Source organism: Chitinophaga sp. 22308, assembly GCF_052045305.1.
Lineage (GTDB): Bacteria > Bacteroidota > Bacteroidia > Chitinophagales > Chitinophagaceae > Chitinophaga > Chitinophaga varians_A.
Genome location: NZ_JBQEOP010000007.1, coordinates 1 through 57,671 on the forward strand (window position 1 = coordinate 1; position 57,671 = coordinate 57,671).

Here is a 57,671-nt window from a genome sequence, read left to right on the forward strand (position 1 = left end):
TGGAAGAGCGAGACGCCGCCTTGTCGGCGCAATACTGGAAAGAATACCTGTCTGGTTTTGAAAACCTGACGGGTATAATCCCCGAACACGGCAAAGCAGAGGGGGGTGGTTATGAACTGGCAAAAGAGGCGATGTTATTGGGCGAAGAAAGGACCGGCCAATTGCATCGGTTAGCCATAGATAATGGCGTAACGATAAACACCGTTTTACAGGTAGCATGGGGAATACTGTTGAGTAAATACAACCAGGCAGACGATGTGGTCTTCGGTGCGGTAGTGTCCGGCCGCCCTGCGGAGCTGGCCGATGTGGAGTCGATGGTGGGACTCTTTATCAATACAGTGCCGGTACGCATCAGCTACGGGCCGGAAGAAAAGTTCTCATCATTGCTGCGCCGGGTGCAGGAAGCGGCATTATCGGCCGAGCCACATCATTATCATCCGTTGTCGGAAATACAGGCCAGCAGCGCACCGGGCAGGTTGTTGCTGGACCATATCATGGTATTTGACAATTACCCGCTGACGGCCTTGCTGGCAGGTACCGATGCAGATAACGACTACAGGATAGAAAGCATAGCGGTGTTTGAACGGGCCAATTATGACCTGGCCCTCGTGGTTACGCCCGGGGAAAATATTTCCATCCGTTTTGAATATAATAAGCGCCGGTATGAAGACCGTCAGATACGGCGGGTAGTGGGGCATATGGATGAAATCATCCGGCAGCTCGCTGGAGGTGGCGAAATAAACGTGCCGGAGATCAGCATATTGTCAGCCGAAGAGCAGCAACGGCTGTTATATCTGTATAACGATACCGGGAAAGACTATGCTGACACAGATACTATTGTGTCATTATTCGAAAGGCAGGCGGCACAGGTACCGGAACATACAGCGCTTGTTTTTGAAGACATATCACTGACTTATTCGGAGCTCGACAGAAAGTGCAACCGGCTGGCTCATATATTAAAAACGGCCGGCGCAGGGAAAGGCGACATCGTCGCTATCATATGCGACCGCTCGCCGGAAATGATTATCAGTCTGATGGCTGTATTGAAGGTTGGCGCGGTGTATCTGCCGGTTGATCCCGGAAGCCCCGAAGACAGGATCGGTTATATACTGGCCGATTCCGGCGCTTCGATAATATTAACCGACCAGGGATATACGATGGCAGACTTTGGCATCCGGACCATTGCGATGCACGTGCTAAACCTCGAAGGTGGTGAAGCCTCTGCGTTGCCGCCTGTTACCACCCTGAATGATGCAGCCTACATCATCTACACATCCGGTTCCACCGGCCGCCCCAAAGGAACGGTCATCAGCCAGTCGGGCGTGATACGGCTGACGCGGGAAGCCAACTATATCCGCATCACCGGTAGGGACAGAATACTGCAACTTTCCAGTTTTGCATTTGATGGTTCTGTATTCGACATTTTCGGTGCATTGTTGAATGGTGCAACGTTGTTTATGATCCGGCGGCAGATGATCGATGATCTTTCGGCGCTGGCCCGGCTGATACAAGAGAAACAGATTTCGGTATTCTTTATAACGACCGCTTTATTTAACATACTCATAGAAGAGCAGGGCACATGCCTTACACATGTGCGCAGGATATTGTTTGGCGGGGAAAGGGTGTCTGTCCAGCATGTAAGGAAGGCATTTGAGTTGTTGGGAAAAGGAAGGCTCATTCATGTCTACGGGCCAACGGAAGCCACCGTTTTCTCAACCTTCTATCCTGTCAACGAGGTCGGAAGCCTGGACACTGTCCCCATCGGCCGTCCTATCACCAATACCGGCGTCTATATACTGGACAGTCGGCAGCAGCTGGTGCCCGAAGGCGTGGCCGGCGAGCTGTGTATATCGGGCGCGGGGCTTTCCCTCTGTTATCTGAATAATGAAGCGTTGACCAGTCAGAAATTCGTCGCTAACCCTTATACGGGTGAACGTATTTACCGGTCGGGAGATCTGGCCCGCTGGCTGCCGGACGGAAATATAGCGTTCCTTGGCAGGATAGACGACCAGGTGAAAGTGCGGGGTTTCCGGATTGAATTGGGTGAGATTGAAATGCAGCTGGCGCGGTACGAAGGCATCCGGGAAGTGGCTGTACTGGCCCAGGAAGGGGAAAATGGCCGGCGCCTGGCAGCGTATTATGTTGCAGATGAAGAAATAGCTCCATCTTCCTTAAAACGTTTCCTGTCGGCCAGACTGCCGGATTATATGGTGCCCGCGCACTTTATGGCATTGGCAAAGTTTCCGCTTAATGTAAACGGGAAGCTGGATAAAAAAGCATTGCCGGACGTGATGACGGAGGGCGACGTGGCATATGTTATGCCCGTATCGGCGGAAGAGGAATGCCTCGCACGCATATGGTCTGCTGTACTGGGCTGCGCCCGGGCGGGTGTTGATAGTAACTTCTTCGCACTGGGTGGCGACTCCATAAAATCTATACAGGTGGTGTCGCGGGTACGTGCGGAGGGATACGAGCTGTCTGTCAATGATGTATTTGTTCATCAGACGATACGGGAGCTGGCAGTGGTATTGAAGAAAAAGATCACTGTCGCCGATCAGTCGGTGGTAACCGGCAAGTCTGTATTAACGCCGGTGCAACGAATGTTTTTTGAAATGCCGCTGGTACACCGGCATCATTATAACCAATCGGTGATGTTGTTGTTCAGCGAGGGGCTGTCGGTTGGCAACGCGCGGAAGATTCTGTCTGCCTTGATGGCGCATCATGATGCGCTGCGAATGGTGTTCCGCGAAGAAGAGGAAGGCATCTGCATGTATAACCAAGGGCTGGAAATGCAGGAATGGATAACGGAAGATGACTTCAGCAATGCTGCGGATGAAGCTGCGCTATTGTCTGCCCGCTGTAATGAAATACAGGCAGGTATCGATCTTTCGGCCGGGCCGTTGCTCCGGGCCGGTTTGTTTCATGTGGCGGAAGGCAGCCGGCTGTTGATAGTGGTTCACCACCTGGTGGTGGATGGTGTGAGCTGGCGTATCCTGCTCGAAGATATCGGCACACTGCATGGTCAGCTCTTGCGGGGAGAACCGCTGCTGTTGCCGGAGAAGACCGATGCATTCCTGTCGTGGCCGTCAAGGCTGTCGGACTATACTGCCGGCAAAGCCTATACGAAGGCATGCGTTTACTGGGCTTCTTTCGATGCACAGGCTTATCCTCCGTTGAAACGCGACTTTCCGGAAGGGACAAACAGAGCAGATGAACAGGAAGTGGAAACGTTCGTATTGGCCCCCGAGCTGACCCGCCAGTTGCTGGGCGATGCCCACCGGCGCTTTGGCACACGCATCAATGATCTGCTGCTGGCGGGATTGCTGTTGGGCATCCGCCGTTGCTATCAGCAGCACGGCATATTGCTGGACCTGGAAGGGCACGGACGGGAGGAAGTGCCTGGTGCGAACATTAGTCGTACCGTAGGCTGGTTCACCAGTATCTATCCGGTATTGCTGGCCAGCGATGCGGATAGCCTTTCCCGTGTGATCAGGGAAGTAAAAGAGCTGCTCCGCCATATACCCAATAACGGTATCGACTATACGATATGGAGATACCAAAAAGGCAACACTATTCCGGGAGATGTACGTTCCCGCATCAGCTTTAACTACCTCGGCCAGTTCGATACCGATATTACCGGCAAGACGTTTAGTGTATCGGACGATACCAGAAGCCGCGAGACTTCCCTGTTGGAAGAAGGAGCATATGACTGGGAAATATCCGGAAGAGTAGTGGAGGGCCGGCTGACCATGCAACTGGTGTACAGCACTTGCCGCTATAACAGAGAAACTATCACGGCATTGATGGAATCGTACCGCAATGCGCTCGAAGAAATAACCGGCTATTGCTGCAGCGGCGCTAATGTGGAGCTGACCCCGTCTGATCTCACCTTCAAAGATCTCACGCTTCCGCAGCTTGAATCGCTGCAACAGCAATACGAGTTGGAAGATATTTACCCGATGGCGCCTATGCAGGAAGGAATGCTGTTTCATGCGCTGATGGAGCCAGAGGCTGAACACTATTTTGATCAGCTGGTTTGCAGCATAACGGGGCCGCTGGATATCGCCCTGGTAGAAAAGGCTATGAACGCTATTATCCACCGCTATGCCATCCTGCGTACGGTGTTCCTGCAGAAAGGACAACAGCGCCCTCTGCAGGCAGTCCTGAAAGAAAGGAAGATGACCATCACCTTTACAGATGCCCGTAAAGAATGCCTGATAACACCAGCGGCCGGGCTGGTGGAACAGTACCGCTTGCGCGACCGGCAGAAAAAATTTAACCTCGAAGCAGATATGCTGATGCGCCTTTCCATTATCCGCATTGCAGATGAGGAGTACCGCTTGATATGGAGCTTCCATCATATCCTGATGGATGGCTGGTGCATCGGTATTATTTTAAATGAATTCAGGGAGATATATGCAGCTTATGAAACCGGCAGAACTGTTGCCCTTCCTGCCGTGCGGGAATATTCCCGCTATATCGCCTGGCTGGAAAGCAGGGATAAGGCACTGGCGGCAGACTACTGGAAAAACTATCTCGCGTCTTATGATACGCTGACGAGCTTCAGAGATAAAACATCCCGGCAACAAATAACAACACCATATCAGCAACGCATCCGGCAACTGGTGCTCAGTGCAGAGCAGGTATGCGCATTGCAGCAAATTGCAGCAGACCATCACATAACGGTCAACACGCTTTTGCAGGCCAGCTGGAGTATTTTACTTGCGAAGTATAATAATGTGCGGGATGTGGTATTTGGCTGCGTGGTATCTGGCCGTCCGGCAGAGATAGCCGGGGTGGAGGAGATGGTGGGCCTGTTTATCAATACCGTCCCTGTGCGGGTGAAATATGAGGAAACAGATACGGTCCTCGACCTGCTGAAAGGTATACAGGCACGGGCACTGCAAAGCGAACCCTATCATTATCATCCGCTACCGGACATCCAGTCGCTCACTACAACAGGGCAGGAGCTGTTTGATCACATTATGGTCTTCGAGAATTACCCCGAAAGTGCAGGTATGGTAGATGCAACAGCGACGGAAAACGGTGCGGGCTACAGTATAACGGACGCAGAGATATTTGAGCAGGCAAATTACAGCCTTTCGGTGGTCATTATCCCCGCACGGGAGATGACCTTGAAGTTCTACTATGATGCTACCGTGTATACGGACGAGCAGATAGAGAAGCTGATGCTTCACCTGGGCCGTGTCGTCACGCAGGTGGTCACAACGGTGAAACAGCGCGTGGCAGACCTGGAGATTGTTTCGCCGCAGGAAAAACAGCAGCTGCTGTATGCATTTAACGACATGCGGCTTCCGTTTGAACACCAGGATACGGTTGTGGCTCTGTTTACAAAAAGGGCGGCCACAGATCCCGACAGCACCGCCATTCGGTTTGAAGGCAGAAATATCAGCTACCGGCAGTTGCACAACAAAGCCTGCTGCATTGCCCGCCAGATCGACGAAAAGCTGGGTGGCAGGTGTAAAGCCGCAGTAGGCTTGCTGTGCGCCATATCTCCCGAAATGGTAGCCGGTATGCTGGGCATCCTGCTGGCAGGCTGCACATACGTACCGTTATCTCCCGACGCTTCCCGCGAACGGAACACGTATATGCTGGGAGATTGCGGTGCTGCGCTACTGGTGGTTCAGGCAGCCCTGCAGCACGGCATGCCTGCCGGGGAGGCAACAGAAAGCCTTGTCATTACAGGGGAAGACGGCTGGGATGATAACATAGCCTATCAACCTGCTGCAATACTGCCAGAAGATATTATCTACATCATCTATACCTCGGGAACAACAGGCAAGCCCAAAGGCGTAGCCGTGACGCAACGCGGAATATCGAATATGCTGTGCAATTATCAGCACATCTATCAAATATCCCCCGGGATGGTGTTTAGCCAGATCGCCAGCATCACTTTTGATGCGGCCGCTTTTGAAATATGGCCTGCTTTGACAAGCGGGGGCTGTCTTTGCATGGCGCCGGAATACCTGCGTACAGACGCAGCCCTGATGCAGTCATGGCTGATGGAAAACAGGGTGGAGATCACATTCCTGCCAACCGCACTGGCCGAATATCTGCTGCAAAATGAATGGCCAGGCGCGCCCCCCTCCCTGCGGGTGGTAAATGTGGCGGGCGACAGGTTGAAGTATCACCCGGCCGGCGAGCTGCCATTTGAGCTGTATAACCTCTATGGCCCTACGGAGGATGCTATATGGACCTCCTATGCGGCGCTGCGGTACGACAAAGCGAATACCGTATACAGCATAGGGCGGCCCATAGCGAATAAAAGAGTTTATATCCTGAATGCTGATCACCAGCTGCAACCTGTTGGCGTACCAGGAGAACTCTGTATCTCCGGCGCCGGGTTAGCCCGCGGATATGTAAACAGCGACGCGCTTACAAAAGAGCGTTTTGTGGCGGACCCGTTTTTCGATGGAGAAAGAATGTACAAAACGGGCGACATGGCGTGCTGGTTGCCCGACGGAAATATCTGCTTTATCGGAAGGAAAGACAACCAGGTGAAGATAAGAGGGTTCCGGATTGAACCCGGCGAGATAGAGAATACACTGGCCGCATATGCCCCTGTCCAGGATGTGGTGGTGGCGGTGCTGGAAAGAGGCGACCATAAATACCTTGCCGCGTACTACACCGCTGCAGAGGCGATAGCCGCCGATGCACTGAAAGACTATTTGCTGGCGCGCCTTCCCGCCTACATGGTGCCGGCTTATTTTGTTCACTTACCCTCCATACCGCTCACTCCCAACGGCAAGGCCGACAGGAAACGATTGCCCGACCCCGGGATAACGGCGTCAGCACAGTATGAGGCGGCGTCTACACCTATCGGCACGAAGCTCGTGGAGATCTGGTCGGAAGTATTACACCTGGATAGAGACAAAATAGGCATCAATACCAACTTTTTTGATCTGGGTGGCCATTCCATCAGCTTAATGGCCCTGAATAGCCGCATTAACGATGCTTTCGGTTGTAATCTCTCAGTAGCGGGCATGTTCCGGTTGCCCACCATCAGCAGCCAGGAACAACACCTTATGAATGGAGACGCGGATTTGTCTGCACTGGAAAACCGCCTTGAGCAGGACCTTAACGAAGCCGGCGCTGTGCTGGACCTGTTGCAGGACGGGCCATCCGGCGCCAACGAATAATCTACTGCTATTAAAGTCTGAATAAACTATCTCAATTGCAAAAAGATGAGTACATATACGGGATTAGAAATCGCGATCATCGGTATGGCCGGACGGTTTCCGGGCGCTGCTGACGTCCATGCCTTCTGGAACAACCTGGCTGCCGGTGTAGAATCTGTCCGCTTTTTCACGGATGAAGAGTTGCGGGAAGACGGGGAAGACGAGCGTTTGATCAACACCCCGGGCTATGTAAAGGCGAATGGGCTACTGGAAGACAAGGATTGCTTTGATGCTGCCTTTTTTAATTACCGGCCGGATGAAGCGGGGATCATGACACCGCAGATGAGGGTATTTCATGAGTGCGTCTGGGCGGCGCTGGAGGATGCCGGTTGCAACCCGGATGAAACGCCCTATAAAATCGGGATGTTTGCCGGAGCTTCGCCGGATATCAACTGGGAGCTGTATGCACAGCTCATGAACAGGGACGGAAAAGTGGATGACTTCACGCTTTCCCTATTGTCCAACCCCAAATTCATTGCCACCAAATTATCTTATGACCTCAATCTGAAAGGTCCGTCGGTTTTTCTGGATACAGCCTGTTCAACATCGCTGGTGGCAGTGCATATGGCGTGTAAGAGTTTATTGCTGGGAGAATGCGGAATGGCGGTAGCCGGCGGAGTAACAGTCACCAACAGGCCGCGCAGGGGATACCTGTACCAGGAAGGTATGATTTATTCGAAAGACGGGCATTGCCGCACGTTCGACGACGCTGCCAGCGGAACTGTTGCCGGCGAAGGCGCCGGCGTGGTGGTGCTGAAAACACTGAAGAATGCGCTGAAAGATGGAGATAATATCTGGGCTGTTATCAAAGGCAGCGGCATAAACAACGACGGGGCCGGCAAGGTGGGATATACGGCGCCATCTGTCAAAGGGCAGATAGAAGCTATCATGATGGCGCAGAAATGGGCGAAGACAGCGCCGGAGACCATCAGCTATATCGAGGCGCATGGTACCGCCACCAAACTGGGAGATCCCGTGGAGATGGAGGCGCTCAATGCCGTGTTTGGAAAAAGCGAGGCGAAATATTGTGCGGTCGGATCGGTGAAAACCAACATAGGACATCTGGACACGGCAGCGGGTATCGCAGGGCTGATCAAAGTTGTATTGTCGCTTCGGTACCGGCAGCTCCCGCCCAGCCTGCATTTTCAGACAGCTAACCGGGAGATCGGTTTTACAGGTACGCCTTTTTATGTAAATACCGCCCTCCGGGAATGGCGCAACGATCAGTACCCGTTGCGGGCCGGCGTCAGCTCCTTCGGTATTGGCGGCACCAATGCACATCTCATACTCGAAGAAGCGCCGCAGGCGCCCGATGCGGCAGATGGCCGGAAAAGTCATCTGCTCATGCTGTCGGCGAAGACAAAGCCGGCGCTGGAAAGAGCTGCTGCTAACCTAAAAGCCTTTCTTGAACAAAACAGTGACGCCAGCCTTGCTGACCTGGCATATACGCTCCAGACAGGCAGAAAATGGTTCCGCTACCGGAAATATGTGGTCAGCGAAACTTTCAACGAAGCGATCGCTCAACTGGCGAAGGCGCCGGTGGAAGACAGCGAATCATCCACCCGCACGCAGCACTACCGGAAAGTTTTTATGTTCCCCGGGCAGGGATCGCAATATATCAACATGTGCAGGGAACTATATACCTCTGAACCGGTATTCCGGGAAGAGACAGACAAAGCATTCGCCATCGTTGAAAAAATATCCGGCAGGCAACTGTACCCTGTTGTGTTTCCTGAAGACGGGGCAGATACTACTGCGATTGATGAAACAGCCTGCACGCAGCCCCTGTTGTTTATCGTGGAGTATGCGCTGGCCCGCCTGCTGATCACATGGGGGATTCTTCCCGACCTGATGATTGGCCACAGTGTGGGAGAATATGTGGCTGCCTGCATCAGTGGCGTGTTCTCGCTGGAAGATGCCCTGTGGCTGGTGGTGAAAAGAGGAGAACTGATGCAGAAGGCGCCAAGAGGAAAGATGCTCGCTGTCTCCATGGGGAGGAAAGCGCTCGAAAACCTGCTGCCCCATTATAAAAACATTTCGCTGGCGGCTGTAAACAGCAGTTCTCTCTGTGTGGTAGCAGGAACAGAGGCCGCCATCAGTGAGTTTGGCGCAGTATTGAATGCGAAAGGATATGCCAGTAGGCTACTGCGTACCTCCCATGCCTTTCATTCCTACCTGATGGACAGCGTGCTGGATGAATTTCATCAGGTGGTGGCCCGGGTGCAGATGCATCCGCAGCAAATCCCTTTTATTTCAAACCTTACCGGCCTTCCGGCGGCCGACGCCATGATCTGTACGCCCGGGTACTGGGTAAATCATCTCAGGCACACGGTTTTGTTTGCAGACGGCATCGCAACAATTCTGCAACAGGAACACACGGTGCTGATAGAGGCAGGGCCGGGTAAAACCCTGGGATCCTTTGTGCAGTCAGGTAAAGCGCGGAACGCTACACATAAAGTCTGCCAGCTTACCCGGCATCCCCGGGAAGATACGGGAGACCTGCACCGGTTGCTGGTTGGCATAGGACAGCTGTGGCAATGGGGAATTGTGCCCGACTGGCAACAATTTTATCAGGGACAGGTACGCCGTAAAATATCCCTGCCAACCTATTCATTTGAGAAAACCAAATTCCCGGTGTATGTGGACGCTTCCCGCATGCTGTCGGAGATGACGGTTGACAGGGCTCTGCAGAAGAATGCTGATATGTCCCGTTGGTTCTATACACCTTCCTGGACGATTGCTCCGCCCGTACAGTGCCCGCGGCCCGTGAAGGAGACCGGCTACACGTTGCTGCTGGCAGATGAGTGCGGTGTGGGGGAAGCGCTGGCTTCCGGCTACAAAGCAGCTGGAGAAAAGATCATCTGCGTAACTGCCGGCGACGCTTTTTATCAGCATACAGACGATGCCTATACCATCGATCCTTCGTGCAGGGCACATTTCGATCAGTTACTGACAGCTCTGGCTAAAAGTCATCGGCTGCCTCACTGCATCGTTTATTGCTGGGGAATACAGGAACCTGTTTCACAGACTGTTTCGGCAGCCGTGTTGAGCCGGTGCTGTTATGGCCTGCTGGAGCTGGCCAAAAGCTGTCAGGCATATGGAGAACGTGCCCCGCAGTTTGTGGTGATTACCCATAAAATGTATTATATCCTTGACGCTGCCGGACCTGCCGGTCTTCAGGTGCTGGCGCCGGCCCTGCTGAAAGTATTGTCGCAGGAAACGCCCGGAATGCGCGCCAGTCACATTGATATAGACCTGGAAGATTTGCTGCGGGCCGATTTCGCCACGTTCCTCCAACGGGAAATACAAACTGCGGAACGGGGCGCGGTAACCTGCTTTCGCCACGGGAAGCGGTGGCGGCAAACATTTGAGCGGATAACCCTTCCCAATGCCCATGCATTCCGGCAGGAAGGCGTATACCTTATTACCGGCGGACTGGGGAACCTGGGTTTTGTGATCGCGGATTATCTTCTCCGTACACACAACGCCAGGGTAATGTTACTTGGCCGCACCGGGTTGCTGACAGCAACATCAGACGACCTCCGTCCGGCACAGGTGGAAAAGCTGCAAAGGCTTCGCAGGCTGGAAAAACATACGGCCGGTAAGGTGGCATACCTGTCCTGCAACGTGGCAGACCCCGCCCGGCTGGCTGCAGCGGTAAAGGAATGCGAAGCACGTTTCGGCGCGCTGCATGGCGTTATTCATGCGGCAGGCATCACCGGCGGCAGCTCCGTTAGCCCCGCATCGGAACTAACCGCAGCGGATTTTGACGCGCAGTTCGAACCAAAGATAAAGGGCGTGCAGGCACTGAAAGAAGTGCTGGAAGGAAAGCAGGTAGATTTTTGCCTCATCATCTCGTCGCTGTCGGCTGTACTCGGAGGTATAGGCTTTGGCGCTTATGCGCCGGCCAATGCCTTCATGGACCACTTCATCAGCAGCCACAAAGCACAGGAGAAACTGGAGAACTGGATAAACGTCAGCCTGGACGGCCTTGAGCTGGAAAGCGCCACGGCAGACCTGATCGGTAAAGAGGAGGTGATGGCTGTGCTGGAACGTATACCCGCCATGAAGGAACTGCCGGGCGTACTGGTGTCCGCATCGGACCTGTATGCAAGGCTGGACCGGTGGATTTACGGTAACAGGCCGGAAAATCAACAGCCGGCTTTGCAGCCGGCGCTGCCGGCATATGAGGCGTCATTGCCCGTAACAGCAGCGGCGCCAGGTGTGGCAACGCAGGCGCTGACCGCATTATGGCAACAGTTCTTTGACCGCGAGATTACCGCTGAAGACGACTTCTTCGAAATCGGCGGAGACTCGCTGAAGGCCCTGACGATGATCGGCAGACTACGTAGCGCTTTTCATGTTGAAATATCGGTGCGCGACTTCTTCCATCATTCAACCGTCGAAAAAATGGCTGCGTTGATTGCCGCCACCGCCGCTGTTCACAACGATGAAGCGTCTACATATGCCCCGATTGCGCCATCTCCGCGGAAAGACTGGTATCCGCTGAGCGCAGTACAGCAAAGACAGCATTTCCTGTATGAATTCGACCGGTCGTCGCTCGCCTACAACCTTTCTCAGATGATTCGGATAAAAGGACCGGTCGACAAAGAGAAGTTTAACCGTGTCATAAACAGGATCGTGGCACGGCACGAGATATTAAGGACCTATGTCGGGTTTGAAGAGGGCACGGCGGTACAGAAGATAACAGATGCCGTACATATCCCGCTGGACCACATAATGGCAACAGAAGATGAACTTCCGGAGGTAATAAAAGGGTTTGTCAGGCCATTTGATCTGCACAGTGGTCCGCTGCTTCGTATAGCTCTGGTGGAGATAAGCACAGACGAATTTCTCCTGATGATTGATATGCATCACTTTATTTCGGATGGCGTATCATTCAATATATTCCTGAAAGAATTTATGACGCTCTACAACGGGCAGGAGCTCGCCGAAGTAAAACTGCAATACAGGGATTATGCAGTGTGGCAGCGTACCGAAGCCCGGAGGCAGTTGTTGGAACAGCATCGCCATTGGTGGCTGGAGGAATTCGCGGAGGAGGCGGCTGCACTGGACCTCCCATTGGACTACAGTAGACCTTTGGTACGAAATTACAAAGGCGCCACCATAGAGTTTGATCTCGGTGAACAGGAAACACAACAGCTCCGGGAGATAGCAGAAGCGGAAGGCGCAACATTATTCATGGTGTTGCTGGCGGTATACAGCGTGTTGCTGGGAAAATTGTCCGGCCAGGAAGATGTTGTGATCGGTACCCCTACCTCAGGACGCGATCATGCCGATCTGGAAAGCATCATGGGAATGTTTGTCAACACAATGGCGATACGCACCTTCCCACGTGAAGAAATGTCCTTCCGTACTTTACTGCGCGAGGTACGTTCAAAGGCACTGAATGTATTCGACAGGCAGGCATATCCCTACGAATCGCTGATCGACGAGCTTAAGCTGGCGCGCGATACCAGCCGTAACCCGTTGTTTGATGTGTGGTTTGTGTATCAAAACTTTAACGATACGCTGCTGGAGCTGCCTGACCTGCGCCTGTCACCGTATCCTGCGGGAAGCGCTATCTCCCAGTTTGACCTGTCGCTGACTGCCGGAGAACTGAACGGACGGCTGCATTTGAATTTTGAATACTCTACAGAGCTTTTCAGCCGCAATACCATCGAACGTTTTATCACTTATCTGCGTAGGATCGTAAACGCTGTCTGTGCCAACGCAGATGACAGGATTGCCTCCATCGCTCTGGTGCAGGGAGCGGAAAGAGAGCTGTTGCTGAACACCTTTAACGACACGGTTAAGCACATAGAAAGGGAGAAAACTTTTTTTGCCCTTTTCATGGAGCAGATGTTGCGCACGCCGGAGCATATTGCGGTAGAACATCGCCATCTTTCGTTAAACTACCACGAGCTGTATGGCCGTGCAGCCAGGCTGGGTCAATATCTTGCGGCAAAAGGCATAAAGGCAGGGAGCAGGGTGGCGTTGTACATGCCAAGAGGTATTGATATGCTGACGGCCATCCTGGGTACTTTCCGCGCCGGTGCGGCGTATGTGCCGGTGGAAACAGACTATCCGTCACAACGCGTACTGGAAATCATTACAGACAGTAATGCTGCGGTCGTGCTTGTGAACAGGCAGTCGCTTTCGTTGGCTGATGACCCGGGGCTATCAGCAGAAATCTGTAATGTAGAGGATGTTGTTCAGACCGACCAGGGAACGGCTATACCGGAACCTGCAAAAGCCGACGATATTGCCTATATCATCTATACCTCCGGCACTACCGGCCGCCCTAAAGGCGTAATGGTGCACCAGCTGGGGATGCTTAACCATATCTATGCGATGATAGAGGCACTGCAGCTGGGCGAAGGCGATGTTATTGCACAAATGGCTTCCTGCAGTTTTGATATATCTGTCTGGCAGTTTTTATGCGCGCTGCTGACAGGCGGCAGGACCTGCATTATAGACAAGGATATCGTGCAGGACCCGGCCAGGTTGCTGAAGGAAATCCGGGAAAAACAAGTCACCATCGCGGAGATGGTACCTTCGTTGCTCGGCTCGTTGCTGGACGAAGCGTTGCTGTCAGGCGCGCCGCAGCGGCTACCGCTACGATGGGTGATACCTACCGCCGAACTGATCACACCGGCGCTAGCCGCCAGATGGTACGGCGCCTATCCGGATGTTAGGCTTATTAATGCTTACGGCCCCGCAGAAGCGTCGGATGATGTGACGCTATACCTTATCCGGCCGGATGATGACAGGCCGGTCATCCCCATCGGTAAGCCCGTTGGGAATATAAGGATATACATTCTGGATAGATACCGTAACCTTTGCCCGGTGGGAGTTGTCGGAGAAATTTGTATTGCCGGCGTGGGGGTGGGCAAGGGATACTGGCAGGACAACGAGAAAACCGCCCGCGCATTTATACCGAATCCTTTTATTACGGACGCCAACCCCTGGTCAGCAGACTACAGCGTGCTGTATTGCACCGGTGACATGGGATATTACCTGCCCGATGGAAATATTGTGTTCAACGGGCGCCGCGACCACCAGGTAAAAATCCGTGGTCATCGTATTGAGTTGAGCGAAGTGGAAAATCATCTCCTGCAACATGGTCAGCTGAAAGAAGTGGCGGTGCTGGACCGCGAGAAAAACGGCAGCCGGTTCCTGGCGGCCTATTATGTGGCCGGCCAGGCGTTATCAGCAGACGACCTTCGGACTTACCTCATGAGCCGCCTTCCAGAGTATATGGTGCCCTCATTTTTTGTCTGGATGGAGAAGATGCCGCGTACTGTGAATGGCAAATTGGACAGGAAAGCACTTCCGGCGCCGGAGGTAAGCCGGACAGAAATGCAGGAGATGCCCGTCACTTCCAGCGAACAACTACTGGCAGACATCTGGTGCAAAGTACTGGAAATACAGACAGTTAGTGTAACGGACAACTTTTTCGCCATCGGCGGAGATTCCATCAAATCAACGCAGATTGTTTCCCGCCTGAGGTCGGCCGGTTATGAGATCTCTGTGAAAGATATTTTCATCTGCCAGAATATCCGCGAACTGGCAAACCGGGTACGGCCGGTTGTCAGCGTCAGGGACCAGTCGCCGGTAACAGGTACGGCTATACTCACACCGGTACAGCGGCTTTTCTTTGAAGGGCCTGTCACCCGGAAACATCACTATAACCAGTCAGTATTGCTCAATTTTCCCGCAGGAATATCTGTCGATGTTGTCAAAAAGATCTTTATCCGCATACAGGAACACCATGATGCGCTCCGGATGGTGTTGAGGCACAACGGCGACGGTGACATAATGATGGAGAACCGGGGCGTTGATATGGAGCTCTGGTGCAGGGAGTATGACTTCCGGGGTACGCCGGACCCGGCGGCAGCACTCCTGGCTGCCTGCAATAGCGTACAGGCAGGGATCGATCTGCAATCCGGCCCGTTGATGCGGCTTGCCCTGTCACATATGCCCGATGGCAGCCGATTACTGATCGTCATCCATCACCTGGTGGTGGATGGTATTTCGTGGCGTATCCTGCTGGAAGATATAGCTTCGCTGTATGACAGGCTGCAGAAAAATGAAGTGCCTGGGCTGCCTCCCAAAACGGATGCCTTTTTAACCTGGCCATCACGCCTGTCGGAATATATACGTACGGAATCTTATCAAAAAGCGAAGTGTTACTGGGCATTACCAGCGCCGGGTAAAACAGTGCCCATCAGGCGCGACCATAATACCGAACAGGGAACGCTGGCGCATGCGGCTATAGAAACCATACGGCTGGATCATGCTACTACAGCGGCATTGATAACAACGGCGCATCATCGTTTTGGTACCCGCATCAATGACCTGCTGCTGACTGCGTTGCTGCTGGCGGTACGCAGGCAATATGGAAATAATATCCTGCGACTGGACCTGGAAGGTCACGGGCGCGAAGAGCTCGTGCCTGGAACAGACATCAGCCGAACAGTAGGATGGTTTACCAGTATTTTCCCCGTGACACTGGAAGTTGGGGGAGAAGACCTGGGCACAACAATTAAGGCTGTCAAGGAAACACTGCGGGCCATACCCAATAACGGCATCGATTACGGCATATGGAGGTTTATGGACCCCGAAGCACATGTGCCGCCGGAACATGAGACGCGCCCACAGATCATTTTCAATTATCTCGGTCAGTTCGATGAAGACAACGGTGGCCCACTGTATGCAATGGCACCCGAAAGCAGCGGTGACGAGCAGCACGGGGAAGAAATACTTGAATATGAACTGGAAATATCGGGGCATATCGCCAATGGAACGCTTGAGCTGAACCTGCGTTTCAGCCGGGAACAATATTACCCCGAAACCATCCGCTCCCTGATGCATGCCTGCAAAGACTATCTCGAACAGATTACCGCCTGTTGCTGCGCGGAAAATATCAGGGAGCTTACACCTTCCGATCTTACTTATAAAGCGCTGACGGTAGAACAGCTGGATGCTTTGCAGAAGCACTATGCCGTGGCGGACGTATATCCCCTGTTGCCCATGCAGGAAGGTATCTTCTTCCATACGCTCTACGATGAACATGGCCGTTATTATTTTGAGCAGCTCACCTGCCGCGTGGAGGGCACTTTAAATATAGAGGCAGTTGAACAAGCCATGAACGTTATCATAGACCGCTACAGCGTATTACGTACGGCTTTCGTGCACGAAGGGCTGGACCGCCCGTTGCAGGTGGTGCTACAGGCCAGGAAAGTAGATTTCGCATATATCGATGTCTCAACGGAATGCAGGGAGAAAGGAATGGAGGCGGTCATCCGGTCTTATCAGTTACAGGACAAGTCGCGCAAATTCAATCTGGAGAAGGATGTATTAATGCGCCTGACCATTTTGCAGCTGTCAGACGAAGCCTGTGCGTTTATATGGAGCTATCATCATATCCTGATGGACGGCTGGTGCATGAGCCTCATTATCGATGATTTCCGGAAACTGTACCACGCTTGCAGCAGTGGCGGGAAAGCAGCGCTGCCACCGGTTAAACCTTACAGCGAATACATCTCATGGCTCGTCAGCAGGAACACCTCTGCGTCGGTTGGGTACTGGCGGCAGTATTTATCCGGGTATAACAGCCCTGTTACCCTGCGTGCTGCCGCAAAGGTTTCACCCGCTGCAACAGCCGCGCCTCCCGGTATGCTGGTACAGGAACTGCTCATTGCTCCCGGCGTGACGGGACAGTTGAAGAATATGTCCATCAAGTATGGCGTGACTATCAATACCATCCTGCAGTTGGCATGGGCTCTTATGCTGGGACGATATAACAATACTTCCGATGTAGTGTTTGGTGCCGTTGTATCCGGCCGCCCTGCGGAGGTAGCAGGAATCGAGTCTATGGTAGGACTTTTTATTAACACCATCCCGGTGAGGGTAACCTGGACTGCAGAAGATACGGTGCCCGGCCTTTTAAGAAAGCTACAGGAAACCGCGCTGAACGGGGAAGTACATCACTTCCATTCCCTGGCGGAGATACAGGCGCTCAGTGAGCCCGGAAGGGAATTGCTCGATCATATCCTCGTTTTTGAGAACTACCCCATCAGTAGCGCGATACAGGGCGGCGGCCTTCAGGCAGGCGGGCTGGCCATTACCGGTGTAACTGTTGACGTGCAGACAAACTATGACCTGGCTGTTGTTATTATGCCGGGAGATACGATCTGTATCAATTTCAAATACAATCCACAGATATATGACACCGCGGCCGTTGGCCGCCTGGCTGCTCACCTGGAGCAGATCATCACCGGCCTCGCGAACGACTGGGCGCGGCCGGCAGCAGATCTGGAAATGATAACGGAAGCAGAAAAAGCATGGCTGGTACAGCTGAATGAAGCGGTACTTCGTTACAGCAACGAAAAAACTTTTATTCATATGTTTGAAGAACAGGTTGCGCAGAGGCCCCTGCACGATGCCGTGGTGTATGGAGATGACAGGATCACTTACCGGGAACTGAGTGAAAGAAGCACCGAAATGGCCGGGCGGATACGCCAACGGCCGTATGCAGGCGAACTGGTGGCCGTTTATGTGTCTCCTTCTGTGGAAATGATGATTGCATTGTTGGGCGTCCTCAAGGCAGGCAAAGCGTTTCTGCCGCTGGACCCGGGGCAGCATACCGGGCGCCAGGCGGAGGTACTTCTGGAAAGCCGCGCAGGCTTGCTGTTAACGACTGAGGACCTGCAGCACGACCTGCATTTCGATGGAGAAAAGCTGATGATACACCGGCAGCTGCCCGCAGGCACTACAAATGAGGATTGTCTTCCGGCCGGACCGGAATGCCCGGCATACGTTATCTATACCTCCGGCAGCACTGGCCGCCCCAAAGGTGTAAAAATCAGGCACCGCAATCTTGCCAACTATGTACGGTGGTTCACGCAAATGCTGCCATTGACGCCGGGCGATCAATCAGTGCTTACCTCCTCGTACGCTTTTGACCTCGGTTATTCTTCTATATTCCCGGTGCTGGCCGGTGGGGGCACATTGCACCTGGTATCGCCTTCCTGTTACCGTTCGCCCGAAGAGTTGTTGCAGTATGTGGCGGATAACCATATTACCTATCTGAAACTCACGCCCACCCTGTTCAGCGCCATAGTGGAAGCACCGGCCTTCGGACGATGTCCGTTGCCTGCGCTCAGGCATATTCTGCTCGGAGGGGAACCTATAGTGCCGGCCGATATCGAAAAAGCCATGAAGTACTACGGGCATATTCAATACATCAATCACTATGGACCAACAGAAACGACCATCGGCGTTGTGGCACAACGGATAACCGACCCATCGTTCTTCCGGCGTCCGACAATTGGCAGGCCGGCAGGTAACACAAAAATATTTATCGTCGACAGGCAGCTGAAAATACAGCCGCCCGGCATTCCGGGAGAACTATGCGTGGCGGGAGACAGCGTGGGCGAAGGCTACCTGCATCAGGAGGCGCTGACAGAAGAAAAGTTTGTTTCGATTCATTCACTGACGACAGGCAAAGTATACCGTACCGGAGACCTGGCCACGATACTCCCCGATGGTAATATCGAGTTGCTGGGGCGGATCGATCATCAGGTTAAGATCAGAGGGTTCAGGGTGGAAACAGGAGAAATAGAAAATCGATTAACCGGTTTTCAGGAAATAAAGCAGGCTGTTGTCGGGCTGTTGGAAAAGGGGGGCAGCAAACAGCTCGTGGCGTGGTATGTAGCGGATAACGAAATTGAGCATTGGCGGCTGAAAGACTATCTGGCAGCCCGCCTCCCGGACCACATGGTGCCTGTTGCTTACGTACGGATTGATAAGCTGCCCCTTACGGGAAGCGGAAAGATAGACCGCAAAGTGCTGCCTGACCCCGGGGTAAGGCCGGAAGGAAGTTACGTGGCTCCACGCACACGGACGGAGCAAACACTGGCCGGAATATGGGCAGGACTGCTACAGATAGATGCTGTAACCATTAGTGTAAAGGATGACTTCTTTGAACTGGGCGGCCATTCCGTCACCGCTGTAAGGCTAAATTACCGCATACAGGGATTATTTGCCGTCAGGCCGGGTATACAGCAAATCTTCCATACGCCGACTATTGAACAGCTGGCGCGCATTGTGGATACGCTGCGTAAAGAAGAGGCAATAATGATCCGGCGCCGGGAGAAAATGGACTACTACCCGGCATCTTCTGCACAGGAAAGAATATTTTATGAGCATACACTGGTAAAAGATAATCTCACTTATAATAACTGTAAAGTCTATCGCATGAGCGGCAAGCCGGACCTGGAAAGGCTGCAACAGTCCATCCGGCTGCTGGTCAGCCGCCACGAAGGGCTGCGCACCGCCTTTTTGCTTACGCCCGGTGGGTTGGTTCAACGGGTAAACGATACAGCGGACGTGGAGATCGTAGACCTGAGCGCCGGCTATCAAACAGTGGACGACGCCTTCAGAGGGTTTGTCAGGCCCTTTGATTTGCAGGCCGGTAATCTGGTCCGTTGTGGCGTGCTGCAGTTAAACGATGAGGAGAACTTCCTGTTTGTTGATATACATCATATCGTATGTGACGGGATTTCCCGCGATATTCTGATGAACGACTTTAAGGCGTTTTATAAAGGAGCCACACCGGCGCCGCTGGCGTTGAGGTACACGGATTATGCCTGCTGGCAACGGCAGCGGCACGGAAGTCTGAAACAACAGCAGGAGTTCTGGCGGAAAAAGCTGGCCAATAAGCCGGAGGGCGCTTCGTGGCTGATCGCCCGCAACGGCGGCGTGCCCGATATGCAGGTGGCCGGCTGCTACCGGATGGAGCTGGGCAGCCATCTGCGGACGGCAGCTTCCAGGCTCGCCAGGGCTTCGGGGGTGTCAGATTTTATGCTCCTGCTTTCTGTCTACTATATACTCCTGTCAAAAGTGTCCGGAGGCACTGACATCACGATCGGTACTGAAAGCATAGGAAGGCCGCAGGAGCGACTGCTCGACGTGGTGGGGACGTTTGTGAACCTGCTGCCCCTACGATTGCAATTTGATGAAAATACACCTTACGCGGAACTGTTGCAGATGGTCCGGAGTGTTGTATTGGAAGCTTTTGAACACCAGGATTATCAATATGACGACATGGTGTCTATGCTTCGGGCAGATGGTAATACCGTTCCCGCGCTCATTGACGCACATTTTTCACTTATCACCGCAAGACCGGCCACGATAGAACCGGATGATCTTGATTTTGTGCCCTGCGAAGACCTGTGGATTGCTACAACAGATCATCCGCTCAGTTTACAAATCGCAGAAGAGGGAGACTGCTGGAATTTGTATTTCATCTACAACAAAGCACTCTATGAGGCAGAAGAGATCGGGTTGCTGGCGGCCTATTATAAAAACATTACCGAAGCTGTGCTGGAAAACGGAAGTATACATATTAACGGCATAAAGCCGGAAGTGGCCATATCATGAACAGCACGCCGGTTTACACAAACTTAACCTGATATTTAACGCTATTTTATGTGTGGAATTTGCGGATATATTAAATATGACGGACCGCTGTCGGAATATGACAAAAAGATCGTAGCGCAAATGAACAGCAAGCTACGCCACCGCGGACCGGATGCCCAGGAAACAGTACTGCTTGATAATGTGGCGCTGGGCTTTTCCCGGCTCAGCATCATCGGCCTGGAAAACGGAATGCAGCCCCTGTATAATGAAGACAGGTCTGTTGTCGTGATCTGCAACGGGGAGATATTTAACTATATAGAGCTCAGGCAGCAACTGAAGAAAAAAGGACACGCGTTCCGGACGGATTCAGATGTAGAGGTCATCGTGCACTTGTATGAAGAACACGGGATGGACTTCCTGAACAAGCTGAACGGCCAGTTTGCCTTTTTGCTGTATGACCGCAAAAAACAATGCGCTTACGGTGTACGTGACCAGATGGGCATCGTGCCATTCTTCTATACAATTGCCGGCAATGCCTTTATTTTTGGTTCAGAGATCAAAGCGATACTGGAGCATCCCCTGGTAACCCGGGAGTTGAACCTCACAGGGCTGGACCAGATATTGACGTTTGCAGGGCTGATCAGTCCTGTCACAATGTTTAAAAATATTTCCAGCCTCGAAAACGGTCACTATCTGCATATTGATAACAAAGGAAAGATCAGCAAGGTGGAATACTGGGATCTCATTTATCCCGAAGGGCAGATAGGAGACGGCGGAAAACCCGAGAAATATTTTGTAGACAGACTGGAGGAGCTGTTTTGCGCATCGGTAAACCTCCGGCTGAGGAGTGATGTGCCGTTGGGATTTTATCTGAGCGGAGGGCTGGACTCATCTGCCATTGCCATGAAGGTTTGTCTGTTGGCAGCGGGGAATGTGAAAGAGGCTTTCTCGATAGATTTTGTGGAATCGCAGTTTTCCGAATCAGCATATCAGCAACTCGTGGCAAGAGAAAGCAAGGCCGCGCTTAACCGGAAGATCTTCTTTTATGATGATATCAGCGAAAGGCTGCGGCAAGTGATCTATCATTGTGAATGTCCTTTGAAGGAATCCTACAATACCGCCTCGCTTTCCCTGTCAGAGTCGGTCCGTTCAAAAGGCATTAAAGTCGTATTGTCCGGCGAAGGCGCCGATGAGTTGTTTGCCGGGTATGTAGGTTTCAGGTTCGATAAAATGAGGGCCATGCAGGTGATGCAACATGCCATTACCCCGCGCGAGCAGGCGCTCCGCGAAAAAGTATGGGGCGACGGGGACTTTTTTTACGAGCGTAATTTTGTGGAGACGGAGGCAGACAAAAGAAGCCTTTATGGCGACGCGGTAAATGCGGTTTACCACGACTTCAACTGCCTCCGGCATTTTGTGGTCAACAGGGACAGGCTTAGGAACCGGGATATGGTGAATAAAAGAGCGTATATCGATTATAAGCTCCGGCTGGTGGATCACCTCGTGTCTGATCATGGAGACAGGATGGCGCTTGCCAATTCCGTGGAAGTCAGGTATCCTTTCCTGGACAGGGAGCTGGTGGAGTTTTCTGCAACCGTCCCCTCGGATCTTAAACTGAATGGGTTTACCGAAAAATACATCCTGAAAAAAATGGCCGGACGCTTTGTTCCCAAAAATGTGGTTGAAAGAGAAAAATACGGGTTCGTGGCGCCCGGCAGTCCTTACCTTCTCCGCCGCAATGTGGAATATATCAATGACCTGCTGTCATATGAGCAGATAAAGAGACAGGGGATTTTTAATCCGGGACAGGTAGAACACCTGAAAAAAATGTACAGTCAGGAAACATTCACTCTTGATCTGCCTTTTGAAACAGACCAGCTGATGATTGTACTGACACTGGGCATATTGCTGGACGAATACTTCCGATAGCCCGCCTGTTTCCCTTACAGGGACCGATCATACGCAAATCTCGCCAATTAAATCTATGTTATGACCTTTCAGTCTGAACTGATCAGCAGCCTGCGTGGCCATGCTGATAAGACCGCCGTGGAGTGCGGCAGCAGGCATGTCAGCTACGCAGAGCTGCTGACCGGCGCCAACAGCATTACCTCCTTTTTAACGGGCATGGAGCTTGGAAAAGAAGCAAGGATAGCTGTCTATTTCAGCGATCGCGCAGATCTCATCACTGCTATTATCGGTATTGCCAATGCAGGATGTGTTTTTGTGCCGGTAGACCTTTCGCTGCCGGCCAACCGGCTGGCGACCATCCTGGAAGAACTGGCCCCCGCCGTTTTCCTGACATCCCGTTGCTCGCCCCATATCAATAAGCTGCACGATGCGCATGTATCCATTTGCTATGTGGAAGATGCGGCTGCCAGCCCGCAACAGGCAGATGTGGTAGCAGGTATCTATCCTCCGTGGGACGAACAGGACAGCCTTTATATTTATTTTACCTCCGGGTCAACCGGCAGGCCCAAAGGGATTATCGGCAGAAATGGCAGCCTGTTGCAGTTCCTGAAATGGGAAACCGAAACGTTCTGCATTGATACAGGCTGCAGATGCAGTCAGTTCATCAGCCCCTATTTCGATGCTTTTCTGCGGGACATCTTTGCACCGTTGCTGCAGGGCGGGACGATCTGCGTGCCGCCCGATGATGAAACTTTCCTGGCGCCTGACCGCATTACCGAATGGATAGACCGGGAGGGGATCACCCTTGTCCACTGCGTACCGTCTTTATTCCAGCTCATCAACAACGACAGGCTTACCACGCAGCATTTCAGTAAGCTGAAACATGTGCTGCTATCCGGCGAGAAAGTGATTCCTTCTGAGCTGGCCCCGTGGTACGCTGTTTTCGGGGAAAGGATACAGCTGGTGAATCTGTACGGGCCCACAGAATGTACAATGGTCCGCGTCTTTCACCGCATCACACCTGCTGATATCAGCAAAGCCAGGATACCAATAGGGGAGCCGATCGCGGATACGAGGCTGATGATCTGTGATGATGCCGGACAACCCTGTGGGCCTATGATCCCGGGGGAGCTGTATATCATCACCAACTATGCAACCAAAGGCTACCTGAATGATACGGAGATGACCAGGGAACGGTTTGTAAGAATACATGACGAAGTATTGGGGGATACCATCGCATTCCGGACAGGGGATATTGCGCGCTTCCTGGTAAATAAAAAAGTAGACCTGATAGGCAGGGCAGACCGGCAGATGAAGGTCAACGGTATCCGGATAGAACCGGATGAGATAGAGCAGCAGCTGATAGCCTCCGGCATAGTAAAAAGCGCGTTGGTCACCGACCGCGGGGAAAACGGCAACACCTCCCTGATGGCCTTCGTAGTGTTACAGGAAACATACAAAAACCACCCCGATGCTCTAACACGCATTTTGGAGCATCTTCATGCCAACCTGCCAGCTTATATGATTCCCCCGGTGGTAGAGAAGGTAGATAGGTTCCCCCTGCTGAGCAACGGAAAAATTGACTACAACAAACTAAAGAGCCAGGTTGGGAACCGCCAGCGTCCGATCGTTGCCCCGACGGACCATACAGAGGTCTCATTGCTGGGTATCTGGAAAGAAATTCTCGGAGACAGACCCATTTCAACAGACGACAGTTTTCACCATGCCGGCGGCAATTCGCTCGCGGTGATGAAGCTGATCGGCAGGATATACAACGAATTCCAGGTGAGATTTTCCCTGCAGGCGCTGTTCGATAACCTGACCATCAAAAAGCAGGCGGCGCTTATCCGGCAGTCGGCCCGTGAAACGTTTTATACCATCACTCCCGCTGTGCCGAAAGCCGCCTATCATGTTACTGCCGTCCAGGAGCGAATGTACTACGATTATGCTACGGACCGCAACAGTACTGCGTACAACATGCCGGTGGCCTGGGAGATAGCCGGTGAGGTACACCGGGACAAGATTGAGACCGCCGTCCAAGCGCTGTTACGCCGTCATGAAAGCCTGAGAACAGCTTTCCGGTTTGTTGACGACCGGTTGATGCAGGTAATACAGGAAGATATCAACTTCTCCCTGGAAGCAATAAATTGTGACCCTCATGCAATAACGGGAGCTATCGCTTCTTTTGTGAGGTCTTTTGACCTCGAATGTGCCCCGTTGCTCCGATGTATGCTGATTACTGTAAACGATGGCCGCAGCATACTTGTGATGGACATACATCATATTATCTGCGATGGCATTTCACAGCAGGTACTGTATGCCGATTTTATAAAGCTCTACCAGGGAAAGATGCTGCCCCCGCTGGCCATACAATATAAGGATTACGCAGAATGGGAATGGAATTTCAGGATGACGGAAGAATACCTTGCCAACCGCGAGTTCTGGCTGAAAATACTGGAAAGGGAAGTGCCCGTACTACATCTGCCCGTTTCCCGCGGAACGGGTGAGCTGCCGGACCAGGCCGGACAGGTGACGGTCGCAGTCAGCAAACAGTTGCTGGCGCCGCTGATAAAAGATTTGAGTGAAAAGGATGTCACTATTGCCCCTGTATTATTGTCTGTGTATTTCCTCTTTCTTTCGCAGATCACCGGCCAGGAAGATATTGTAGTAGGGGTTGCAGCTTCGGGAAGAACGCAGTATGAGCTGGAAAATGTGGTGGGAATGTTTGTGAAAACGTTGCCGGTGAGGAGCCTGGTTCGTCCGGACCAAAAGGTAACGGATTTTATCTATGACCTGCATCGCCACCTGGTGCAGGCAGGCGACCGCCAGGTGTATGATCTTTCGGATATTCAGCATGTTCTGAACAGGAGGGGTGGTCAACAGGAACGCGAGCTGTTCAGGACCATGTTTGTTTTTCAAAATTTTGAACGCGGACATTTGGAGGCAACCGGATCACCTTTCCGGCTATATGAAGTGGAGCACGCTTCCCCTGCATACCCGCTGACGCTCATCGCGTTTGAAGATGATACAGCCTTTTACTTCCGCCTGGAATTTTCAAGGCAGTACTTTACCCCCGAAGATGCCCGGTTGCTGGCATCCCGGTTTGTTGAGCTGACGCAAAAACTAGCGCGTCACTCCGCAGGCGCCATCGCCGATGTTATAGATGACAGCAGCATTGCGCCTGCCACTGCCGGTGAAGAAATCTCTTTTAACTTCTGATTTTTTAACTCCCAGCACTTATATACATGTCTACCGGACCCACACTCGATTACAAGTCCCTTGAAACAAACGCAAGGGCCAGGGCAAGAAGTTACTGGCAACAACGTTTTGCCGGATTTCAACCTGCCGCTTATTTTATTGACTATGGAAAACTCCACGATAGCCATGTCGCCCGCCAGACAGCCACCTGTACTGTTACTGCACCGACAGAGGTAACAGGCAGGCTTCAGCGTATCGCTGTGTCGGACAAGGCGCGGTATATTGTACTGCTGGCTGTATTAGGTATACTGGCCAGAAAATACTCCATGTCCGGCGACGTGATGATCCTCTGCCCCGTGTACAGCGATGCTGTATTGGCTGGAGACGATGAACGTATTGTGCCAGTCCGCATGAATGATTTCGGGGATGTTTCATTCCAGGATTTTCTGCTGAAGCTGAAAGATATGCTGGCAGCCGATCTTCAGCATAGCGGATACCCTGTTGAGCGCATACTGGAACGAAAAAGGGACATCTTGAATGAGGTGGCAACAACGGGCATGATGGTCAGGGGGATACACTCCCCCGAATCATTCGGTGCCCATACTCCGGACCTGCTTTTCTGTTTCCGCGTACAGCAGGAACTGGAGCTGGAGGTACAGTATAATGCGGCCCGCATGGATGCGGGGTTTATTCAGCAGCTGGCAGACCGCTATTTTATCCTGCTGGCGAACTGCCTGGGCGCGGCAAAAGCAAAAGTCAGTGAGGCGGAAATGACCACCGCAAGTGAGATATACCAGATACGCTGCGAATTTAACGACACGAGGACCAGTTATCCTTCGGATAACACGATTACGGCATTGTTTGAAGAACAGGTGCGACTCGCCCCCGAAAATACGGCCATTACCGCCGGAGAAATAAGCGTCAGCTATCGGCGATTGCATGAAATGGCAACTGTCATATCCGGGGAGGTACGCCGGCAGGGCGGCGGGCGAGGGACCTGTGTGGCCGTGCTGGCCGACCGGTCCATTGAGGCAGTAGCTGCCATAATTGGTATTCTAAGAGCAGGCGCAGCTTACCTGCCGCTGGATCCAGAGCACCCCGCCGGCAGGCATGAGCTCATGCTGAAAGAAGCAAAGGTGAAGACTGTTCTCGCACAGCAACATTACGCCGGATGGCTTCCGGAAGATGTTGCTGTATGCATCATCGAAACGCTCAAAGCGGAAAATGACCCCGACAACGAAAGTTTGCCGGCAGGCCCGGATGATACCGCTTATGTAATGTTCACTTCAGGGTCGACCGGTATCCCCAAAGGGGTAGCGGTCACTCACCGGAATGTGATACGGCTGGTGAAAAACACGAACTATGTGACACTTAACCGGCAGACACATATTTTGCAGACAGGCGCACCCGCTTTTGACGCTACCACTTTCGAGATATGGGGCGCGTTGCTCAACGGCGGGCGGCTTTTCCTCCCTGGTAAAGAAGTGCTGATGGATACGGCGAAGCTGGGGAAAGCATTGGCAGAATACAACATTAACACGCTGTGGCTGACTGCATCGTTATTCGATCAGCATACAGGCATAGATGCTTCCATATTTAAACCGTTGCGCTATCTCCTCGTTGGCGGCGATGTACTGACACCGCGTTATATCAACCAGGTGCGCCAGCAGCATCCGGGCCTACAGGTAATTAACGGGTACGGACCTACGGAGAATACTACTTTTTCTGCTTGTCATCTTATTCAGAAAGATTACCTGTACAATATTCCTGTGGGGAAACCGGTCAGCAATTCCACGGCTTATATACTCGATATGGATGGTAATCTTCAGGCCGTGGGGGTGCCGGGCGAACTGTATGTTGGCGGCGATGGCGTGGCAAAAGGCTATCTCAACGATGAAAACCAGACCAGAGCTAAGTTTATGGACAACCTGTTTGTAAACGGTGACCGGCTATACCGGACCGGTGATCTTGCCCGGTGGTTGCCCGGAGGTATTATCGAATTTTTGGGAAGAATAGACACACAGCTGAAGATCCGGGGTTTTCGCGTTGAGCCGGCGGAGGTAAAGCATCATCTGCTGCAACACTACGCTGTTCGCGATGCGGCAGTCATCGCACGGGAAGATAATAAAGGAAAACACCTGGCCGCCTACTACGTGCCTGCAGAGAAAACAACGTCAACGGCACTACGGGATTTTCTCGCAGAACGACTGCCGGCCTATATGTTGCCGATGCATTATATCGCGCTGGAGTACTTTCCACTGACACCCAACGGTAAGCTGGACGTGGCCGCGCTTCCCGGGCCGGCTTCCCGGCTGACCGGTGACTACATTGCTCCTGTTACCCCTGAAGAAACATTGCTGGCAGGTATTTGGGAAGAGGTATTGGAGGAAACGCAGATAGGAGTGGAAGACAACCTTTTTATGCTGGGTGCTGATTCGATAAAGGCACTGCAAATCAGCGCAAGGGTGCGCAGCGCCGGATATGAAATCGGCGTAAAGGATATCATGGCCTGCGAGACCATCCGCGAGCTCGCCAGGCGGCTGATAAAGAGGTCGCTTGTTTCACCGCAGGAAGCTGAAACCGGCATCGTTCCTCTGTTACCGGTACAGCTGCATTTTTTTGCAGACGCCACCGCTGAAAAGCAACACTTTAACCAGTCGGTCATGCTGCATTTCCCTGACGGTTTGTCTGTTGACATGGCCCGTGAAATTTTGAGCAGGATAGCCGACCACCATGACGCGCTGCGGATGGTGTTCCGTTATAAAGACGGGACAGTGGTACAGGAGTGCAGGCCCCCTGGACAGCCGTTGCTTGTACCGGAAACAGACCTGCGTAACATAGCGACGCCTGAGGCGCTGCTACTGGAGGAATGTAATAAGCTACAGGCAGGGATAGATCTGGAAAACGGACCGCTGATAAAGCCGGGGCTGTTTCATCTGAAAGATGGCAGCAGGCTGTTGATCGTGGTCCATCATCTGGCGATAGACGGAATATCATGGCGTATACTGTTCGAAGACATTGACCGTCTGTATAAACAATCAATAAATGGAAAACCACCGGACTTCCCGCTGAAGACCGACTCGTTAAAAACATGGGCCCTGCACCTGCGGGAGTATGCGCGGAGTAAAAAGTTCCGGAAAGCCGCCAGATACTGGGACGAGATATCCCGTAAGCCGGTGGACCCTCTGCGGCGGGATTTTAACAGACCTCCCGGTTTGACAGGCGATAGCCGCACGGTTTCTTTTACACTGAACAGCCGCGCCACTGCCGATCTCCTTGGAAACGGCCAGGCATGGTATAATGCCCGCGTAGACGAAATGTTGCTGGGTGCGCTGCTGGCAGCGGTAAGAAAACAATACGGAAAACAAAATATACTGGTCGACCTGGAAGCTCACGGTAGAGAAGAGTTGACGCAGGGTGTTAACGTCAGCCGCACGCTGGGGTGGTTCACGGCTATATACCCGGTGCTGCTCGAAAGCGCGGAAGACTACCTGCCAGCCATAGTAAAAGACGTACGGGGCCTTCTTCGCCGTATACCGAATAACGGCGTCGACTATCTGGTGCGTAAATATCTCGCACCCGGCGCGCCTCCCACCGGACAGGAGGCCCGGCCGCAGATCAACTTCAATTACCTCGGCCAGTTTGATGCCGACCTGGCCGGCCGCGCCTACCGAATAGCAGCAGAACCCACGGGACGGGAAATTTCACCGAAGCGGACCAGGGAGTACGACTGGACCATATCAGGAATGCTGATCAACAGACGGCTGGAGTTAAGCCTCACCTATAGCACGGAGCAGTACGCGCCGCTGACTATCAAAACCTTTATGGACCATTACCGCGAAAGCCTGGAGGAACTGGCCAGATAGCCCTTACTACACGCTCAATTTAACCGCATGAAAATCAATATCCTCAAACACTGTAGTCTCCTGCTGGCGTGTGGTCTCTGCCTGTCGGTAGTGGCCAGGTCGCAATCGGCGTCTTCAAAGGGTTTCGACCGGCAGGTCCACCGGATGATGTGGGAAGCAGGGGTGCCTGCCCTTTCACTGGCCGTTATCCGTGATGGTCGCCTCGCTTTTTATAAAAATTTTGAATGCCGTCCGCTGAACGGCAACAGGCGGATCAATGACGAAACCATCTTCGAGGCCGGTTCCCTGAGTAAAAGTTTCCTGGTATTTGTGGTCAACAGGCTGATAGATAAAGGTGTTCTGCAATCCGATACGCCGCTTTGCCGCTATCTCGAATATGATATGCTCAAACACGACAATCGGTACCGGTTGATCACCGCCCGCATGGTGTTGAGTCACTGTTCAGGAATAGAAAACTGGAAGCCTGACAATAACCCGGATACGCTGGAAATCATGGCCGACCCGGGAACCAAATTTGTCTATTCCGGCGAAGGATACCAGTACCTCGCGGAAGTGGTAAAAAAACTGCTGGGCCAATCGTACGACGAGTACATATCGAAGATGATTATCTCCCCACTGCATTTGAAACATACATACACGTCCTACAAAACCCAACCGCTTAACTATGCCGTGGGCCACAACAGCCTGGGGGTAGCCTATAAAAAATGGAAAAACGAAGGTCCGGTTCCTGCCGGCGGGATGCATCTTACGGCCGCCGATTATGCGAAGCTGGTCATCGCCTTGTTTGACGGGAAGAATATTTCTGCCGACAGGGTACGGGAGATACAGACACCCCGGATAGGGCTAGACCCGCATAACCCCGCATATTGCTATGGGCCGGGCTTTGAGCTGATCATTACGCCGGGCGATACCATCTTGTCTCATGGAGGTATTACCCCGGGCTTCAAAAACCTCATGTTCTATTCCGTAAAAAAGAAATGCGGTTTTGTAATGCTGACCAACAGCGACCGTGGTACCGTGATGGCCCGGAGGATAAATGAGCTCACCACAGGGCTGGACCTGAGTGCTTTTTTCCGCTCGGAATACGTGGTGGGGCAATATCCCAGTCACACCATCAGGCTACTGCAACTATACAGGAAACGCGGTGTTGCCGAAATGTTCAAAGGCATAGGGCAACTGAAAGCCACGGCCGACAGCATTACCCGGTGCAAAACGCTGAATGAGCTGGGATACATTTTCGTGGAAGGAAATAGTGAAGTGGCGGAAAAAATCCTGTTGGACAATATCCGGCTTTCGCCTTCGTCTTCACTGGCCTACTACCTGCTGGGCCACGCCCAGATGGCGCTGCAGAAATATGCGCCCGCCTTTAATAACCTGGAACATTCAAAGGAGCTGGGCTTCGATCTTGAACCTGTTGAGCCCTATCTGAAATTATGCCGCGAGGAGCTTCAAAAAAAGGAGCCCGCCGTTAAATGAATCGATCACATTAAAACCCTCAGAAAGATGGAAAAGAAAAACCCTCATGAGCCTGACTCATTCGATACCCCATTGTCTCCCGCTGAAGTATTGCAGGACAGACCTGCGGCCAGGTTTCAGGATTTTCACCTGGGGCCCGGCGCAAGGATCGTGTCTGAAACTATTCCCGGTGAACGCTCTAAAGAGCTGCTGGACATACAGCGTTCTCTTGAAGGCAGTATTGTCTCCTATCCCAGGGAAATGCCAATGGCTGTAAAACGCGCCAGGGGAGCGATAGTTGAAGATGTCGACGGAAACCGCTTCATCGATTTTTTCAGCGGCGCCGGTGTATTGAATGTAGGCCATTGTAACGACTATGTGCTGAAATATGTAAGGCGTCAGCAGGAAGACCTGATACACATGCTGGACTTCCCGACGGTGAACAAAATTGAACTGATTCAGAAAATTCTGCACCAGCTGCCGGCTGAACTCCGCAGTGAATTTAAAGTCAGTTTTTGCGGCCCCACCGGGTCCGATGCTGTTGAAGCAGCTATCAAACTGGCCAAACATAAAACGGGAAGAGAAGGCGTAATCGCCTTCCATGGCTCTTATCACGGGATGACTTCCGGGGCTTTGTCGGCAACCAGCCTTGTAAAGCTGCGCGAGAAGCTGCGCTCCAATATGCCCAATGTGAGTTTCGTTCCATACAGTTATTGCTACAGGTGTCCGTTCAAAAAAACGGCCGACAACTGCCAGCTGGATTGCGCAGAGTACCTGAGGTATGTGCTGGAAAATCCTCATTCTGGCATGGCAAAGCCGGCAGCGATCCTGCTGGAGCCCATTCAGGGCGAAGGCGGAACCGTTATCCCCAAGGAGGGGTTCCTGGAAAAGATAGTGAACATAGCCAGGGAAAATGATATCGTGGTGATTTTCGACGAAATACAATGCGGATTTTTCAGAACAGGAGATTTCTGGGCGTTCCGCGAGAGCAATGTATTCCCCGACATCATCACCATGTCCAAAGGTTTGGGTGGTATCGGGTTTCCGATTTCTGCCATTATCTACAACAAACAGGTCGAATCCTGGGGAGCCGGTGATCATATCGGGACCTTCAGGGGAAACCAGGTCAGCATCGCAGCGGGCAACGGCGCATTTGATTTTGTGAGGGAATACAATGTGGCAGAGCATACTCGGGAAATGGGAGCCTACATGCTGTCCCGGCTGCACGAACTGCTGGCTTTTTCGCCTGCCGTGGGAGATATCAGGGGCAAAGGATTATTCATTGGGGTGGAATACGTGAAGGACAAAAAATCCAAAGCCCCCGATCCGGCCATCGTGAGAACGATCAGGAAGATGTGTTTCGCCAAAGGATTGGTTTTTGAAATAGGAGGACATTACAACAACGTGGTGCGTTTTCTTCCTCCGTTAATCGTGAACCGGGAACTGATCGATAATGCGCTGGCCATTTTCGAAGAAGTTAACCGAACAGTTACTAACGGTATAGCATATACTGAATGAACAGCACGATGGTACGTATCAGTAAGGTTATTGGTATTGTAGGGGGTATGGGGCCGCAGGCGGGATGCGCACTGTTCAGCCATGTTCTCCGCTGTACTTCAGCAGGCAAAGATCAGGAGCATTTACCGGTTATCCTCATGTCTTTCCCCGGGGACATTGGGGACAGAAGTGCTTTTCTCGCCGGTCAGGTGAAGATCAATCCGGCTTACAGCATCGCGGAGGTGGTGCAGAAGCTGGAGAATGCCGGCGCCATGGTGATAGGGCTTGCATGCAACACCGCGCACGCTCCCCGCATTTATGATGTCATCAGGGAAGAACTGCGGAAGGCAGGAAGCCGCGCTACGCTCGTTCACATGCCGCTGGAAACCTGCCGCTACCTGAAAGCATATCACCCGCATATCCGCCGGATAGGTCTGATGGCAACAACCGGAACATACCGGTCCGGTATTTACCAGGAGCTGTTGCAAAAACATGGATACGAGCCCATAGTGCCAGCTCCGGCCTTCCAGGAAAACGTTATCCATCGCATGATATATGATCCGGTATTTGGTGTTAAGTCAAACTCCGGAAATATTAAAGCTCCGGCGAGGGAACTGATGGAGGAAGCGGTTGGCTTTTTTGAGGAAAACAGGGCCGACGCCGTTATTCTGGGTTGTACCGAGTTACCGCTGATACTCACCGCAGGGACGGTGAGAAATATGAGAATCATCGATCCCGCTGAAATACTGGCAACGGCGCTTGTAAAAGAAGCCCGTAACCAGGCAGCCACAGCTCAGGAACATTGCAAATTCTATTACGATGTCAAAAACACATGTAACAGTAACGGGCATACAGGTTCCGGCACTAACGGACCACTGCCGCAGGAATAAACACGTACATCACCTCAACTTCAACCATGAAGGCAGGCCGCTGTTCATTATACCCGGGATAGGAGGCAAGTCGGACAGGTTCCGGCTGTATGGGAACATCTTCCGGAAAGTATGCCCTGTGTATGGAATTGATATGATGGGCATCTCCCCGGGTGAAACACCGCTGGAAAGTATGCAGGACATTGCCTCGCAGAATATCCGCTGGATGAAAGCGGTGCAGCCGCAAGGGCCTTACCGGCTCATGTCTCATTCTTTCGGCGTATATATCATGTACGAAATGGCCCGGCAGCTGGAGGCGGCAGGGGAGTGCCTGGATTTCGTGGCGGCACTGGACCAGGGTATCAGCCACCGGCATGGTATTACTCCGGAAACCTCCCTCGCCGCTTCGGTACTTGAGCTGACAAGGGACTACCTGGAAGGTTTCCGCATACTGGTCCCGCCCTATCCCGACTGGAGCGCGGAACTATGGGAGATGCTTGCCGGCACTCCCGAGAAGGACATGGTGTCCTGCGTAGCGGACTTCATTTGCTCGAAAATTCCACACCGTGCCAACAGCATTGCATACTGTGCAAGACTCATTAATGTAAGGATATATAATGCCCGCATCGCCTATATTCCCCAGGGCCGCATTAATACTAAAGTTCTGTTGATAAAAGCGGCTATGAACACCGATAACAGCGAAGGTAGCGGGGATACCCGCGGATGGGCAACATACGCGCACGATGTAGACGTGCGCCAGGTGCATGCCAACCACCATAATATGTTATGGGGAGATAACGTATTCGTTACCGCGGGATATATCAAAGAAAGGCTCCAGGGCTGAAATACAGCCTGGCAAGGGGCAGTTACATCAAAACGATATTTCAAAAGATCTGATATGCGAAAATCATTGCGGCGTAAAGAGTTGTTCTATGCCGGTAAACGGCGGAAACTGAAAAAGCTGGCAGACCACCGCCCGCCGTTCAGGGCGGCCCTTTTCTATGCAGAACAGATGGAGGCGCATTGCAGGGAGATTGCGCACCGCCACCGTTTGGGTTCTGGGTGTAGGATAGCCGGGCTGCTAAAACGGTTGGCCACCTGCGAGAAAAAGTTGCTGGAAGTACAGCAGCTGCTGCCCAGGGTGAGCCAGACAGGCAGGCAGGCGGTACAGAACAGAGGGTGGAAAGCGAGTTTTTATTTTCTGGCAGACCAGATCAATAGTGCCAGAAATCTGATCCGTAAATACCCCGGGGAAATACCCTGCCTGGAAGACGGGCCCTCCCGCGGGCTTCCGAGGATTTATGATCTCATTGCAGGGATCATTGCTCATACCAATGCCCAGATAGAACCGAAAGATCTGGCCTCCTATATCAGCGCTTATCAGTCGATATCTGTACTGCGGGCGGGCGAGCTGAAATATATCCCTGCCATATTGAAACTGGCGCTGATAGAAAACCTGTGCAGCCTTGCCCTGCGATTTGCCGTAGTAAAGATAGATCAGCATCATGCCAATTGCTGGACCGGTAAGATATGGGCTGCTGATGACCAGGAAAGCATATACGAAGTGTTGGCAGGCTTCTTTCATACAGCATACAGCGAAAGCGATATGGTGATGGCCGAGCTGATAAGGCGGCTCAGGACGTATGCGCCCGGAGCGGGGCTGCCGTTAGTAATGCTGGAACAAAAGCTCATGGAAAAAGGAACGGCGGCAGACCGGCTGATACAGCGCACAGAAGAAGAACAATTGCAGGACCGGCTGTCGTTCCGCAACAGCTTGAGCAGTCTGCGTATCATGGATACGGTGGACTGGAACCGGTTTGCAGATACCTGCAGCGTTGTGGAGCCGGTGCTCGGTGCCGACGCAGCGGGCGCCTATACCCGTATGGACGCCTTTACCCGCGAGTTTTACCGCAAACAGGTAGGCATTATTGCCGGTAAAGCGAAGGTGTCTGAACTGAAGGTGGCGGAAACAGCTGTTTTACTGGCAAAAAGCAGTTGCGGCGAATGCACCGGACAACCGGTGGTCGGTCCTGAGGGGCATATCGGTTATTACCTCGCCGGAAAAGGACGGCGGCAACTGGAAGCATTCCTGGGCATCCGCATCGTTAACCACCGGATATGGCGGCGGCTACATGCCGCGGTACCTTTACTGATTTATCCCGGTGCGATACTGGGCGTCACGCTGGCCGGAATAGCCGGTTTCATGGCAATAGTACCCATATCACAGCTGCATCCCGCATGGATGGTACTGGCCATCCTGGCGCTCGCCGTTGGCTGGAGCCAGGCGGCAAAAAATATGGTGGACGGACTGACAGCGGCCGCAGTCAGACAGGTATTAGTGCCGCGGTTGGATTTCTCGCAGGGCATCCCGGAGAAATATAGCACGCTTGTTGTTGTTCCCGCTATGCTCACAAACGAATCGGAAATTGAAGAGCTGGTGCACTCGCTGGAGGTACGGTATCTCGCCAACAGGTACCAGCATCTGTACTTCGGACTACTGACGGATTTTACCGACAGCATACACCAAACTATGCCGGGGGACGAGGAATTGCTACAACAGGTGGAACAAAAGATAGCATTGCTGAACAACAGGTATCGTGGAGAAAACGGGGATATTTTTTTCCTTTTCCATAGGCCGCGTAAATGGAATGCCGGTGAAGCCAGGTGGATGGGATATGAGCGTAAACGAGGAAAATTGATGGAGCTGAATGCCCTGCTGCGCGGGCAGCGGCAGGAAAATTTTTCCGTTATTGCCGGCAACAACGGAAACGTTCCCGCAGTAAAGTACGTGATTACACTGGACGCAGATACGCAGCTGCCAAGAGATGCTGCCTGGAAGATGATTGGCGCCATGGCCCACCCGCTGAACCAGCCGGTATTCAGCCCGGAAAAAGGACGGGTAATAGCCGGTTACGGTATCCTGCAACCCGTTATAGCCACTGACATCAGGGGCATGGATAATTCTCTTTACCAGTACCTGACAGGCAGCGGACCTGACCTGGACCCATACACCGTTGCTGCGATGGACCTTTATCAGGATCTCTTCGGAGAAGGATCGTTTATCGGCAAAGGAATTTATGATGTGGACATAGTGCTTGAATGCTTGCAGGACCGGTTGCCCGAAAACAGGATATTAAGTCATGATCTGCTTGAAGGTACCTATCTGCGATCTGGCTTGCTGAGCGACGTAAAACTGTATGAGCCGTCGTTTAACTATCTCACAGACGTAAAGCGGCGTAACCGCTGGATGCGGGGCGATTGGCAGATTGCGGCGTGGACAGGTCCCCGCGTGCCCGGGTTTCACGGAAAAGCAGTGAGGAACCCACTGAGCATATTGTCCCGCTGGAAAGTGGCCGACAACCTGCGCAGCAGCCTGGTGCAGCCGGCCTGCCTGCTGCTGCTGATACTTGGATGGACCATGATGCCTGATCCTTTACCCTGGACGCTGATATCCCTGCTGATATTGATGTCACCTGCCGTAGTGCTTTTTACAGGAAAGCTGCTGAAGGCACCCCGACGGATGCTGACCGCCAGGCACTGGAAAGGCGCGGCTGAGGAGGCGGCCAACCGTTTGGCGCTCAACCTCTATGATATCATCGCTTTGCCTTTCAACGCATATAACGCTCTCGATGCCATTGTACGGGTACATTGGCGCCTCTTTGTTTCAGGAAAAAGGTTGCTTGAATGGGAACCTTCCGGAAGCCTGAAGTATGTGGGGCTGCGTAGCATCTGGGCGTTATGCCGCGTGATGTGGGCCGGCCCTTTCATGGCTGTTATGCTGACAGCTTACCTGGTAATCAGCAGGGCGGACATCATATGGTGGTTGTCGCCCGTTCTGTTGCTTTGGTTGCTTTCTCCGCTGGCGGGGTGGTTTCTCGTACATTCCTGGACGGTACAGGAAACGAAGTTCACCTCTGCACAGCTGTTGTTTCTGCGGAAACTGGCCCGCCGGACATGGGCCTACTTTGAAGAGTTTGTTAACAGTGAAGGCAACTGGCTGCCACCCGATCACTATCAGGAGTATCCTACACCACACCTGGCCACCTATACTTCGCCAACGAACATGGGACTTGCCCTGCTGTCGAACCTGGCGGCGGTGGATCTCGGCTATTCTACGCAGGGACGTTTCATCACCTGTACCTCCGGTATATTGGAGGCGATGGGGCGGCTGCAACGCTATAAAGGACATTTTTACAACTGGTATGATAACAAGACGATGCAGCCTACCCTGGACTTCATCTCCACGGTAGATTCAGGCAATCTGGCCGGCCACCTGCTGACACTGCGCCAGGGCTGTCTTTCCATGCCTTCGCAACCCGTTTTCAGCGCAGAGCTGTTTAAAGGGCTGCGTGATACCTTCGAGCTGTTGAAAGAAGAAGCCGGCGCTGGAAACATACCGGAACCGCTGAAGACAGAGTTTTATCAGTGCGTTAAAGCAGATCCCGTTACGCTCAGGGATTTTAAAACGGCCATGGAGCATCTTGTGTCCTGTGTATCGCGGCTCGCAGAGAACATCATCACAGAGGGGAAAACAGGTGCGGCCTACTGGCTGTCGGCGCTGCAACAGCAGTGTAACGCCATTATGCACGAGTTGAATGCACTGGCGCCCTGGTTATGGCTGCCTGCTATACCGGTTTCGTATAGCCACCTGCTGCCGCGGCATATCCCTTCGCTGTATGAGCTGGCAGGATGGTCACTTGCAACGGACGCCGGTAGCATGGCCGAAGCAGAACCGGAAGGTCTGAGGGAATGTATGGCCCGTGCCGGACAGTATGCCGGCGAACGGATTGCATTGTTAAAAGATATGGTGGCGAAATGTGCTTCGTTTGCAGACATGGAGTATGATTTCCTGTTTAAGAAACAGGAACAGCTGTTATCAATCGGGTATCATGTGGAAGCGAACACGCTGGATACTGATAATTACGATGTACTGGCATCGGAGTCGCGGCTTGCCACGTTTGTAGCCATTTGTCAGGACAAGCTGCCGGTCAAAGCCTGGTTTGCAAGCGGAAGGGCTGTTGTCCGGGAAAATGATGTCCTGTCGCTGTTGTCCGCAAACGGTACCATGTTCGAATACCTCATGCCGCTGCTGGTTATGCCTAATTTCGACAATACGTTGCTGGATGTTGCCTGTAAGGGCGCCGTACAACAGCAGATGGCATATGGAAAAAGACAGGGAATACCCTGGGGCGTTTCAGAATCGGCTTACAATACTTTCACGGACGGCACGCATTATGGTTACAAAGTATTCGGTATCCCGGAGCTCAGCCTGAAACGCGATCATGCAGAGGAAGACCAGGTGGTGGCGCCTTATGCTACTGCGCTTGCTTTAATGGTGCAGCCGGCAGAAGCCTGCGGGAACCTGCAGCTGCTGGCATCTCTTGGCATGGTGGGAAGATATGGCTTATATGAAGCAGTGGACTATACGCCGTCCCGTGTTTCCAGGGGACAACGTTTTTCGCCGGTGCGTACATACATGGTACATCATCAGGGAATGAGTTTCCTTTCCTTTGCCAACGTGTTGTCGGACTGGTGTATGCAGCGTCGCTTTGTTGCAGATCCGCAGCTGGAGTCCACGCTGCTGCTTTTACAGGAGCGCGTGCCTGGCAGCACGGCGTTGCTGTTGCGAAAAGCGGCAGCCCCGGAACATCCGGAACAGGCGCCTGAAATATTTTCACAGCCTGGTGAAGGTACCCCGCGAATGCAACATACGGTTACCATGGCGCCCGAGGTACAGTTATTGGGTAATGGCAGGTATCGTGTGATGATGACCAACGCCGGTACAGGTTACAGCCGCTGGGGAGATGTGGCTGTAACCCACTGGGAAGGCGGCGGACCAGACCGTTGTGGCTTGTTTTTCTTTGTCAGTGAACAAGGGGAGCAAACCTGCGTGTCGGCCTCCTGCCATCCGCTTTCTGCACCGCATTCCGATTATAAAACTGTGTTCTCCCTTGGATATGCTGATTTCAATTGCCGGCACCGGGATCTGGAACTGCATGTCCGTGTCATGGTTTCTCCAGAAGATGATGTGGAAATAAGACGATGGTCTGTCCATAACCTTACAGACAGAAAACGGAGCCTGAAGCTGACAGGATATGCTGAGGTGGCACTGATGCCTGTTGCGGCCCGGGGTACGCCGTTGCCTCCTGTGATAACGGAAGTGGCATCCGATAAACAGGCGGTCTTCTGCACACGGAAAACCAGCACTGCTTTCGGCCGTTCTCCATGGCTGTTTTACAGCATGAGAATACACGGAGGCAAAGTACAGGCGCTCCGCTATGAAACAGACGGACCTGACGGAATAGGCGGTCGGCCGGCAGACCTTTCCGGGGTAAGCCCTTATTCGGGGATTGCGCAGCACGGAGACCTGTTGCTGGAGCCGGGAGAAACCATCACCGTGGATATTTTAATGGGAGTCGCCGACAGCCGCGAAGCCTGTAAGGCGCTGCTGGAACGGGCTACCCGTCCTCAACCGGCACAGCAGCTCGTAAGTGCAGTCAAAGAACACGGCAGGTCTGTGCTAAAATACCTGAACGCCACAGAAGAGGACATTCAGCTGTTTCGCAGAATGGCAGGCGCCGCGATTTTTCCCGGGCGCACATCGTACCAGCCTGATACCGCCAGGGTGAACGGACCGTTGCATGCCAGGCAGGTCATATTGCTGCGGGTGCACGATACCGCCCATATTGAAATGGTGTCCCGGGTAATACAAATGCACGCCTTCTGGCGCCTGCATGGATTGTACCTGACATTAGTCATCTGGAACGAAGACCAGAGCTGTTATCGCACCTTCCTGCAAAGGCTGCTGATGGAGCTGATTTCTTCCGGCATCGGGGCAGATGCGCTTAATCACCACCGGGGCGGCATTTTTGTCAGGCAGGTGGGCGTTCTCACAGAAGACGACCGTGCCTTGCTGAACAAAGCGGTGTACGTGATCACCCGGGAGAAATGGAGGATGGCGGAATTGCCGGTAAGCAGTTACGATATGGCAGACGAAGCTCCGCTGACAGTCTGATTTAACATATGATGTATGATGATCAATGCCTTCTTACACACCCGCTTACGCGAAAACCCTGTGGCTGCCACACTGCTGTTAATGCGTCAGCTGAGGATGAGGGTGGATACCGCGGCTGTTGCCGACGCGGTGTTGCTGCACCCGGATTATCCCAGCCTGCTGGCCATCAGCGATGTGCTGGGCCGATGGAAGATCAGGAATGCGGCGTTGCGGCCGGCTGCAGAGGAGTTATCCATGTTGCCGTTTCCAGCGTTGGCTTATATGAATAGTAACGGTGGCTCTTTTGCTGTTTTAACAGCTGTTTCGGAAGACAAGGTTACGTATATGCGCCCGGCAGGTAAAAGCAGGGAGATCACCCAGAAACGCGACATATTTCTGCGGGAATGGGGTGGAGTGGTGCTACTGGCAGAAAAGCCGGTAGGCACAGGCAGCGTAACAGAAAGGCAGCGGCTGTTGCCGCGAAGCGCCATCAGGCCGTTGCTGCTGCTGTTGTTGTTGCTGATGGCCTGCGGCTGCATTTTCGTAGCTACGCCACCGTATCTGCTGCTGTTGGTCGTGTTGGCGCTGATAAAAAGCATCGGCAGTTTTATCACCTGCCTGTTATTGTGGTACGGGACAGACAAGTCCGGTTTAGCTTTACAGCAGGTGTGTGCGGCCGGCAAAAAAATCAATTGCGATGCCGTGCTGCAGTCACCCGCGTCGAGGCTGCCGGGAGGGCTGAGCTGGAGCGAAGCAGGGTACTTTTATTTTGCAGGTGGGTTTCTGTTGGCGGTATTAGCGTCGGGGCACGAGGGTACATGGCCCTTGCTGGCCTGGCTGAATGCCCTGGCATTGCCATATATCCTGTTTTCCGTGTTTTATCAATGGCGGGTGGTCCGGCAGTGGTGCCTGTTATGCCTCTGCGTGCAGGTGCTGCTGGCTGCTGAACTGGCGGTAAGCTGGCCGGCCTATTGGAAACCTGCGCTGAATGGCGCCTCACCCTTGTGGAACGTGCAGCCGCAGCTGCTGGTAATGGCGGGCCTGCTTTTTTTCATTCCGGTAACGGTGTGGTTTTGGGCGAAACCGCTGCTGGTAAAAGCCCAGCTGAATACAGTACTGAAAAGAGAACTGTTCAGCCTCAAATACAATGAAGAGGTATTTGAAGGCCAGTTGGCTAAACAGCCGCGTATAATAGCCGATCCCAGGCAGTTGGGTATCATATTGGGCAATGCTGATGCGGAACATACGATTGTCAAAATATGTAACCCCTATTGCAGCCATTGTGCACGGGCGCACCCCGCTATCAATGAATTGCTGAACGAAAATGACAACGTCAGGATACAGATCATTTTTGCAGCATCAGGAAAAGCCGATGATCCGGCAACAAGGGTTGTACGTCATTTCCTTGCTGTTTATCTGAAGCATGACGAACAGTTGATGCGGCAGGCTTTGGATGACTGGTACTTATCGCCCCGCAAACACTACGGGACATTTGCAGCCAGGTACCCGGCCAGCGAATCGCCCGCAGCTGAGCACGCCATCGCGCAAATGAACGCCTGGTGCAGGCGGGAAGAGATAACTACAACGCCTGCCTACTTCGTAAATGGCCATCGGTTGCCACGGCTATATCAGCTGGCGGAGCTGAAACAGTTGCTCCGCTGACATGCCGGAAAGTAACTCTCTTTCATCATCAAAAAATTAACAGAAAAAATGAAAAACCGGACTTTATCAATAACGCAACAGGCTATGGACCGGGAAGCCATGAAAAAGATCCGCGCTGCGGTGGCGGATTGCCAGCGGTATGGAGAAGCCTGCAATACCGAGCAACAGCTGAATTGCTGCAGCGGCCTGTATTGCGTGGATGCCGTCTGTGGTACCGAAAAACGGCGCGCTGCAACGCAGGCAAGCGAGGAAAAACATTAAATAACACGATATGACGCTAGTAAAAAAAGAACACCGGATTGTGCTCCTGAGTACCTACTTCGGCCCCACGCCCTGGTATTTCCCCTATTTTGTGTTATCCTGCCGGTATAATCCCGGTGTCGATTTTTTGTTGTTTGCTGATCATGAAACCGGCCTGGAGTTGCCTCCTAATGTCCGTTTTATAGAAATGACCCTGGAGGCATTCCGTCGGAAAGCCACATCAGTATTGGGCTTTGACGTGGTGACGACGCCACAGCCTTATAAGATCTGTGACTTAAGGCCGGCATTCGGCCTGCTGTTTCACGAATACGTGCAGGAATACGATTTCTGGGGCCAGGCGGATACCGACATCCTCTTTGGTAATATCCGGAAATTCCTGGACGATACCATACTGGACAATTATGATATGATCTGCCTCCGGCACGATTATATTTCCAGCTGGTTTACGTTGTACCGTAATAATGAGCAGATGAACCACCTTTTCAAGGAAAGCAGCGACTATAAAAAAGTATTCACCACAGAACGGTATTTTAATTTCGATGAAACGAACCTTACCTTCTTTGAATTTGCGCATTCTGTTCCTTATCAGCAGATCCCCAGCGAGGTGGAAAGCATGACGCACCTGGTTAAAAGACTCCAGGAGCAGGGGGCGGTACGGGCCTATTTTGATATGCATGCCATTGAAGGAAGGCCGGGGAGAATGATCTGGAGCAAAGGGCAACTGATCTATAAGAACCAGTTTGAAGTTTTGCTGTATCACCTGCTGGAGTTTAAAAAAGTCTATCAGCCCAAACACCGGCCTGAAAAGGTAAAAGATACGTTTCGTATTAGCCCTGCCCGTATTTATTGATCATGTACGGGAATATTTTTATGATAACCACATTAATTTCTCCTGATGGAACCAAATACGACAGAACTGAAGAAACTAAATTTCCGGCAAATGAAGCAGGCACTGACACCTGAGGAAATGAAAAAGATCATGGCCGGCATTCCTGATTGCCAGGTACATGCTGCTCACTGTGATACGGAAAGCGCCCTCAATTGCTGCAGTGGATTGTATTGCGAAGGGAACGTATGTGTTGTGAAAGATGCCTGAGCCGGTCCCCCCGGACCGCAGCGTTTGCCGCGTTGATCAAAAAAGTTATTTTGTATAGCTATTTCAGGGTATCCGTTTACGTGATATCGTTATTACCGGACGAACCCAATATTTTAGAAAACGGACATCGCCCTGTCCGAATCCGGACAGTTACATGATTATTGGCAAATACAGTGTACTGTTTTCCAATGCGCTAAGGTATTGGCACGCCCTTTATACTCTTAAAACTATGATTCGGAATTATCTTGCTATTGCCCGCAGAAACCTATTACGTAAGCGGGGATTCACTGCTATCAACATCGCCGGCCTGGCTACGGGCCTTTGCTGTTTCCTGCTGATCTCCCTGTATGTTATCGATGAGCTGAGTTATGACCGCTTTCATAAAAAAGCGGACCGTATCTACCGTATTCACCTGGACATGCGGATGGGCGGTGTAGACCGTACCATGCCCAACTCACCAGACGCTATGGGAGGATTACTGAAAAAAGATTATCCTGAAATAGAACAGTATACACGCATTTATACGCATAATGGCAGCCGGCTGGTAAAGAAAGGGAATGAGTTTATTACAGAAACCCGCGCGGCTAACGCAGACTCCACTTTTTTTGACGTATTCAGTTTCCATGTGATAGAAGGAAACGGAAACACAGCTCTTGCAGAGCCCAATACGGTTGTCATTTCCGCTTCGTTGGCAAAGAAATATTTTGGTATGCTCCAGGCGGTTGGCAAAACACTGGAAGTACAGGAGGGCGATGGGGTTGTACCCTACAGGGTCACAGCCGTCATAGAGGATATGCCGGAAAATTCGCATTTCCGTTACGACCTTTTGTTCTCCATGAGCAGCCTTCATTATGACTGGGGACAGGTAGGAAGCCATAATTTTTATACCTACCTGGTACTGGGCAAACACGTGAGGCCGGCCACTGTGGAGAAGAAATTTCCCGAATACGTTCGTAAGTACCTGCTGCCGCATATACAGGAACGGATGCACGTAACCACCATGGAAGAGTTTATCAATGCCGGCAACAAGGTCAACTACTGGCTGATGCCGCTTACCAGGATACACCTGTACTCTAACCTTGAGGAGGAGCTGCGGCCGCCGGGAAGTATTCAGTATGTGTACATTTTCTCTGCGGTGGCACTGTTTATATTGCTGATAGCCTGTGTAAACTTCATGAACCTGACAACGGCCCGTTCTGCAAACAGGGCCAGAGAAGTGGCTATCAGGAAAGTACTGGGCACCGAGAGAAAAGACCTGATCTTTCAGTTTCTGACCGAGTCTATCCTGATTGTATTGTTATCCATGCTGCTGGCCGTAGCGCTGGCTGCCGTGGTGCTGCCTATGTTTAATGAGTTGACAGGAAAACTAATTGGCGTCAAAGCCTTTCTTTCACCCTACATCCTGCCGGTACTGATTATATTGCCTTTTGTGGTTGGACTACTGGCGGGCAGTTACCCGGCTTTCTTCCTTTCAGCTTTTAGACCCATTGAAACGCTGAAAGGGAAGTTTAAACTGAACAGCAAGTCCGGCGGACTGCGGAATGTGTTGGTCGTGTTTCAGTTTTTTACTTCCATTGTGCTGATCATCGGAACGCTGGTGGTGTATCGCCAGCTGCACTACATACAAAGCAAGAACATCGGCTTTAACAAAGACCAGGTGCTGATCATTAACGGCACCTGGGCGCTGGGCAATAAAGCAGATGCTTTTAAAGACCGCGTAGTGAAACTGTCGGGCGTCAGCAGCGGAACGCTGAGCTCTTCGCTGCCGGTATCCAATACTGACCGCAGTAATACCGTCATTTCCACGGAAGCGGTGGTGACGGCGAAGAGCAGTATCAATATACAGACATGGCGGATTGACTATGACTATATAGGAACGCTGGGAATGAAAATAATGAAAGGCCGTAACTTTTCACGCGATTTTGGCAGCGACTCCTCCGCGGTGATTATCAATGAAACAGCTGCCAAGTTATGGGGGCTGGACGATCCGGTAGGCAAAACGATCTATCAGTGGCAGGATACCAAAACAATTCCGCGTACTATTATCGGGGTGGTTAAGAATTTCAATTACGAAAGCCTGCGTGAGAAGGTGGGCCCGCTGTGTTTCTTCCTTGACAGAAGTACGGGGTTGGCGGCTTTCCGTGTAAATACCACCCGGCTGAACGACCTGGTGAACGAAGTCAGGGAACTATGGAAGAGCATTGCACCGGAAGTGCCTTTCAGTTACCGGTTCCTGGATGAATCTTTTAATGCAATGTACGACGCGGAAAGGAGAGTAGGCAGGATTGCACTGCTTTTCTCAGGACTTGCCATATTTATAGCCTGCCTGGGTATATTTGGACTGGCGGCGTACATTGCGGAACAACGCATCAAGGAGATAGGGGTCCGGAAGGTGCTGGGCGCAAGCGTGGAAAGCATTGTGGCACTGCTGTCAAAGGATTTTCTGAGGCTGGTGCTTATCGCCTTTCTGATCGCAGCACCCCTTGGCTGGTGGATCATGAATAAATGGCTGCAGAGCTTTGCCTACCGCATTTCACTCAGCTGGTGGCTCTTCGTGCTGGCAGGTGTCATCGCCATGATGATCGCGCTGATAACCGTCAGCTTCCAGTCTGTTAAAGCTGCCCTAACCAATCCCTTAAAGAGCCTGCGGTCCGAATAACCGGGATATAATACGCTACGTTAAACCGCCATAAAGGACATACAAAGATTAGCGCCGGTCGCTTCCATTTTTGTCTGCTCTTTATGGCGTATTCTTTTTCCCCTCCGCAAACTTCGCCCCCCTGTTTTGCTATTCCCGCGTCATTTGCTCCACCTTTTCCGCGCCCGGTATTTCTGTGAGCAGGTCGTCGATAGATTTGTTTTTAGCACCGGAGAACATCTCCTGGGTACCTCTCTTGATTATCTCGTAAGGGATATCAACCCGTTAGAAAAACTAGAAGTAAGCCCTCATGTGATAAGCCAGATATCAAAATTAGAAGGACTTTCTCCTGCCCATAGAGAACATGTAATCGCGGTTATAGAAGCATTTGATGCTAAAGAAAAGCTACAGATAAAAAACTCTCTTCAATAAATTGGGGGGTAAAACCCATGACCGGACCTTCATCCGGCCATGAGCAAAAACTCCGCTTACGCAGTCTGATCTTCCGTAGAAGCCACAGCTGCGTTTTTCTTTACAGGTTCAATGCCATTGTCGCGGCCGGATGTACTTTCATACATCTCACTGGTGCCAATGATCTGGCCATTGGCGGCCTTCAGGTTAAAATAGTGTTTGCCGTTGGAAGAATTCTTCCTCTCAAACCGTTCGTCGTGTTGGGAATTGGTAATGACAGATGCAATACCGTTTTCGCAATTAGCTTTTGTAGTGTAACCTTCGCTGACGAGAATAACTTCGCCATTAGCAGCTTTCAGTTTAAAACGGAATTCTCCGTTGGTACTTTAGGTGACAACAAATTTTCCCATGGATTAAAATTTTTAGGATGTGGAAGTTAAATAAATAATTTCAGATAGGATGCATATATGCCGCAGTGAGTTTCACAAAAAATACGTAGATTAGTATTGTAGCTGTCATATGAATTGCCCTCTCGATCACGTTGATAACCCGAAATCATGGAGTTCATATTGCCGAAAAACCTACAAAAGCATACTACTGTTGCTACCTGTACACCATCAGATGAAAAACCAGATCTTTTACCATTTGCAGAAACAACAACCATTCAGGGGCCTTTCGGAGTAATACACCAGCAACACGCAGAAGCAACCACGTACACCATTTACCGGCACATCTTCAGGATGGTCCAACCTATCCGTTTGCAGGTCGTCATCCACGAGCCGATGATTACCTTAAGCTACGCCCTACGGGGAGAGCTGAGCTTTGTGTTGAACGGTGTCGGTAAAACGCAGATACAGGGAGGACTGTATCACCTTTATTATATTCCGGCCGGTACCTACCTGGCAGATATTCCTGCCGGTGAAACCATCATCTTTCAGGTAAATCTGCAGACTGAACACATTGAAGGTGCGAACGATGAACCGGTGCAACAAGTGTTGAGCAATGTGCTACGAAACAGCAGGAGAGGGCTGCAGCAAAATGCAGCAGCTATCACACCAAAAGTGAAAGCCGTACTGGAAAGCATACACGCCTGTAAGCTGGACGATGCAAAGAGGGATATTTTCCTGCGCGCCCGGATATATGACTTATTGCTGTTGTACCTGGACACCCTCAGTGATACACAGAAATTGGTCACCACCAAGTTTCATTTCTCACCGGATGATTTACAATCATTACAGGAAGTGAGTGACAAGTTGGCCAATAACCTACATCAACAGATATCGTTGGAAGAGGTGGCAAGACTAGTCCATCTGCATCCCCGGAAATTGACGGAAGGTTTTCGATTGTATTTTGGCGTTAGTATGCATGAATGGCTGTTGCAGGCCAGGATGGAGCGCGCGAAATGTCTGTTGTTGCAGCAGGTCAATATTCGCGATGTGGCCTACGAAGTAGGATATGATACAGTATCTGGTTTTATCCGCGCATTTAAAAGTTTCACAGGTTCCACACCTGCCAACTATAACAAATAAAAATCCCCGGGAACATAGTAAATGTCCCGGGGATCGTCTAAGAGGCCGCTATAGTACCAGCTCTTTTACGGTGGTATTTAAGTTGAAAAAATGGCTGAACAGCTTCGGGCCGTACGCTCCCGTAATATTCAGCGGTTAACAGTTCAAAGTTGACGAATTCATTCGCCAATCCATATACGAAGCCGGAGAAAAAATGTTCCGCGTTGGAGAATTATGGAAATGTGAAGATAGTACTGGTTTATAAGGGTGCTGATACATCGCTGAATGAGGGATGTGTAAAGGATGGGTGAAGGATACTAAAAGGATACCAAAGTTATAAACCCCGCGCATGGCGTGGGGTTTTGTTTTTTAGTTGAGTGTTTAGTCGAATTCCTTCTATATAACCCCGATTTCTTTCCCGTACTTTATACAGGTTAATCAGCTTTTACTAAGATACCTAATATACGGATTAGAATTTACACGTTCAATAGCTGGTATATAGCTAGGCATAAATTTAGTTTAGGGAGGGAAGTCAATGAAAGGAGCATTTACTTGAAGTAATGCTTTTATTTATTGCCCTCAAAAATTGTTTATGCAGCCCCCGCATAAACGATCCGCGATTAATTAACGGACGATACAATTAAAAAACGCGCAGTACCATTCGAAGGAATTGAAAATGTACAGCATGATAACTGGCCGTTAACCTCATAACTTTATTATCTTCTGTATCTGCTTGTTTTTTCCCTGCCTTAACGTGAGAATATATATACCCGCTTGATAACCACTGGTATTAATTCTGACACTATACACCCCCGGAGTTGCCTGTTCATCTTTCAATATCACATCGCGCCGGGCGTCCGCATGCGTTAATCTCAGCACGATCCTACCCGCATGCTGCACTATATAACGGCAGGTGAACGTTTCAGAAAAAGGGTTGGGGAATGCTTCCAGTAATGGTGTTTGCGTTTGATATGCAGCATCCCCCGCCATCTCTTTGTAAGCTATTAATTGCTGATCATGTACCAGCGACGCTGCGACGACCGGCAATACCGGCGGCACCAATGGTGGACATGATGGCGGATCTATTTTTACAATAGTAGCCTTTGACAGGGAGTCACTTGAAGCACCCAACATCAGTGCACCTCCGTTTCTGCCGTTGGTGATCGCCGCCGGAATGATGGCGTTAGTGCTGTCAGTTTGCAGCGCAACAATATTACCGGTGCTGTCGAATCTCATCAGATACAGTACATCATTAGCCCCTCTTCCTGACGTGTTAACCGCGTCCACATCAAGCACCCATAAAAGATCATTACTGTCTGAATGTATATCTGCAACATTTTTTGATTTAGCCATGTTATTTCCAGGAGGTGGTTCACACATACATAAGTCACAGCCGTTATCATCTCTGGTATTTCCAAATGGACAAGATATCCGGCATACAGGTGGGCATATTACTTTACCCGCCACCGCCACTTTACTGCTTCCTGTTGCTGCCGCCCTTGCGCTTCTGCTTAAAGGAAGAGTCAACGGTCCGAGTACCTTTATGTAATCAGGAACGCCATCAGCATTAATCCGTAGTATCTTAACAGTAGTACCGCTCGTAGTGTCCGCGAGAGTAATACAGTTAAGCATAAAATGATCCGCGCCGGCGGTGAATATGCCGGCCTTCACATCATCACCTGTTCCCAGAAATACTTTTTCCCACTGCCGGTTCAGGTTACTATCTATTTTATCTACAAACATATCTCTCTTGTAAGTACCACCCGAAACTGTAGTTCCAGCTATCAGCAATCCTTTATCTGCTGCGGGGACAATGGAAATTCTGTCAACAGCGTAATTTCCATTATACGTCACTGTCTTTTGTACAATACCTGATGCATTCACAATCATCAGTTGCAACGCGCCCCCTACCGTTCCGGCAACAATCACATTGCTGTCTTTCGGAAAAAGTCCCAGTGCCGGGTTCTGTACTGTTATTTGTTTGGTCCAGAGCGTATTGCCCGACTTGTCAATACATACTAACTGACCTGAAGCTGATGGCGACTGCGTGTTATACACACCGGAAATAATAAACTTACCCTCTTTGATGCCCACTACTCCGGTTACACTATCCTTTCCACTGGTACCTATCGCTTTGCTCCATAGCTTATTATTGTTACTATCCAGTCTCAATGCCCAGAAGTCTGTAGAGCCATGATTCTGGCCAGCCAGGTCGCCGTCGTTCGAAGCACTGTTGCCTACCGCAAAATACCCCCGGTCAGGCGTATTGATCACAGCAACAAATGCATCTCCGCCTGTACCGCCCAGGGTGGCGCGGCTTCCCATGGAAACTCCCGGCCCCGGTGGCAGGATCACCACAGACGCCTGCGCACGGTCTGCACTCACACAGCCATTTGTATCAACAGATGCTGCATAATAATTTTGAGGAAGGGTCAATGACTGAGTGGTGAAAGTATCACCTGCAGATAACAATGTACCACCAACAGATTGACTATACCATCTGTGTGTAATCCCGGCTAACTTTACGGCAGTAAATATCCCTGACTCATTCCTGCATACACCCAGGCTATCTGGCATTACAACAGGTACATCCGGTAGCGGTAATGATCTGATTGTTACTGCCGATCTTTGGGGATTTGCGCAGCCATTGCGAACAGCTTGCACGTAATAAATGCTGTCTGAAAGTATACCACCCGTTGTATACGAAGAACCGATATATATCGGCGTCCCACCGGATGGCTGTTTATACCAGGAGTAAGACACGCCCGGAAGACTATCTGCTCTAAGCGTCGTCGTTTTCCCCTTACATACATTAACATTTGTATTTGATAGATGCGGTTGCGGTACAACACGGTAGGCATAGTTTATCCCAATGGCATTCAGGGCCTGCAACAGCCCCGAATTAAGCCGCACAATAACACGATCAAACAATCGCTGCGGCGCCCAGGTTACCATCACTTGGTTGCTGTTGAGCAAACGCAGTTGAACAGGCGCAGCAATAACGGATTGTAGGTCGTTGTTGTCAACATTGCCATTATAAGTAGCCACCTGTACACCCCCCCAGCAGCGAAATGTCCAGCAAGCCAACGGGGTAAGTGAGCATCACTCTGATAGAATCCCCCGGCTTGCTCACCGACGGAAAAACCAGTTGCTGCTGAGTATATCCTCCTAATAGTCCTAGTATCACATGCAGCGTAGCATACGTCTGGATGTCATTATCCGAAGACAGTCCGGGATTATCGGTATAACAACCGATACAGATGCCGTTGGTCTCGGTAGTTTGAGACACTACGGCCTCACAAGGCACCTGCTGACCATAGCAAACGGAGGGAAAAAAGACCAGGCATAAAGCACACCAATACAGGCTGATCCTGACGCTTGGAATACAGGTAGTTTTCATGTGGTTAGGTTGAAGGGTTAAAAAATTCCAAACTAGTCCGTCCAATCGCGTAGTCGGGCTAATACAATCTTCAACCAAAATTATGGGCGCACGATGGAAGTATAAGCACAGTCCGGCTATCGAATGAAGAAACAATCCTGCGAATCAGCAATTAATTTCATATAAACTACTTGCCTTCGTTTCCAATAGCATTCTGATAAAACAGACACCACACCGGACGTGTTCTTAGTTAATAAACATTCTTCGTGGAGTACATTAATTACAGCTACATTTATTCCCGCTTTAGTAAAACCCGTAAAGAACAGCGTGATATTTACGCCAGTTGGCCGGCACAGGCAACACGTCGCCAGTTGACTAATGAGTATTGGTGTAATGCGCTATGTCATTATTCCCTTTTGTTTGTTTTAGCCGATGTTGTTGTTTTACTTTACGGTGGTCAATGGAATGTAGGACATGTGCCTGCTGAAGTAATGTTGGGGATGGGCGCATATATACCATTGTACTTCTTGCTTTACCGACCCATCTTTACCATTGAGTTCTTGCCAAAACCTGAAACGGTAATAGCAATATATGAAGGCCGTGAACGGGCATGGCAAGAAAAGTGTAAGCTAAAGCTGTTGGAACAGCAGTTTCAAAGACCATAACGAAAACATACGGCTAACCCCTTCCTTTTTCCGCCAAACAAGTATACTTAGTCTGTTTTCTTTTTCCTGAACAACCATATTTGCTTTCTAAATCGGTATAATATGGATAAGAGAGAAAGAAATGTGAAGGCAGCTGCGCCAATGCTGTTCCCGATTGAACCGGAACAGTTTTGGCAAATGCTGCGTGTATTAGTGCGTGAGGAAGTCAGCCAACTGGAAAGGCAGCCGGTACGTGCCCCGGCATATGATACTCCGGCCCGCGACGATCGAACGGGCCGCAGTTGATTATAACTTAATCAGTTTTATTGACCGCTTCTTACTCCCTTGTAGTAACTGCAAGATATAAGCACCACTACTATAAGCACGGGCATCAATCTGTATATTATAAATACCAGGTGATGTTACTTCGTTTTTAAGTAGATCATTACTCGACCCATTGATAGAAATTAGTCGTAATTGTATTGATTCCTTATGTAGAATTTCAAACCGGCAGACAAATGTTTGGTTGAAAGGGTTGGGGAATACCTGAAAAACAGGTTTCTCGTTCGGTTGTTTGGTAGAGTTGGGAGCTATCTCCTTATACTGTGTGCCAGCTGTTTTATCTGTTATTGTCAGTGGTGGGCTGGCTGGCAAACAGGAAGGTGACGCCACCTTGGCTATAATGGCATCTCCATTTGTATCCGGAGATGAACCAGCTACAAATACGCCCCCGTCTATGGTTGGTGCACTTCCCTTAGGAATCATTGGTGTTATCGTTTGTTGTGCAACTATATTGCCCTGGTCATCCAGTTCCAATATTATAGAAAGGGTAGTTGTCAGTACTGTATTGCTTCTTGCCGTGGGATTACTATTGCCTTCCCATGCCGACAGCCTGGTTCCGGATAATCTTGCTTCCGAACGGTGAACAGACATATCCTGCCCACCTTCATCAGGAGTTATAAATCCAAATCCTTTAGCATCGCTAAACCATTTTACTGTGCCGGTAGCTTTCGGGACCGGATTGGTCGGACTGATTTCTTTGATGAATATTAATTCTCCTTGTGTATTCAGCTTAAGTACTTTAATCGTAGCTGGTAGCGAATCACTTGTAATGGTAACGTGTGTAATACTAAATTTTCCATCCGGAGCAGCGGTAACATCTACTCCCACGTCATTGCCCAGCCCCAGAAATACCTTTTCCCATACCCGGTTAAGATTACTGTCTATATTCAATATAAAAAGGTCTTTCCCATAAGAATTACCATTGTTTACGCTGCCAGCTATCAGTATATGTTTACCGGGTATACGGATAAAGGAGAGTTGATCCGGTGTATAGCTACCGTTATATACTGCACTTCGCAATAAGATACCGGTACTACTCCATTCTGTTAGTTGTAGTTTTGTTCCATCACTCCCAATCACGATTATCGCCTTTTCCCGGTTAGAAGCTTTTGCATATTGATTATAGTATTTTGTTGACTGGCTCCAAAGCTGATTCCCATTAGTATCCAGCCCCAGTATTTTCCCACTAACAGCAGCAGTACCTGTATTATAATTTCCGCAGAGGATTAATTTTCCATCACTCGTACTTGCCACAGATGTGAGAGAATCCGTTGTACTGGAGCCATATGTTTTACTCCATACTTTATTTCCGGTACTATCGAATTTCACCGCCCAGAAATCCATTCCATTATTATTGAGGGGCAGATCTCCATCCTTGGAAGTAGAACTTCCACCAGCAAAATAGCCTTTATCAGTTGTATAAACGATTGCGTTAAATATATCTTTACCAGTCCCCCCAAATGATTTGGTTCCAGCCAGTGATATGCCTGGTCCCGGTGGCAAAACATGTGCAGTGACTTTTGTTCTTAGCTGACTTATACAGCCAGTGCTATCCTGTGTGGCCGCATAATAGGTAGTTGTTGTATTCAGGATCGGTGTAGTAAAAGTAGGACCGGAGAAAAGCAGGTTGCCACCAACAGTCTGGTTGTACCATTTGGTTACGTTACCTGGAGATTGACTCGCAGAGAAACTGGCTATGGTATTATTACAAATACTATCTGACGGATTTAATATAACTGGTTCCGCAGGTAATATTCTGCCAGAAACAGTCGCGACAGCTCTTTGTGGGTTTATGCATCCACTTCTTTCTGCTTGTGCATAGTAGAAACTATTGCCAGGGACAGCCAGAACATTGAAATTATTGCCTGTCGCCAATGCCGAGCCACCGCTGGGTTGATTGTACCAATGCACAGTGGCCCCAGGTGGCACCGTAGCATTTAACTGGATGGTCTCTCCGCTACATATGCTGTTTGTAGTAGTGGTAATTGTGGGAGCTGGTACTACTTTATGGATATAATTAATATTTACGGTATTTAACAATTGCAGCAAACCACTATTAAGCCTTACTTCCACCTTGTTGAAAAGATTTACCGGCACCCACGAAATCAGTGCCTGCTGCTGTGTAATTAGCCGGATAGTGAGTAATTCTCCATTAATAACCTGACGATCATTATTATATACATCACCATTGTAAGTAGCTACCTGGATACTTCCTAATAAAGATAGATCTAACAAACCCACCGGAAAGTTCAAAAATAATCTGACACTGTCTCCCGGTTGGCTGATTGTCGTAAAGGTTAGCTTTTGTTCCACATATCCACCTAGTAAACCAAGCGTTACCCTTAAGGTAGAAAAAGTAGCAGTATCTGTATCTACCGCCAAGGTCGGATTCTCAACGTAACATCCCACACATAAACCGCTCACACTGGTGGCCTGCGAAGTAGCTGCATTGCACGGTACTGTTTGTCCCTGAACTGAGTATGCCTGCCATAGCATGCATACTAATACAGACAAAATACCTTGTAACCTATTGCCGCATTTGAAGAGATGTTTAAACATAGTTATGGTCTGAGTAAATATGGGTATAGCTACAGATCAAAATGTATATCCTGCAAAAAGAGCATGGTAATAAACAGTTTCATTCAGATACAAATTAGTTGCTTTTACTGCGGGTAAAATACATGCGGCTATAAACTCAATAAAATAAATTGCGAGGGAATAAGATTGATCCTATCGACCCTTTACTTGAGCTGTAAATTGACCATCAAGAGGAACTTCGTTACTTAAGGATATTCAATCCCGCTATTATAAATTTATTCCTTGGGGATGGACCAATATTTTCATAGGAGAATGTGTCTTGTTTATATTCAGATGGCTTCCGAAAATAATGTTTGTTCCACATGATATAAACCGAATCTCACTGATTAAGCAGTTAGATTTTTAATTAACAGAACTACATTTGAAATGTTCCTGCAGTGTTATAATTTGTTTATAACTAGATCAAATACACCTAAAGAGCATTGAATATTTTCCAAATCCAAACAGATAAAATATTTCATAAATTTCTGATTCCATTCATATGCTTTCTTTCTGCAGTATTTAAATTTAAATTTGATAATCAATTAGTATTGTCCGACCAAAGTACTTTAAAAAAAGATAAAAAAGGGCAGTCCCGAAGAACCACCCAGATTAGTTATGTTAGAGTTACCTCACAAAAACATTCCTGATGGGCGAAGTTGAAAAATTTTCCGGACAGCCGGTTCTATCACAAATATTAGATGTAATACCTAATTCATTAATACATGTAGCTAACCCCAAACACAAGGCTAACCGCTACTATAAGCAGCTACTAAAAAATCATTTGCGAATATGATCACGGTGATCCGGTTACATTTGATGAGTTATGTGGAACTGCTGGAGCTCATTAAAGACACCTGTGAAGCATGGGGGAAAACACATAATGCATCCTTTGATTTTTCTACGTAATAGATCGTAGGTGAGCTCCCCATGATTCTGAAATAGTCAATTTTTAACTTGTAAGACTTGACAGCAAAGCGATACAGTATATTTTAACCCAATTTTAGTCGGACAATAATAATCAATCAACAATGTTATCTCCATTCCTTCCAACAATTAGCCGGTATTTTAATCTTTCACTAAAAACATAAATAATGAAAACGAAATTTTACCCCTTCAAAATGACAGTATTGCTTATTATAGCCCTTGTCTACTCCTCATCCGGCGGGTTACATGCACAAATTTATGCCAATAGCCAAACAAATGGTACTACCGGGCTCTGTTTAATCTGCGGTGTTACTAATCCTGATAACCCCGTAAACAATACTAATCTTAATGATTATTCCACCTTTAATATTACAGTTGGCTTGCTGGAGACAACTGTTTATCAGACACTTATTTTCCCTGCGGTAAGCACAATGGGTTGCGACTCATTGATCATAGGCGTTGGCAGCGGTAATGCTTTACTTTCACTTAACCTTTTCGGAGGAGTTACTGTACAAACATTTAATGGTGCTATTGCAAATAATGATATACAGGTAGTAGACAGCAGTAATTTGCGTCTGCTGCAAAGTAACACAAAGGCGGAAATTATGCTTAAGCCAGCTTATGCTTTTGATCGTGTTAAGATAACACTGAGTAGTAATTTACTAGGATTGCTGAATGCGTTTCGGATTTATTATGCCTATCATAAACCAAGTGTTCCTATACCTGTTGCCGCAGATAACTTTGCCGTCTGTGCCGGAGATTTTGTAACACTAACCGCTACCGGAGTAAGTAATGCAACTATCAAATGGTATGATGCCATCAGTGGAGGAACTTTGTTAGCTACCGGCAATAGTTACAGGGTTGAACCTGCGGCTACTACTACTTATTATGCAGAAGCTAATATAAACGGATGCATAAGCGCACGTAAAGCGGTGCAGGTTAAGGTAAATCCAAGACCGGCCAATCCGGTTTATACGGTTTCGCAGGGAGTTGTTTGTAGTAATGAAATAATACAGGTAACTAATTATCAACCTGGCATTAATTATAATGTAGAAGTTAAATATATAGATTTTATCGGTGCAACACAAGATACCTCCTATGTAGTAAATAATTCAAACACCGTTGTTGTAACAAACTATAATACATACTCCTCCCGACAGGTGGAGGTATATATTCAGGCTGTCAATTCTCTGACAGGTTGTAAGTCAGATAGTATTCATAAAACACTTATTTTCGGCGCAGCTGCTCAACTGCCAGCAGTGGATGCTGATAGTCTGGTCATTTGCTATGATCAAAGTGCTACGTTGCATGCCTATATACCCCTGACGGACGTCCCTGCCATTAGGTGGTATGATGCACCTACAGGTGGCAATCTGCTACACAGCGGGAGCTACTTTACAGTGAAACCAGCTATAACTACCACATATTATGCTGCAGCAGCCGTTACTTGTGAATATCCACAACGCAAAGCGGTAAAGGTGATCGTAACAAAATTGCCTAATCCGAACTATGTTGTTCCGGGAGGATATATGTGTGGCGCTGTACACAAATTTCCCGTGTTAAATCATCAGGCAGGCTTTAATTATAATGTACGGGTGAAATATACAAGTTCTGTAAATCCTAATCTTCTGGATACTTCCTTTGTTGTTATTAACAAGGATACAATAACTTCAATGATGCAACCTCAGAGGTATCTTATGCAAGGAGATATCTATGTACAGGCAGTAAACCCGCTGAATAACTGCAAATCAGATACTGTACATCAGGTATTTATTATTGGGGCTTCATCTGTATTACCTAGTGTTGATGCCG

General features: G+C 50.5%; 23 protein-coding genes and 1 pseudogene (1 of these 24 running past the window's edge). 19 read left to right on the forward strand and 5 right to left on the reverse strand.

Annotation, left to right across the window (positions count from 1 at the left end; all coding sequences use genetic code 11):
- Positions 1–20 precede the first annotated feature (20 nt).
- The 15 genes from ACTJJS_RS26175 to ACTJJS_RS26245 all read left to right on the forward strand — a co-directional run bounded on the left by ACTJJS_RS26175 (position 21) and on the right by ACTJJS_RS26245 (position 46,092).
- Positions 21–7,160 (forward strand): amino acid adenylation domain-containing protein, encoded by a 7,140-nt coding sequence (locus ACTJJS_RS26175; RefSeq protein WP_440666262.1) that lies wholly within the window; start codon positions 21–23, stop codon positions 7,158–7,160.
- 45 nt (positions 7,161–7,205) lie between these two features.
- Positions 7,206–20,648 carry an amino acid adenylation domain-containing protein gene (locus ACTJJS_RS26180; RefSeq protein ID WP_440666264.1) on the forward strand — a complete coding sequence of 4,481 codons (13,443 nt, stop codon included), beginning with the start codon at positions 7,206–7,208 and terminating at the stop codon, positions 20,646–20,648.
- A 48-nt stretch (positions 20,649–20,696) separates the two neighbouring features.
- On the forward strand, positions 20,697–22,556 hold the full coding sequence (gene asnB, locus ACTJJS_RS26185; protein WP_440666266.1) for an asparagine synthase (glutamine-hydrolyzing): 1,860 nt from the start codon (positions 20,697–20,699) through the stop codon (positions 22,554–22,556).
- A gap of 60 nt (positions 22,557–22,616) precedes the next feature.
- Positions 22,617–25,754, forward strand: coding sequence for an amino acid adenylation domain-containing protein (locus ACTJJS_RS26190; protein ID WP_440666268.1), 3,138 nt, complete (start codon positions 22,617–22,619; stop codon positions 25,752–25,754).
- Between the two features lie 26 nt (positions 25,755–25,780).
- Positions 25,781–29,599, forward strand: coding sequence for an amino acid adenylation domain-containing protein (locus ACTJJS_RS26195; protein WP_440666270.1), 3,819 nt, complete (start codon positions 25,781–25,783; stop codon positions 29,597–29,599).
- A 27-nt stretch (positions 29,600–29,626) separates the two neighbouring features.
- Complete coding sequence (locus ACTJJS_RS26200; protein ID WP_440666272.1) at positions 29,627–31,075, forward strand: serine hydrolase; 1,449 nt, start codon at positions 29,627–29,629, stop codon at positions 31,073–31,075.
- Between the two features lie 27 nt (positions 31,076–31,102).
- Positions 31,103–32,572, forward strand: a complete 1,470-nt coding sequence (locus ACTJJS_RS26205; RefSeq protein WP_440666274.1) for an aspartate aminotransferase family protein — start codon at positions 31,103–31,105, stop codon at positions 32,570–32,572.
- Positions 32,569–33,441 carry an aspartate/glutamate racemase family protein gene (locus ACTJJS_RS26210; RefSeq protein ID WP_440666275.1) on the forward strand — a complete coding sequence of 291 codons (873 nt, stop codon included), beginning with the start codon at positions 32,569–32,571 and terminating at the stop codon, positions 33,439–33,441. The genes ACTJJS_RS26205 and ACTJJS_RS26210 overlap by 4 nt, the downstream gene beginning before the upstream one ends.
- On the forward strand, positions 33,371–34,264 hold the full coding sequence (locus ACTJJS_RS26215) for a thioesterase domain-containing protein (protein WP_440666277.1): 894 nt from the start codon (positions 33,371–33,373) through the stop codon (positions 34,262–34,264). The genes ACTJJS_RS26210 and ACTJJS_RS26215 overlap by 71 nt, the downstream gene beginning before the upstream one ends.
- Positions 34,265–34,318: 54 nt before the next feature.
- On the forward strand, positions 34,319–40,435 hold the full coding sequence (locus ACTJJS_RS26220) for a glucoamylase family protein (RefSeq protein ID WP_440666279.1): 6,117 nt from the start codon (positions 34,319–34,321) through the stop codon (positions 40,433–40,435).
- Positions 40,436–40,450: 15 nt separating this feature from the next.
- Positions 40,451–42,076, forward strand: a complete 1,626-nt coding sequence (locus ACTJJS_RS26225; RefSeq protein ID WP_440666280.1) for a vitamin K epoxide reductase family protein — start codon at positions 40,451–40,453, stop codon at positions 42,074–42,076.
- Between the two features lie 48 nt (positions 42,077–42,124).
- Positions 42,125–42,337, forward strand: coding sequence for a hypothetical protein (locus ACTJJS_RS26230; protein ID WP_440666282.1), 213 nt, complete (start codon positions 42,125–42,127; stop codon positions 42,335–42,337).
- A 10-nt stretch (positions 42,338–42,347) separates the two neighbouring features.
- Positions 42,348–43,187: a DUF6625 family protein gene (locus ACTJJS_RS26235; RefSeq protein WP_440666284.1), complete on the forward strand. Its 840-nt coding sequence runs from the start codon at positions 42,348–42,350 to the stop codon at positions 43,185–43,187.
- 45 nt (positions 43,188–43,232) lie between these two features.
- Entirely contained in the window at positions 43,233–43,433 is a 201-nt protein-coding gene (locus ACTJJS_RS26240) for a hypothetical protein (protein WP_168873991.1), read from the forward strand.
- 229 nt (positions 43,434–43,662) lie between these two features.
- A complete protein-coding gene (locus ACTJJS_RS26245) occupies positions 43,663–46,092 on the forward strand; it encodes an ABC transporter permease (RefSeq protein ID WP_440666286.1) in 2,430 nt (809 codons plus the stop codon).
- Positions 46,093–46,559: 467 nt separating this feature from the next.
- Here ACTJJS_RS26245 and ACTJJS_RS26250 read toward each other — a convergent pair whose 3' ends face one another.
- Both ACTJJS_RS26250 and ACTJJS_RS26255 read right to left on the reverse strand, forming a co-directional pair.
- A complete protein-coding gene (locus ACTJJS_RS26250) occupies positions 46,560–46,757 on the reverse strand; it encodes a YegP family protein (RefSeq protein WP_440666898.1) in 198 nt (65 codons plus the stop codon).
- Positions 46,737–46,853: pseudogene (locus ACTJJS_RS26255) on the reverse strand (YegP family protein); the annotation flags it as partial. The pseudogene ACTJJS_RS26255 and the gene ACTJJS_RS26250, both read right to left, overlap by 21 nt.
- A 186-nt stretch (positions 46,854–47,039) precedes the next feature.
- Here ACTJJS_RS26255 and ACTJJS_RS26260 point away from each other — a divergent pair.
- Positions 47,040–48,011, forward strand: coding sequence for a helix-turn-helix transcriptional regulator (locus ACTJJS_RS26260; protein ID WP_440666288.1), 972 nt, complete (start codon positions 47,040–47,042; stop codon positions 48,009–48,011).
- Between the two features lie 684 nt (positions 48,012–48,695).
- Here ACTJJS_RS26260 and ACTJJS_RS26265 read toward each other — a convergent pair.
- Both ACTJJS_RS26265 and ACTJJS_RS26270 read right to left on the reverse strand, forming a co-directional pair.
- Positions 48,696–51,038 (reverse strand): T9SS type A sorting domain-containing protein, encoded by a 2,343-nt coding sequence (locus ACTJJS_RS26265; RefSeq protein WP_440666289.1) that lies wholly within the window; start codon positions 51,036–51,038, stop codon positions 48,696–48,698.
- Complete coding sequence (locus ACTJJS_RS26270; protein WP_440666290.1) at positions 51,025–51,390, reverse strand: hypothetical protein; 366 nt, start codon at positions 51,388–51,390, stop codon at positions 51,025–51,027. Before ACTJJS_RS26270 ends, ACTJJS_RS26265 begins: the two co-directional genes overlap by 14 nt.
- Before the next feature lie 245 nt (positions 51,391–51,635).
- Here ACTJJS_RS26270 and ACTJJS_RS26275 point away from each other — a divergent pair, with 245 nt between their 5' ends.
- Together ACTJJS_RS26275 and ACTJJS_RS26280 are read left to right on the forward strand one after the other, a co-directional pair.
- A complete protein-coding gene (locus tag ACTJJS_RS26275) occupies positions 51,636–52,034 on the forward strand; it encodes a hypothetical protein (protein WP_440666292.1) in 399 nt (132 codons plus the stop codon).
- A 102-nt stretch (positions 52,035–52,136) separates the two neighbouring features.
- Positions 52,137–52,319: a hypothetical protein gene (locus tag ACTJJS_RS26280; protein WP_440666294.1), complete on the forward strand. Its 183-nt coding sequence runs from the start codon at positions 52,137–52,139 to the stop codon at positions 52,317–52,319.
- Here the strand turns inward: ACTJJS_RS26280 and ACTJJS_RS26285 are convergent, their stop codons facing one another.
- Positions 52,320–54,914, reverse strand: coding sequence for a cold shock domain-containing protein (locus tag ACTJJS_RS26285; RefSeq protein WP_440666296.1), 2,595 nt, complete (start codon positions 54,912–54,914; stop codon positions 52,320–52,322).
- A 1,112-nt stretch (positions 54,915–56,026) separates the two neighbouring features.
- Here ACTJJS_RS26285 and ACTJJS_RS26290 point away from each other — a divergent pair.
- Positions 56,027–57,671 carry the 5' portion of a T9SS type A sorting domain-containing protein gene (locus tag ACTJJS_RS26290; RefSeq protein WP_440666298.1) on the forward strand. Its footprint extends 524 nt past the window's final position, so only the first 1,645 of its 2,169 coding nucleotides appear in the window; the start codon lies at positions 56,027–56,029; the stop codon falls past the right edge of the window.

Excerpts from the sequence above, each read along its gene's own strand:
- ACTJJS_RS26180 (WP_440666264.1), top strand. The coding sequence starts at position 7,206 with ATGAGTACATATACGGGATTAGAAATCGCGATCATCGGTATGGCCGGA.
- asnB (WP_440666266.1), top strand. The coding sequence starts at position 20,697 with ATGTGTGGAATTTGCGGATATATTAAATATGACGGACCGCTGTCGGAA.
- ACTJJS_RS26190 (WP_440666268.1), top strand. The coding sequence starts at position 22,617 with ATGACCTTTCAGTCTGAACTGATCAGCAGCCTGCGTGGCCATGCTGAT.
- ACTJJS_RS26195 (WP_440666270.1), top strand. The coding sequence starts at position 25,781 with ATGTCTACCGGACCCACACTCGATTACAAGTCCCTTGAAACAAACGCA.
- ACTJJS_RS26200 (WP_440666272.1), top strand. The coding sequence starts at position 29,627 with ATGAAAATCAATATCCTCAAACACTGTAGTCTCCTGCTGGCGTGTGGT.
- ACTJJS_RS26205 (WP_440666274.1), top strand. The coding sequence starts at position 31,103 with ATGGAAAAGAAAAACCCTCATGAGCCTGACTCATTCGATACCCCATTG.
- ACTJJS_RS26210 (WP_440666275.1), top strand. The coding sequence starts at position 32,569 with ATGAACAGCACGATGGTACGTATCAGTAAGGTTATTGGTATTGTAGGG.
- ACTJJS_RS26215 (WP_440666277.1), top strand. The coding sequence starts at position 33,371 with ATGTCAAAAACACATGTAACAGTAACGGGCATACAGGTTCCGGCACTA.
- ACTJJS_RS26220 (WP_440666279.1), top strand. The coding sequence starts at position 34,319 with ATGCGAAAATCATTGCGGCGTAAAGAGTTGTTCTATGCCGGTAAACGG.
- ACTJJS_RS26225 (WP_440666280.1), top strand. The coding sequence starts at position 40,451 with ATGATGATCAATGCCTTCTTACACACCCGCTTACGCGAAAACCCTGTG.
- ACTJJS_RS26230 (WP_440666282.1), top strand. The coding sequence starts at position 42,125 with ATGAAAAACCGGACTTTATCAATAACGCAACAGGCTATGGACCGGGAA.
- ACTJJS_RS26235 (WP_440666284.1), top strand. The coding sequence starts at position 42,348 with ATGACGCTAGTAAAAAAAGAACACCGGATTGTGCTCCTGAGTACCTAC.
- ACTJJS_RS26240 (WP_168873991.1), top strand. The coding sequence starts at position 43,233 with ATGGAACCAAATACGACAGAACTGAAGAAACTAAATTTCCGGCAAATG.
- ACTJJS_RS26245 (WP_440666286.1), top strand. The coding sequence starts at position 43,663 with ATGATTCGGAATTATCTTGCTATTGCCCGCAGAAACCTATTACGTAAG.
- ACTJJS_RS26260 (WP_440666288.1), top strand. The coding sequence starts at position 47,040 with ATGGAGTTCATATTGCCGAAAAACCTACAAAAGCATACTACTGTTGCT.
- ACTJJS_RS26270 (WP_440666290.1), bottom strand. The coding sequence starts at position 51,390 with ATGAAAACTACCTGTATTCCAAGCGTCAGGATCAGCCTGTATTGGTGT.
- ACTJJS_RS26280 (WP_440666294.1), top strand. The coding sequence starts at position 52,137 with ATGGATAAGAGAGAAAGAAATGTGAAGGCAGCTGCGCCAATGCTGTTC.
- ACTJJS_RS26285 (WP_440666296.1), bottom strand. The coding sequence starts at position 54,914 with ATGTTTAAACATCTCTTCAAATGCGGCAATAGGTTACAAGGTATTTTG.